Here is a 55,551-nt window from a genome sequence, read left to right on the forward strand (position 1 = left end):
TCGGCGAGGGTCGGCAGGTGCGCGGGCACGGTGCCGAGCCAGAGCAGCACAGACGGCACGCCCACCACGAGTGCGGCCAGCGCGACGAGGCTCAGCACGATATGTATGGTGGCCCGCAGCCTGCCGCGCGGGCGTGCGGTGGGGTAGTGGGGCATGAGTCAGCCTCCGGCCTGGTGGACCAGTGTCGCGGTGCCTTCTCCCGTGACGGGCATCGAGCTGACGCCGATCAGGGACGCGAAGTACGGGTGGTAGGTGTCGTGCACGGTGACTGTCAGGCTCTGCCCGTCATCGCCCACGGTGACGTCGCCGTCCAGGCCTTGCTGGGTGAGGAAGGTGCGGGCGGCCTGGGCTGCGGCATCGGGGTCGAGGCGTAGGGCCTGGCCGGTGATGGCCTGGGCCGGGTCGAGCTGCTGCGCGCCAGCCCGGGCGGCTTCCTGGGCGATGTAGTCGGCGTCGGACTGGGCGTCCAGGGCGAGGCCGCCGTCGATGACGAGCCCGATGAACAGGAAGGCGATGAGGACGACGCCGGCGTAGAACAGCTCCATCCCCCCGCGGTCGCGGCCGGTCGGCGTCAGACAGCACCCTGTGCGCGGGCGACTCATGAGGCCCCCTTGCTGGACCATATGTCAGCAACGGACGACTTCGTGCTGCTGAGCCTCTTCGACCCGCTTATGCCAGGAAGCAGAAGATCACTGAGCGGTGCGGAGCATGCGACGGTGACCGTGACCCGCGCTGCCTGCCCGACCGGCGCAGCGAGTTCACCGGCGTCGACGGTGACGGCGATGTCGGCGCAGTGCACTCCGGAGCTGTCGAGGCTGGCCCGGGCAGCTTGGAGCGCGTCGGCCTGCCCGGTCGCCGGGTCGGCGGCGACTGATGCGGTACGGGCGGCATCACGGGCGGCCGCATCGGCAGCGCCTTCGGCAAGGCCAATGCGTCCGCAGGCAATGAGTAGGCCGAACAGGGCTAGCCCGCACGGCCAGAAGATAGCGGTGCTCAAGGCAACGGATCCCCGGTCGTGCGACCGGCGCGGCAGTCTCCGTTTCATGGGCGGAACTTCTCGACAGGGGCGCGCACGCTCTGGCTGACGTGCCCGCCCCAGCCCGGCACCAGGTTGATCACCGTTCCTTGCACGCGGACCTGCACGCTATTCCCGTCGTCGGCGACCTGGACGTCGGTGTCGGAGAGGGAACCGCCCATGCGTGCCAGGTAGGTGCGGGCCGCGGCGGAGCCTGCTCCGTCCGCGGAGTCGTAGGCGCGCTGAGCGTCGACAGCCTGCTGGGCAGCATGGTGGGCGACGGAGCGACCGTGGAAGTAGAGGCCGCCCTGGACGATGCCGAACAGCAGCAGGAACGCGAGCGGCACCGTCATGGAGAAGTCCAGCGCGGTGGCGCCGCGGTCCTGGCGCCACCATCGTCCGGGCGGGCGAAGACGCGGGAGCCGACTCACCTCAGAACCCGATGATCTGGAGGGCCTTCTCGCCGACGGTGGTGTTGGCGGCCGCGGCGACCACGCCTACCAGCGTCCCTCCGGCCACCATGATCAAAGCCCACTCCATCGCGGACGCGCCACGGTCGCTGGGTTGTGAGGTCACCAGCGCGCGGTAGCGGGCCAGGGCTTCCCGGGCGCGGGCGAGTTGGTAGCGGACAAGGCTCGTCATGATCTCCTCCTGAGATGCCGGCCCGGATGCCGGCGGGCCGTTCAGAACGTGGTGATACGGATGAGGGCGGGGGCGATGAGGAAAGCGGCCATGAGGAACACGATCGCCAACGCGGGGACGTGCATCGCCTCGGTCGCTTCGTTCGCGGCTTCCTTGCGGTCGGCGAGGAGACCACGGCGGACCACGGCCGCCTGTGCCTCCAACTGGTCATAGACGGCGGCCTGTTCTTCCCCCGCCAGGGCGAGGGAAGCGGCGGGCCGGGCCAGTTCGGGCACGTCGAGTTCGGCGGCGAGCCGGCCGAGGGCATCCCAGGGGCTAATCCCGGCGAGGCGAGCGTGTTCGACGGCGTCCCGGATCCGCACGGCGGCCGCTCCGTCGCCGGACTCCACGGCCCGGGCCAGGGCCTCGGCGGCACCGGCATCCGAACTGCGGGCCAGCGCGACCCGCTCCAGCAGCGACGCCGTGTAGTACCGGTACTCCCGACGTCGTTGCCGGGCCTTCGAGCGCACGTCGTCCAGGGCTTTGAACACCATGAACACGGCGCAGCCGATCCCGGCCGCGAGCGGCACGACGATGGGGAGGACGATGCCTCCGACTCGCAGCAGGAACACGATCCACTGCGGAATGAGCAGGCCCGCCAGCCCGTACAGGGCGCACCGGCCCAGCAGCGCGGACGGCGCCATCTCCAGCAGGGACAGATCCCGTACCGGGAGCCGGGATGCGAACGTGGTCGTCGTCATCAGCCGGGCCCCGACCCGGTCCGCCCACACCGCCGGCCCCCGCCCCACAGGCGCGCCAGACGAAGGAACGGAGGGACCCGTGGGGGAGTGGGTACGCCGCAGGACCTCTTCCAGCGGGGTACGGCGCGGGCGCAGACTGCGGATGGCCAGGACGGCGCTCCCGGCGGTCACGGCGCCCAGCAGCATGCCGGGAACGGACAGACTCATCGCAACGCCCCCTCACGCTCGCTCGTCTCGTCCCGCTGCTCCGCGGACAGCAAGGTCCTGGGTTCGGCATCCATCGCAGCCATCCGCCGCAGCCACAAGAGAGCGAGGACGAACAGGGCCGCCAGGACGACGAGTCCGAGTTGCCCGAGCGGTGTCGCGAAGGGGGCGGCGTAGCTGCCGTTGAGGAGGATCGCGCCGACGACGGCGATCGCGAACAGGGACACCCGGCGTGCTTCGGAGCGTGCCTTGGCCCGCTCGGCGTCGATGTCCCGCAGGTCCGCGGCCTGCCGGGCCACCAGGGAGGCCTGAGCGGTCAGGGCGCGGGCGAGGCCGGGGCCGCGGCTGGTGACGTGGTCCATGAACAGCTGGGCGATGTCGTCCCCGACCCGGTCTCCGAGGTCGTCGGCGAGCGCCCGGTAGGCAGTCCGCGCCGGCACACCAGAGGACAGCCTCTCGGCGAGAGCGCCGACTTCATGCCGAAGCAGGGCGGGCACGGTGTCCAGGGCGACGATCGTGGCCTCCAGCGGTTTGCCGCCGGAGCGGACGCTCGCCAACTGCTGGAGCCATTCCGCCAGGGCCTCCAGGCGGGAGATCTCCGCCCGGCCCGATCCGCCGGGGTGGAGGATGAACGGCAGTCCGGCGACGATCGCGGCCGCGAGCAGGCCGTGCACCGGCCACCCGGTCGCCGCCCATATGACGATCCCGGCCACCGCGGCGGCCGCCAGGAGCAGCCGGTAGTTGTCCCGCCACCCGGGCGGGAGTTCCGCCACCGCATGCGCGGCCCGGCCGCGCAGTCCCGCTCCGCGGCCGCGGGCCTTCGGGCGCCAGCCGCGCGCGACAGCTATCAGACCGGCACCGCCGAGTGCGCAGGCTGCGCCAGCGCCCATTCCGAGAACGGACAGGTAGGACAGGCTCATGCCGCGCCTCCCGTCCTGCGCATCGGCTGCCATTGGCCGTGCGGGTACTGGGTGAGCCAGCCGCGGTGGAAGCCTGAGCGTTCGAGCTTGCGCATCCGGCGCTCGGACATCGGTGTCCTGGTGGGCACAGCCCGCTCCTCGCCGGCTTCCTCGCGCGGAGCGAACACGGGAGACAGCGCAACACCGCCGCCCTCGCCGCGGCCGGCGGTCTCCCAGACGTGCGTGACGAAGCGGTGCTCCTGGCCGCCCTGGTCGGTCTCGTCGATGCGGTCCACGTAGACGATGAGGTCGACGGCGGCCGCGATGAGCCGGTAGGCGGCCTGGTCGCTGAGACCGGCCCTCGCCAGGGGCACCATCAGCCGGTCGACGACCGACTCAGGGTCCTTGGCGTGCAGGGTGCACATCGAGCCCGCACCGCCCGCGATCATCGCCTCCAGCATCGCGACGGCCTCCTCACCGCGTACCTCACCGACCATGACCCGGGTGGCCTTGTAGCGCAGCGAGACGGGGACCAGGTCAGCGAGGGTCACCTGGCCGGTCGCCTCCCGCTCGCCGTTGCCCTCCCGGGTGCGGAAGGCGAGGACGTGGGCGTGGGAGCCGGGATCGTCGAAGTGCAGGCGCAGTTCGGGTTCGCTCTCCAGCGTCGCCAGCCGCTCACGCGCCGGGACCTCCCGGCCCAGGGCCCGCATGAGCGTGGTCTTCCCGCTCGCCATGTCCCCGGCGATGATCATCGATAGTCCCGCCTTGACGGCCGACGACAAAAACGCAGCCAGCACCGGGTCGACGGCGCCCCACTGCACGAGCTCTGCGAGCCCGGCGCGCTCGAGGACGTGCCGCCGGATCGCGATGACGACGTCTTCAGTCAGCAGGGTCGCCGCCACGCGCGATCCGTCCGGGAGGTCGAACTCGACGCGCGCGGTGGCATAGGACAACTGCCGCTCGCCATGTCCGGAGGCCGCGGCCATCTGGTTCACCCACTCCACGGCCTGACCGGGCGTGGAGAAAGGGGAGCGGACGCGCTCGCGGGGCCGGCTGTAGGAGTCGATGTACATCCACTCGCCGTCGATCAGGACATCCTCGACGCCCGGCCGGTCCAGGACCCGCTGGAGGGCACCGGCCAGGAACATCAGGTTGAAGACCTCGATCCGTACCCGTTCCAGGTCCTCGCCTGCCAGCGGAGGGTGGCTGAGTGCCCACTGCTGCGCCCACTCGGCGACCCGCGCGCGGACCCGGCCGCGGACCGCCTCCTCCAGATCCTGGCCTCCCAGCGGTGTCCCGGCCGCCCGGCGCTCTTTGCGCAGAGCGTCGATGTCGGCGGCCACCTGCTGACGCAGCGCAGTGATCGCGTCCCACGGGACCGGCAGAGCACCGGGCAGGGACGCGGCAGCGACCACATCTCCCGGCCCGACCGCCTTCACGGGCCCGCCTGTATCTGCCGACCGGCCGCCCGGCATGCCCGGTGCCGTCGGAGGTGTAGTGCGCACTGCCGTTACTGAAGACGGGCTGCTGTGGTCGGTGAGTAGACCGGCGAGCCGTGTCGCGCCGTACGGACCGGCTGCCCCGTTCCGCGGGGAGGTCTCAGCCATGGCTGCCTCCGGCGCGGGCGGCGAGCTGCTGCACCAAGCTGGCGACACCTGGGGTGGCTGGCACGGCGCTGCTCATCTGCATCATCAGCCGTCTGCGGTCGGCGTGTTCGCGCAGCGGTCCCATGGCGTCCCGTGCCGCGCGCATGAGCCTGGAGCGGGTGACCGCGCGGGGCATGGATCCGCCGGTAGCGAGGTAGGCGGCGGCCGTCGGGTCCCAGGGCAGGCTGGCAAGGACCGGTGCTCCCAGGGCGTGGCCGACTTCCTCGTTGCGGTAGCCGTCACCGACCAGGAGCAGGCCAAGGGCCTGCCATCCCCGCCCGGCCTCGGCCAGTTCGGCCTGGAGCGCCTGGACGGCGGGGAAGGCGAGGGCCTGGCCCGCCTCGCTCGCCTGGACCACCAGCAGCACCAGGTCCGCTTCGCGAAGAACGGGAGCGGGCGTGAGGACAGGGTGCAGTCGGCCGCCGTCCCAGGCGAGGCGGCCGCCGTCGACGAGAACGTCCCAGCGCAGCTGCTGGTCGGTGGTTTGCAGAACGTTGAGCAAGGTCGGCCAGATCCCGGTCAGGGACGCGGCCTGCCGTGGGTCGGTCAGGCCCGGCAGGGCCACCCTGTCGTCGCTGTCGTCGAGCGGCCACAGATGTTCCGCCACCTGCGGGGTGAAGTCTCCGTCACCGTGACCGCGTGCCCAGTCGGCCTGCGGCAGCCGGTGCAGCCCGATACGGCCGTCGAGGCGCTCGCCGTGCGGGTCGCGCGGAACATTGCGCAGCAGGCCGTGCCGCAGGCTCCCCCCGGCCATATCGAATTCGGCGAGCAGCACGGGCCGCCTGCCGGCGAGCGCGAGAGCCGCCGCCGTGGTGGTGACACCGTCGGACTTCGCGGAGACCAGAGCGATCAGAGCCATCAGGAGCCTCCTTCGCGGGGCTCGCGCACGAGCGCGATCTGCTTGGCCGCCGCCTTGGTCGCCAGGAGGGCCCCGTCGGCGGGGGAGACGATCAGGTTGACGACCAGCGCCCCGGTCGAGTCCGGCGTACCGATGGTCTTCACGGTCGCCGGGATCGTGACCGACGCCGTGTCCTTGTCCCTGGTGCCGGTGTCCTCGGTGCCGCCGGGGGCGGGCAGGACCACGGCGGCGACCTTGTCGCCGGCGCGCAGTTCGTCCCGGGGGGCGTTCCCGCGCTTGACCTCCACGCCGACGACCTGGGCAGCATCGCCGAGCGCACCGCCGGGGGTGAGCTGCGCGGGCGAGAGGAGCCCGCCGTGCCGGAGGTCGACGGCCGCCCGCTTCCCGATCACAGTCGCGCGCTGGGCGGCGGCAACGGAGGACAGGCCCGGGTCCTTGGCGAAGGACACTGTCGTCAGGTCCTGCGCCGTCAGCCGGTGCCCGGCCGGGACGTCGCGGGCGATGGCCAGGACGTCGACGCGGTCGCCGGCCCGGGCCACGACCACGGCGCCCCCGAGCGCGCCGATCAGCGTGACCAGCACGAGCAGCACGGTCGTTGACCAGCGTCGGCCCGGAGTCTTCTTCGTACCGGTGCTGGGCGGGAGGTCGCGGGGTCGGGCATCGAGTCGCGGGGGGAATGACGTCTGAGTGTCCATGAGCCTGAGCCGGTGCCCTTCTTGTCGAACCGTGAACTGGAGGTCAGGAGTTGAGGGCCTGCGATTGGGCGATCGTCAGCGTCACGGCGGAGGTGCGGACCTCGGTGAGCTGCCCGGCCTCGCCGGTGCCGTCGACCTGCCAGTCGATGTCCCACGTCGCCGTCGCCGTCACCCGGTATCGGCCGGAGGGTGCAGTGCTGGAGGGCTGGGCGTAGACGTGTCCGCAGGTGGGGGACTTCCGCAGCCCGAATGACGTCTTGTAGGCCGAGCCGGGGCCGTGGCAGGTCACCGACGTGCCGTCCCCCATCGACCACACCACCTGCGACACCTTCGCTGTGGCGGTCACCGTCACCGCGCCTGCCGAGGCATTCGCCGTGTTCGGGCCCCAGGTGGTGGCAGACTGGCCCGCCGCCATCCACACCGGCATCCCGACCAGGCCGGTGCCCCCGGGCCGGGGGCTGATCTCGATGTCCGGGCCCTCAAGCAGCATCTTGTCCACGGCTTGTTGGGCCAGGACCCGCGGGTCGACGGCGGGCGCTGGTGCGGTGGCCGACCAGAAGGTGTCGATGGGCAGAATGAGACTGCCCGCAGCCTGCGCGCCCGCAATGCCCGCGGGGCAGACCCGGGTGTAGACGGCGCCGTCACCCGGCCGGTGTCCGTCCCACAGGGCGCTGCCCGCGGCAGGCTGCGGCGACATCTTCTGCACCACACATGGTGGCGGCGCCGTACCGGCCTTCCCGACGGGCTTGGTGGCTGCGCCTTTGTGGCCGGGAGTGCCGCCGTGGGCGGTGTGGTCGTCGGCGCACACGGAGACCCAACTCCCGGGCTGCGTGGTGCACATGCCGCCACCGGCGTGGGGCTGGGCCGCGGCCTGGCCGGTGAGACCCGTCCCGGCGAGAACCGTGAACGCGGCGAGAGGAACAAGCCGCTTCATCAGCCGTGTGTGCACTTCGTGGCCTGCGGTGTCGCGCTGAGGATCATCCACTGGTTCCCCCACTTCTCGGCCTTGACGATCGTCCGGTACTGGGTGAGCTGGGTCTTCGGCGACGGAACGGCCGCGCCGGACTTGCGGTAGGTCCACTTCCAGTCAGAGATGTCGAGGCAGTCCGACAGGGTCGCGCTCGGCACCTGCTTGCTCGTCGCGAGCGCGGTCACCCGAACGTCGTGGGAGGGGCGGCCGTTGGTGGTGACGTCCTTGGCCTTCATGGACGCCAGGTCGCTCTCCACGCGGGCCACTGCCGCTCCGGCGGCGTACTTCTTGAGCCGGGTGCCGTTGACGGAGCCCGTCTTGTAGGCGGTGACCTGTTCCTGCCAGTAGCTGGAGTAGGCGGACAGGACCGCCTTCGTCTCCGTCGCCTGCGGATCCGCGGGCGACGGCGCGATGGTCGAGGCCCGGGACTGCGACGGGGTAGCCGGCTTGGCCGCATCGTTGCTGCCGTCGTCGCTGCACCCCGTGAGAGGGAGGGCTAGGCAGAGCACTGCGCCCGTTGCGGCGACGGCGCGGTTTCGGATGCGAACGGTGAAGCGGCCCCGAAGGCCGGCGTGCGATGTCACGATGTCTCCCCCAACGGCTCCAATGAACATGCCCCTTGCTCCGATCGCCCTGCACCGACGGCAACCGCCTGGCGCGGCCTGGTCCCACCTGCGGTGATGTGCTTCCGTAGTCGGCAGGCTACGCAGCAGGTGGTCAACTGCCCAGCAGAAACGGGGACTTGAACCGGGCATTCGCGGGCGTACCGGGGCACACAAGAGGCTCTATGTCGACAAGGCGATCTGTGCACTTGTGATGGTTCGAAATGGTGTGGCGCGGGTCACAGATCGGTCCAGGAGCGTTGGTCGCCGCCGTGCCCTTTCAACGGCGTCCATACCGGACCGGTCGCGCCGTGCTCCTCGATTTCTTCCAGCACCGCTGCCCCCATGGGCACGGCCCGGGCGAACGGAGCCACCAACGGATGTTCTGCGGCCATCGCCCGAAGGTCTTCGATCCGGTTCGCCAGCCGTACGGGCTTCGCGCCCGTGAGCACGAACAGAATGCGCGGGAACACAGGGTAGGACCGCTGCCAGAACGGAACGTGCGGCTGCCGGGTCCGCTGCCTGGAGGGTGCATAGGTGTGCAGGCGGGCGTAGTCGATCAGCTTGCGGGCCAGCCGCTCACTGCTGGTGGTCGCACGGTCCACCTCGACCAGGCACCGGAGCTTCGTGCGCCGGCCGTCCTGCCCGTGCAGCACGTAGTGCATCAATGCGTCAGCGATGAGCCGCTCCCGGTCCCCCAACGCGTGGGCGACCTCCGGAGTCCAGTCCAGGTAGTCGTGTTCGTCCCCCCGGCGACGGGCGTCGGCGACGAACGCCAAATGGGTGCGTACCGCCGTCAGGGTGTGGGCGGTCTTCAGGGAAGCCGCGGTCCGCGAGGTCACGGGCGGGGCCGGCCGTCCCCGCATATGGGGAAGGTCTCGTACGAGCTGGGCGCCCTCAGCGGTGAGGAACCAGGCCCTGGCACGCGAGTTGGGCAGGGGCACGAAGTCGACGAGGCCTTCGCGGCGGAACCGGTTCAACGGTCGCGACACTGTCTGCCGAGCAGAGTCGGGCCTGAGCAGGTGCCCGAGTTGGCCTGCGGTGGCCATCCGGTGCTGAGCCAGAGCGGCGATGATCTGCTGCGGCAGCGTCTCGTGGACTGCAGGCACGAAGATGCCGTCACGGGTAGGGATGGCGGTCACTGGTAGTCCCTCTGCTTGATCAGGCTGGTGGACGAACTGGCCGTGGAAACGGAGGAGAGGCTGGAAAGAAGGCTGCGTACCCGGGTCAGCTGCTCGTTGGCCTGCCTGGTGAGCTCATTCAGGGGCCGGACCTGCGCTCGTGCGTCGGCCGCCGCCTCCAGGGCTGCGACCTTCCCGGGGCGGGCCAGGTCGGCGAACACGTCGTCCAAGTGCGGGCCCTCGATGCGGATCGGGCCGATGCGCTGTCCGTGCACGGTGAATGACGCGTAGTGGTGGTACTGCGGGAGCACGGCTACGTGCGCAGGGGCCGGATAGCCGCCCCACTCCTCCGTGATGGGTGTGACCGCTGCCCGGGATCCGCGGGTCGTGGCCAGCGTGGAGGCGTTCTGCACGAGGGATTGCTGCACCGACTGCGGTAGCCGGCCGAGTAGCTGGGTCATGCCGTGCAGGTGGATCCGGAACTTGCGGAAGTCTTCGAACATGCTGGCCAAAGATCCGGACGCGGAGCCGGCCAGCGTGATCATCTCGTCGAGGTAGCCGCGGAAGGGCACCCGTTCTGCTTCTGGCGTGTCGATGCGGGAGCGTCCCGCCCGCAGCAGGTCCCGCGCGATGAGCGCGACCACGAGACGGTCGGTGGGCCCACTGCCCGCGGTGCAGATCCACACCACCATGCGGTGGTCCATTGCCGAGCGGATGTCGTAGACGCCGCGCCCCTGGCCGAGGAACGCCCGTGTCATGGGATTGGCTGCCAGCCGGCCCAGTGGGTTGAGGATGACGGTGAAGGCGTCCGGAGGCAGCGTCGGGGCGACGGTGTGCCACCAGGCGCGGGACTCGCTGTCCAGGTCATCGGCCACGGCCGCGAGCACCTCCGCCCGGAAGGCGTCGTCGGTCAGCAGCGGCCGGAGGTGGAAGAGGGTGGCCTGGTCATCGAACCGCTGCAGGCGGCAGGCGGCCGCGTTGATGGTGGTCAGCACGGTGAGTGCCTCAGTGAAGATGGCGAGGGCGCGCGGGGCGGACGCGTCGTCCCAGCCGAACGCGGAGGCGAACGCGTCGACGACGTCCTCGACGACTTCGTGGCGGGCCCGGCTGTGGTGCATGCTGATCGGATTCCAGGAGCTCACCCCGCCCCCTTGGCCCCGAAGGTCGATTCGGGCGATCCGGTCCGCCACGGCGGGGTGGGCCAGGTACGGGGCGCCTCGCTGCCACGAGTCGTGATGCGGGTCGATGAACAGCAGTCCCCCTCCGGCGTGCGCGTACGCGATGGCCTGGGCCAGGGCCAGTTCCGTCTTGCCGCCGCCCGCCTTGCCCAGGGACAACGCGAACAAGGTCTCCTCTGCATGGGTGGCGACCTGGCGGCGCTGCCCGTCGGGGCCCCGGTACCAGCCCTGCAGCAGCAGCGACCGGTTGCCCATCTCGAACGTCGGAAGCTGGACGGGCAGCACCGGAAGACGGCTGTGCACGGTGGGAGGCTTCAGCAAGCCCAGCAACTCGTTCAAGCGGACCCAGTTCGCGCCGGGCGGCCGGCACTGACCGGTGTCCCAGCGCGAGTCGAAGTGACGACGGTGCGGCCACCGATCGGCTCCCAGCCGCCACGGCCCGATCCGCAGCCCGCGCATCGCCCAGCGAGCCGACCCCCCGAACACATCGAAGCCGGCCTGAATCCGCGACAGGCGTGCGTACGCCCGGCCCTCCACGTTCGAGGCACAGCGCACCAGGATCTGCACGCGCACCAGGTGGTCGTCCTGCGCCAGTTTGCCAAGGACCTCTTCCCGGTCGATTCGCTCCGGCGCCGGGGGCGCCAGGACCCGACCCATCTCCCGTCCCCTCGGCTGCCCGCCTCGCGTGGCCAGCTGCTCCAGTTCACCGAGCAGGGAATCCCCCCAGCGCAGACTGTTTTGGTGCATCAGCCGCCAGGTCCGCGCGGTCTCGCGCTGCTCGTCCTGCCGGGCCCGCTGCATCACCTGGAACCGTCGTGCACGCAGCGCCCACTTGGGGGCCCGCTGTAGGTCGATGCACACCTCGGCGAGGTCTCCGAGCTCGGCCCGGACGTCGGCCACGGCGTCGATCAGCGGCTGGAGCGGATCGGGGACCAGCGGCACCTCCCGTAGTTCGGCCACCGGGTTGCCTCGCAGAACGAACTCTGCGCGCACCTCATGCTCGTGAGGCGTCTCGCGCAGCGCCGCACCCCGGGTGGTGCGCACGGCCGGCCCGAACGGTGTTGTCCTCAGCAGGCGTTCGGCCCCGGCGGGACCTTCGACGCGGTAGACGAGCGGATGGGCCCCGTCGGCGCGCAACCTGATCCGTACCGACTTGCTGCGTCGCGGCGCCCACCACGGCAGCGACGTCGAGGCCCGGGTCAGCTCCACACCGCGGCGGAAGATCTCCTCAAAGCCGGGGTCGAAGTGCGAGGCCGGGACGAGTTCCAGGGCCATCCGTTCCTGGGAGGCCTTCGCGGCGAGCCGCCGGACCAGCCACTCGCCGGCGGCGCAGGCCATGAGCAGGGCCAGGACGAGCCAGTACCAGTGGTAGGCCAGCCACAGAGCCACGTTGAGGGGGACAAGAACCCAGCCGGACAGGCCCTGGGCGGCCAGCGGAATCAGCGAAGCGGCTGCGGTGTCCACACCGAGTGTCCTTTCGTGGAGGTGAGGGTGAAGTAGATGTCGGTGACGCGGGTTTCGGCGTAGCTGCCTCCCGGGTCGGTGCCGGCCCACACCAGGTGCACCACGGCCTGCCGGCTGCTGCCGTCGCGGCGGGCGATCGCCGCCTGGACCCGCAGGCGGGTGAACTCGCCCGCACCGGGCCGGGAGGTGCCGAAGGCCGTTGGCCACCGGTCGCGGCCGCTGCCGGTGGCATCCGCGTGCAGCACCGCTTCACCGTCGCGGACCAGACGGAGCGCCGTGGCCGTCGGGAGATCTTTTGGCCAGGACCGCTCCAGGCGGCTTTGCACCGCGCCGTCGACGCGCGACGTGGGCACCTCGCGTGCCGGGCTCGGCGCCGAAGATGCGGCGGCCGTACTCGCGGACGGTGCCGCCGTCGCCTGCGGTGAGGCCGGGGCCGCGAGCCTCGTCTGGCCGGGGGAGTCCGGCCCGCTCGCCTGCGGTTGTGCCGTCGTCGGTGCAGGCGCGGACACGGGCGAGCGCGGGGTGAGGAGCCAGCCGGCGAGGCAAACGAACAGGGCTGCGCAGCACAGCAGCCACCACGGGCGCCCGGAGACACGGCCTGATCTCATAGGAGGCGTGCTCCTCCCGCGTAGCCGGACATGGCGTCGATCGGGTCGACGCGCACGACCGTTCCGGGACGCGGCGCGTTGACCATCGTGCCGCTGCCCAGCGCGATACCGACGTGATAGATCACCCCGGAGCCGTCCGCGAAGAAGACGAGGTCACCGGCCTTCAACGCGTCCTGGCCGAGACTGGCCGGGATGCGCCGGCCGAACGCGGCCTGGGCGTCGGCGTTGTGGGGCAGCCGGATGCCGGCCTTGGCGAACGCGTACAGGGTCAGGCCCGAGCAGTCGAAGCCGAAGACGGACACCCCGGACTTCCCGCTCGGGGTGCAGCAGATCCCGAAGCTGCGGCCGCGGGTGGTGCCGCCGCCCCACGAGTAGGGCGCGCCGCGTTCGGCGAGCGCCGCGTTCACGACGGTGGCGACCGACCCGGACAGGTTCCCCGGGGCGCCGGACCGGTACCGGCTGATCCAGCCCAGCACGGTGTCCGCGTAGGTCCCGGAGTGGTTGTACTGCAGGATCGCTGACCGCAGCTGGGCCACGTCGGTGAGGTTGCGGCCGTGCCCGCACAGGTACACGGCTGCCCCCAGGGCGGCATCGTCGGCGTTGTGCGGATCGCGCACGCCGTCGCTGTTGCCGTCGCGGCCGGTGCTCTCCCAGGTGGAGGGCAGGAACTGGAAGGGGCCCACGGCCCGTTCGCCGCTCGCCGTCCCGTCCCACTTCCCGCCGTCGGTGTCAGGGAACGACGTGGTGTTCCCGCCGGACCCGGAGCCGTTCAGCAGCACCCCATAGATCTTCGGCCGGATGTCCCCGGCCGCAGAAATGGAGCGGCCGGCTGCATGGTTCGACTCGACCTTGGCGATCCCGGCCAGCACCGGCCAGGTCATGCCCTTGCAGCGGGGGACCTGCCCTGCGATGCCGGTGGCGGCCTTCTTGTACGCCGTGAGCATCCGTGGGCGGATGTCGGCGGCGCTGCCGCTCTCGTCGCCGATCCCAAGCGCGCTGGCGCTGCCGGCCGCGGCGACCGCGGTGAGCGCGTTCATCGTGGACATCAGCGGCAGAGCGGAGCATCCTGCGGCGAGGAGTGGCAGAAGCGCGGCGAGCAGCCACCGCTTGAGACGGCGCCGGGGAGCCGGCGCGGGCCCGGTCATGGCCGGCCTCGCCAACTGTGTGCATCCTGGCGGGTGGTGTGGCCCCACACGCGCAGCAACTGGTTCACGTCGTCGCGGTACTCGGTGGAGCGGGTGCGCGCGGTGCGGACCGTGCGTGGCAGGCCCAGCGTCGCTCCGTAGGCGATGCGGCCGGTGCGGTGCACCGCCCGGTAGCCGCGCAGCCGGACGAGCCGGTTGTGAGCCCGGGTCGACAGCAGCGTCCGGTCGCTCTCTTGTTCGTGCAGCAGGTCGCCGGTGTCGTGGTCCCAGATCTGGCCCTCCGCGTTGCGGTACCGGTCGCGCGGGCCCTGTCGGTGCGGCATCCGCCCACTGCCCGGAGCAGGCTGCCCGTTCGGGCTCGACTGGCCCTGGTGGGGCTGGGTGCCGGGCGGGGCGTCGGCGTCGGCGACCGGTTTGCGCAGCCGTTCCAGAGCGGGCTCCTCGGGACGCCGGCCGACGAGCAGGCCCCAGGTGCCGCGCGCGGCGAGCCGCGCGCCCCCGGCTGCAAGGCCGAGCGGGGCCAGCCCGCGCGATACTTCGGCTCCGGCGTCGTTGATGATCCGGCTGGTGGGAAGGGGTGTCCCTGTGCCGTCGGTGAGCCCTGACACGGACTGCATGATCCGGTGCCGGGTTCCCAGCCACGAACCGCCGGTCAGCGATCCACCGCCGCCGAGTCCGCCGGCGCCCGTTCCCGCAGCGTGGACGGCGAGCGCGGCCCCGAACTCGGAGCTGTCGCCCGGCAGATGAGTGCCGCCGACCTTCGCGTACCGCATCCGGACCGCGAGGCGTTGGCCGAACGTGGTCACAGACCTCAGGAGCTGGCGGTGGGCTGCCGCGCCGACCACCCCGACGACATCGAGGGCCAGCAGCCGCTCGGCAGGCAGATCGGGCCCGTCGGTGAACACCGCGTCGATTCCGATGCCGTAGAACGGCAGGAACATGCAGGTCACGAACATCAGGGCGATGCTCATCGCCAGGAGCGCCAGCCACTTCCACACGGCCTGCCGGCTGGGGCCGGGCAGCATGGACCACACCAGCGTCACCCCGCCGACGGCGGCCGCGGCTGCATCAGCGGCCTGCGTGCCCAGCAGCACTACCGACGCGGACAGCGGGATGGCGCAGATCAGCAGCGCCGCGACCAGCAGCATGAGCGTCCCGGCCGCCCGCGATCCGCTGGGCTCCGCCGCGTAGTCGGCGCAGGCCTTGCCCACCGGGCCGGCCTTCTTCATGTCGGCGAGGAACGCGGCGAACCGGGCGTCCTCCGAACTCAGCACGGGGGTGACGCTGTCCAGCAACTGGCCGCCGGGCGTGAAGTCGGGGAGCTTCACGCTGCCGGACTTGCCGTCTCCGGTGTGCTCCTCCTCGCAGACCTTGCGCAGCGCGCCGCGCACCAGGGAACACGCCTTCTTCGTCTTGTCGTCCATCGGCCCGGGCTTGTAGCCGCCGGTCACCCACTTCAGGTGCACCGCGTACGCCGTGCGGTCGGCGGGCTTGCCGGGGTCCAGGACCCGCCCGTACTCCAGCAGCATGTAGCCCTTGACGACCAGCGCGTTGGTGAGGGAGTCCTCGATCGGCCGGGCAATCTCGGTCGCGGTCAGCGGCCTGGCGTCCTCCACCTTCAGGCACTTCAGTTCGGCGTTGCCGGCCATGCCGTCGCACGGGCCCCTGGAGCTGATCTTGCCGCCCCAGTCGTGGGAGGCGACCGTGGCCTGCGCGACCTCGGCGGCCGCCTGCTGGCTCTGCGCCAGCGGCCCGTCCTGGGCGAGCAGGTAGTCGGGACGGACGAACGCGCTCGCCGCGAACGCCGCGATCAGCAGCGTCAGCATGATCTCCCCGAGCCCCTTGCCGATCTTCCCGCGCACGAACAGGACGAGACCGAACGCGAACGCCCACGCCAGGAGCAGTCCCTTCAGCCCGAGAGTGTCGACGACCGCGTGGTTGTAGGAGTCGGCCGCCTTCTGCGCCGGGGCCGCCAGCAGCTTGATCAGCGGGAAGCGGAAGGCGAACTCGACGGCCCAGCAGGACAGCCCCACCACCAGCCGGATGAGGGTGAACAGGCCGGACATGATGAACGCGTACGCATTCGACTTCAGGGAGAACACCGAACCGCCCTGCGCGGACAGCTCGTATCCGTCGATCGGCACGCCCTCGGAACTGTCCACGTTCAGCGGCGACAGCAGCCCCTCCCCGCCGTCGGCGGCGTAGGCGACCTGGCTGTTGACCAGCAGGAACACGCACGCGATACCCACCGTGAAAGCAGCCGCCCGCAGCGATCCGCGATCGAGGCGGCGCATCAGGGGCCACGTCCAAAGGCCCCGGTGGCCGATCACGACGCACCCGCCGTCTGGCGGCCCGCAGGCGTGACGGCAGCGTCCGGCACGGCAGGCAGAGGGTGGGGGCGCTGCCCGGGCGTGGTGGTGACACCGTCCTTGAGGCGCTGCACCTCGGGGATGAGGACCTTGATGCGCGAGGTGTTCATCCGCGGAGCCGTCAGCAGCATCTCGCCTTCGCGGCCGCGGTGCCCGACGGGGGACAGGCCCGTCGTCACCAGGCGGAGCATCTCGGGGTCGTCCGGGTTCTGTCCCACGAACTGAAGGGCCCGGCGGGCCCGCTCGCGGTCGCTGGTGCGTCCGCACGCGCGGTAGGCGAACAGGCCGCGGTCCTTGCCCAGTTCGAGAGCGTCCTGGGCGCCGGCGATGAGGCCGGCGAAGTGCTTGCGGCCGTCGTGCAGGACCTCGCTGATGAGGGCCTCACCCTCGGAGGAACTGGAGAGCCACCACAACTCGTCCATCGCGATCGCGCAGAACCGGGAGACGTCCTCGAAGGCCGTCTGCCGGGAGATCGCTGCGATCAGGTAGAGGACCGCCCGGCCGATCAAAGCCTCCAGCGGCTGCTGCTTGAGGACCTCGGGGTTGGCCATGGCCTCACGCGGCGGCAGGGTCAGGCCCGCGGTCGTGATGACGATCAGATCCGCGCGGGCATCGTCGCCCAACTGCACCGGCTCCAGCGCCGGATCGAAGACCATCGAGGCCAGCTGATTGGACGCGACGATCCGCAGCAGGTCCACGAGAGTGGCCGCCGCATCCCGGCGCGTGCCGTCGGCGCTGGCCGCCATGTCCTCCAGCTCGACGATGACCTGCTGCATGGACGGCTGGGCGCGCAGCGCCGCCAGCTCGACCGCCCGGTGCAGCACGCCGCCGGCCACCGTCATCGGCCCGATGCCCAACTGCAGGGTCAGGTAGCTGAGCGCGTAGTGCGTGCCCTGCGCCCGGCCGGGGAACATCCGCAGCGGGTCGATGGACAGACCGGCGGCCGCCGCGTCGATGACCTGGCAGCGGCCCGGCGCCGCGCTGCGCGCGAAGGTGGCCCACTCCCGCAAGGGGGTGCGGTCGATGCAGATCGCGCGGCCGCCGCGGTCCACGACGGCCTGCGTCACGAGCTTTTGCAGCACGCTCTTGCCCGCGCCCGGGTCGGCGACGACCGCCAGGGACGCCGACGCATCGGCCTTGGGGGCATCGGCGATGTTCAGCAGCACCGGGCGGGTGGTCCCGCAGTCCAAGTCGACGCCCAGGAGCATCCCGCCCGGGTCACCGCACTCGTTCAAGGTCAGCGGCGCCAGCATCGCCCAGTCCTCCGACACCTGGTGCTGGACGAACTCGCGCACCGCAGGCGGGCGGGGGGTGGCCGGCAGGCCCAGCGTGAACAGCGACTCCTGCATCCCGGCGGGCCGGACCGCACGGTAGTCCGCCATCGCCAGCACCGAGGCCAGCGCCCGGGCCCGCCCGTCGCACACCGCGGGGTCGGGCCCCCACACGCACAGCGTCGTGACCGACTGGACCTCGACCTCGACACTCGTGCGGGCCAGCCGGGCATCCAGATCACCCAGGTCCCGTGCCGCACTGAGCAGCGAGGCGGGCATTCCGGTGGGCCGGGCCGCGTACTGGTCCGACTGGTCGACGAGCTCGGTCTTCTTGCGCTGCACCTGGCGCCGCGCCTTGTCCGCGGACACGATCGTCAGGTCGACGCAGAAGTCGACGGGGAATTCCAGCGACTCCAACTGCGCGAACAGATCAGCGGACTCCACACTCACCGCAGGCGGGCACTCCGCCAGCGCCAGATGCGCCTGGTAGCCCACGCCCTGCTCCGTCTCCACCTGAAGCCAGCGCCGGACCAGCGGCGAGCTGTCACCACGCCGCCACCACGGCCCCGCCGAATCCCGGCCACGCCGGCCGCGCTCCGGACGGCGGCCGCGCGCGCCCGGCACTCTGCCGTCCTCCACGACGTCCTGGTCCTCGTCCTGGGCGCGCTGCCCGTCCGTTCCGCCCTCCAGCAGCCGCACCTGACCCAGGTCCGCGTAGCTGGGGGACTGCAGGTACTCGCCCCTCACCTGCCCGCCATACAGCGGACTGGCGGCGGCCTGCGACAGCAGCGGCTCATCCAGGCCCCGACACAGGGCGTGCTGCACCATCCACACGACCTCCGCGGGCGTTGCGGGACGGAATGACACCGACCCCGTCAGCTGCTGCTCGACCTGCTCCGCCAACTGCCGGTAGGCGGCCACGTCGCGGCGGGTCACCGCGGCCGGCTTCACCCCCAGCGACGCCGACAGCTCGGCCCACAGCGCTCCGGCTGTCGCGGACCTCTGCATGCTGCCCCGCTCGGCGACCAGGGGGACGGCCAGCCACAACGTCCGCTGATGCATCTCCTGGTCGGCCAGCAGATCAAGGGCGGCATCGGCGACCTCCGCCCACGGGTGCATGCCCGAGGCCTTGGCCGGAGCCGCCGTGGCGTCCGCGCCCTCCAGCATCTTCAGGGCGACCTCACCGGCATCGACCTGCGCGCACAATCCGTACAGGCGGGGCGAGCCGGCCAGGGCCAAGGACCGCACCAAGTGGGCGGCCTTCGCGATCAGTTCGTCCCTCACCTGCGCGGGTAGATACGCCCCCTGTACCGACTCGGCGCTGCGGCCATCCCCGCCCGGGCCGGGATGCAGGCGGTAGATCGCCCACACTGTGCCGTGCGCCGTCCACACCAGATGACCGGCGATGTGCCGGATCGACACCCTCACTGAGATCCCCCCTCACGACGGGCAGCCGCCTGGGCCAGCAGTCGCTGCACCGCCGAATTCCGTGCTGCGGCAACCGGCGCCGGCCGGCGGTCCCGGCGAGGCAACCGCACCCGGCGCTCCCCCCGGCCCCGGCCGGCGACCACAGAACGGGCAGCGACGCGCGCCGGCCGGACGCCTGCGGCCTCGAGGCCCTCGATGCCGAACCCGCCGTATAGGGCGCAGGGGCGGGCATCGCGGGCCGCCTTCCCGCGCAGCCGCCCGGACGCGGGCTGCGCGGCGAGCGACAACCACCCAACGGCAGCCGGGAACGGCGCCCGACCCGCGATGCGCGGGCTGCGCACCAGCCAGATCGCGGCCACCCACGCCACCAGGGGCAGCGGCCCCATCCACGTCCACCACGCCGTCGTCGCACCCAGGAGAACGGCGCCCGCAGCACCGACGACGATCTGCGCGGGGGTGTAGGGCCCGAGGATCAGCTTGAAGTCGCCGATCTTGCCCAGCACCCAGGGGTGCCGCCGGGCCGTCGTGTAGTACCGGCTCACTCGCTCCTGATCGGGCGCCGTCACAGCACACGTCCCGTCACCGCGGGCGGCACCGGCACGGGAGGCCACGGCTGCACGACGGATAGGGGAGCGGACTTCGGGTGGTCGACCTCGTCCTGGACCATCCCCGCCAAGGTGTTGCGGGCCATGTAGATGCCCAGCGCGAACACCATCAGGATCAGGGCGCCGATCGCCGCCTTCAGCGAGAACCGCTGCAGCGCGTACACGACCACGATCAGCAGCAGCACGACGGGGAGCCCTTTGGTCACCCAGTTCTGCAGCATGTCGATCCAGGAGTTCCCGAGGTCGGCGAGCGCCCCGGCCGTCACCAGCGAGTGCCCGTTCGTCATCGCGCACCTCCCGCCGGGGAGGCGGCTGCGGAGTCCAGGGAGGCGATCTCCCACCGCCCGTCGCGGGCGCTGAGCGTCAGCTCGTACCTGAGCGGCCACGTGACCCCGCCCTCAGCCCGGGCGGTCACCGCCACCTCGACCCGAGCCCGTGTGCCGTCGGCGGGAACCTTTGCACCGGCGCCGGCCTCGTCGGCCGACAGAACCTCCCCCACGTCGACCGCGGTGAACGAACCGACCGCAAGCCCCGCCAGCGTCGTGCCCGGCGCCAGGTAGCGGTCGACTTCTCCCACGCCCGTCAGGTAGCTGCGCAGGAACTCAGCCGCCGTCGACGACAGCGCACCGGACGGCACGTTCACCCGGAACGCCGACACCGCAGCCGTGCCAACAGACGGGCCGGCCACCACGGCCGGTGGACCGTCGACTATGAACGTGCTGCCGCCCGCCCCGGTGGCAACCTTCACCGCGAGGTAGCGCACGGATCCGTTCGCCCACTGCGCAGCCACCGTCACCACCCAGTTGCGTCCGTCCTTCACACTGCGCACCGACCGCACCCCCTCCAGTCGCGACTGCGCAACGGCGGCCGGTTCGGGAAGCGCGACGTCCGGCGCCATCGACCGTGCACGGCGGGACTGCGCAGACTCCTCGTCGTGCGCATTGCTGCGCAGCCACGACGACACGAACAGCTCCGCGTAGCCGGACGGATCCTGCGAGGGCTGCGCAACCGTTCGCTGAGCCGGCGGCGCAACTGCCGTCGGCACGACCGCCGGTGCGGGCATCAGGGCGACAGCGAGGGCGAGTGGACCACTGGCGACGGCCGCCCACAGGAGCGCCCGGCCGATGCGGACGTTGCGATGCATGCGACGCAGCGACAGGCCAGCCATCGACGAAGGGCCTGGCCCTCCGCGCGACCGAATCGTTGAGGCCATCTCGAACACTCCCAGGTCAGAACGGAATTCGTGCTGACCCGAGGCAAGCGGCCACCCCCCACCGATCTCCCCACCACCAAGCCCCCACCACGATCACGAAAGCGCTACGAAGGACCGGTGGGGGCACTGGTGGGCCCCACCAGTGCCCCCACCGGTCCTCCATCACCGCGACCAACCCGACGCCCAACAGCCCGCCGCCGGCCACGAGAACCGGCTGCGCGCCGCCAGCTGCGCACCCTCCTCCGCGTCCTCAACACAGCGACTGCGCACCCCGTAGAGGGCGATGACGTCCGGCTGCGCAACGCCGACATCGCTGGGTCGACGAGCACTGCGCAACCAGGACGGCACGCGCGCCCAGCCGGGCTTCAGTCCCACTGACTGCGCAACACGGCGCGAGACAAGAAGACGCTCACTGCGCAAGCGACGGCCGGTGCAGCCCCTGGAGGTCTCCAATTGCGCACCGTGAACTGCTGCCGTCGCCGGATCGTGACCCGTGGGTGGGTCCGGTGGGTGCCAGATCGGTGGGGCCTGCGCGATGAGGTCAGGCCATGCACGCGCACTCAGCCACTCAACGGCACGCCGCCGTACCCCACGTCAGCGAGCCCAGACGAACTGCCGGCCGACGGCACGCTCTCGCCAGGCGGCGCCGTGCTCCTGCCGATCGGCGCACAGCACCCTGCCCGCCTCCTCAGTCGACCAGATCATCGCCGGCCGGCCAGTGCCCGACGACATCCACACGTCCGTCGGCGCCATCGTCGCCGCCAGGATCCGGGCAGCCTCCGTCCTGCCTCCGCCCCAGAGCTGGACCACCCCCGCTCTGGACTTCGGCGAGCCGGTCACCGACCGGCCCTGCACCCACCGCACACGGTCGGCGAAGCCCTCACCTACCGGGCGCTCACCGAGTACGCCGGATGCGGCCGCCCGGACGAGCCGACGGACAAGACCTCTGCCCGGCCTGCCTCGACTGGCCCCTGTGCCGCACCTGCCCCGGTCCCACCCGCAGACGCGCTCATCCCGACGGAGACGGACGCTGCGCCACCTGCGCCTCCGCCAAAGCCCAGGAAGGACCAACCACCCCGTGAGCACCGACCACACGATCCACGCCTCGCCAGCAGCCGACCCGCAGTCCCCGCGCCCGTTTGCCAACGACCCGCACCGGTGGGAGACCGAACGCTCCCGCGCTCTGCGCACCAGCCATCGACGGGACGACGGCTGCCCGCCCGACTGCCGACACGTTCTCATCAACGAGCGCGCCCGGTGGGGCTGGCTCGCCTGGACCGTTCCGACCGATGGCACGCTCCCCGCCATCCCCCACCTGATCAGCGTTCTCGACCCCGCAGCGACCCGCATACAGCGGCTGGCCGTGCGCTGGCTGACCCGGCGCCCCGCCCGCCGCATCGCCCTGCACCCCAGCATCCCGTGGGCACTGCGTCTCTGGGTCTTCGCCGTGACGCTCGCCAGCCTCGCTGCCGGTCTCCTCGTCGTGGTGCACGGCGCCCCGTGGGACGTGATCCTGCCGGCCGTGCTGGTGGCCCCGATGCTGGCAGATCGCCTTCCCGGGAACCTCGACGCCCAGGCCCGACAGCACGTGCGCACCATCCGTGGCGATGCCGCGGTCCGCTACCTCCAGCGCCTCACCGCCCTGCAGACCGTCCTCACCAGGGCGGACACCCGAACCGACCGCCACGACCTACCCCGGCCAGCCGAGATCGGCCAGCACGTGCTGTGGGATGCCGCAGGACTGCTGCATGACCAGGACACCCTCACCGCATCCGCAGCGCTCATCGCCCGCGAGCGGCTCATGGTCCAACTCGCCGACCAGGTCACCTCGACCCTCACACGCCCAGCCAACCCGACTACCCAAGGACAGCGCCACGCACCCGCCGGCCCGCTCGGCCCCTACCCGCCCGCCCCCCACCCACCGATGGGGCAAGGACACCAGACCACGTACGGCACTTCACACCAGAAGGGAAGTCCCCTCATGAGATGCGCCAGCCCTCCGACTCACGCCGGCTCGGCAGAGCAGACAAGCAGTGTGAAGGGGTATGCGGACACCCAGGCGCGGCGGTAGCCGCAAGCGTCCTGGCGGAGACACCTGGTAGGAAGGGCAGAGCAATGAGACAGGATCCCTGGTTCGCTGAACGGCTCAGGTTCTGGCTGTTGATATTGGGAGCGACCGTCGCCTTCGGCCTGGCCGGACTTCTGCTATCCGCCCTGAAGGCGCCCTCCACACTCACCTGGGCGGCAGCGGCAGGGGCCGCGGTGGCCGGCGGCTGGGGTGCCAACCAGGTCATGCAGCGGTACAGCAAGCGTTGAAGCAAGAACACCGCCTGCGCCGACGCGCCACGAGCCATGCGTGGAATTCCGCACTGTTCCCGCTTGCGCAACGGGTGGAGCCCCGCCCGAGTGGGCGGGGCTCCACGAACGATGACCGGCTCGCGCCGGGTCGAAGCCAGGCACGGGACGTGGTGGCGAGCCACGCCATACCGGCCATCGCGCAGTCTCCGGGCCCAAGCGGGGGACAACGATCCCCAATACCCGAAAACCGCGATTGTGGGAGGCGGTGTATCTACCCGCCTCGTCAGCCGCGCTGCGCCTTCTGCTCGAGGACGCGCCGGCGTGTCCAAGCGCGTCTGCCGAGGGGCGTGAGCCCGTCGGTCTCGTCCAGCAGCGGCAGGTTGCCCTGGGACCGCGAACTGCTGAAGGAATTGAGGCTCTTGAAACCGAGCAGTGCCGCGGCCTGGGTCCCTGACAGCAGCTCGTCCGGATCCCCATCGGCCGGTACGTCGGGCAACGCAGGCGCCTGACGCGCTGCTCCGGCCCGCTTGCCCTTGCCGGGCCGGCCGGCACGCCAGTCGGCGATGGTCCGGCGGCGCCACCACTTCCGCGTGTAGGTCCCGAGATGCTCGACTTCGTCGGGCTCGGGGAAGTAGCCCGGGTGTTCCTTCAGGTAGGTGGTGATCTGGCTCTTGTTCTTGTAGCCCAACACCTTCGCGACCTGCGAGGCGTTCAGAAGCTCGTCCGGATCGCCGACCAGTGAGAGTTCCTCCAGACGCGAAGGCTGTCTGCCCTCGTGCCATTTCCGGACCTCGTCCAGGTCCCACAGTCGTGCGCGGCCGCGCTGGTCGACGTGGGCGGGGAATTCGTTCTCTGCGCGCTTGGCGTACAGCGAGTTGATGCGACCGGCGCTGATCCCCAGTTCCGCGGCGAGCTCCTGGGAGTCGACGGGGTCCTGCTTCTTCGGCTTGCCGGCCATGGTGGTCGCATCCGTTCTCGCGAGACGGGACGGCCCTTCCGACCCAAAGCTCATAATGGCACCAAATTTGGAGGGGTGTCCAGCCGCCGGCGCAGCCTTTCCCCACGATCGCTGAGCGTCAGTACCGCTCAGCGAGAAGACAGACACCCTGGCGCGCGGCATGCGCCGCCAGTTCGTCGAACGCCATCGCGCCCGGCGTGTGCTGCCACGAGGCAAGAGCCAGGCGGCTCAACGCCTCCTCCCGGTTCTCGGCGCCGGGAAAGCCAGCCTCCGCGCTGTCCTCACACAACTGACCGGTGGACAGGCCGCGGAAGCGATCCGCGAGCTCGGTCCGCGTCTCCTCAAGCCCCTGGTGGTAGAGCGCGTTGCCCTCGTACAGCAGTCGGCGCAGCCGTGCTTCCGCCGCGGTGGCGGACTCGGCGGCGAGCTGCAGGAGGAGCTCCGTGATGGTGGCCATGACAGTCAGTATGCCTTTCAGACGGGACCGCCGAGGGGGCGGTGAGTGGGGCGCGGAGCTGGAACGTCGTCGCTCCGCGCCTGGTGATCAGGACCGGACGTTCTCGGCGTCGGGTTGCCTGGGATGGGGCTGGCGTGCCGGCAGGCCAAGCCGTATCTCCTCGCGCTCACGGCGCGTGTTGCCCAACCGGAAGACCCAGCGGTGGGGGCCTCGGTGACGGACGTTGCGGGTGCCGACTGCGGCCAGGGCGTCGCGCAGCCACACGGCCGGGTCGACGCCGGGGCGCGGCCGCAGTGCTCCGAGCCTGATGAGCTGCTCCTGCGCATACCGGTGTCCCTGCTCCTGCCGGCGGATCTTCTGTGCGGTCCGGTCGTTGAAGACCGTGCCGTCGGGCAGGACCTTCACGGTGCGGGCTGTGGCCCGGCCCGTGTAGACCGCGTTCGTGGCCGCGTAGATCGTCCCGACGTGCCCAGGCATCACCAGGACACCGGCCGCGGTGCGCCTGGGGACAGGATCGGCGAACGAAACGACGCCCCGCACGCCGTCGTCGAGCAGTGCGGCATGGCAGCGCGCGAGGAACCAGCTCTCCGAGTTGCCGGGGCACTCATCGAGCAACACGAATCGGGAGCACTCGACGGACTGGGCGAAGGGCCGCAGGTCAGGGAACGGCTTGGTCAGGACGTCGGTGTTGACCGGCACTCCGAACACGGCGACGCCAACGAGGCGGCGCGTGCGTCCGGAGACGTCGTACATCCCGAACTGGATCTTCACTGCCGGGTAGGAGTGGGAGTAGTGGTGGGTGAGGACGAACTGCTTGCCGGGCTCTTCGTCCGGAATGACGTCCACCCGGTACCGGCGCGCGTCGAACCCGCCGTCCCGCACGTGCCTCCAGGAGTGCTGTCCCTCGCGCCATCGCTGGCACCAGGGGGAGGCGCTCGGTATCTCGGCGAGGCCTTCGAACGGCAAGACCTCCTGCGCGGCTTCCGTCACGACGTCGCCCTCTCGCCGGCAGGGGCCGCCAGAGCGGGCTCGCTGCGCACGGGGAGTTCGATGTCCTGGCCCGTCAGCGCTTCGACGACCATGCCGACCAGGTCGCGGCCGGCGTTGATGGTGACGGCGTTGCCGATCATCTCGATCGTCTGGTCGCGGTCGCCGAGGAAGACGAATTCCTCGGGGAACTCCATGGCCCGTGCTGCCTCTCGGGGCCGGATCATCCGGTAGCGGCACTCTTCCAGGCTGGCGGCGTAGCCGATCAGTCCGTGTCGGTCCCGGGTGGTGAGGGTGGGCATGGGGGCGGTGACCGGCTGCGTGGAGCTGTTTCCGTAGTACGGCAGCAGGGCGTGGGCTGCCGGGTCGGCGAAGACGACTCCGTGGTTCAGGCCTCCGGCCGTGAGCGTCGACATGGGGCGGCTGGCCGGCCGGTGGTTCGACCCGCCGCCGTGCAGCTCGATCATGTAAGGCTCGATCAGCGCTCCACGGCCGTGCAACTGCCGGTACTTGTCCCACCCGTCGCTGATCTTGCGCATGGTGTTGGGGGCGAGCGGCTTGTTCCGCTCTGCGATGGTCCGCGCGGGCAGCGTGAAGTCGATCGCCTCCGCGGCCCCGCGAACCAGCGGTTCAACAGGGATGGCGCTGCACTGGCGGTCGGGGCAGCGGTACCAGTACTGGCCGTTCTTGATGCCGTACACGCCCCACGGCCGTTCCGGGCTGCACACCCTTGTGCGCTTGAACACCTGGATGAGACGAACTCCGCCGTGCCGTGAGCAGATGCCATACGGGCGGAGCCACTTGTCGAAGTCGGGCTTGCGGTCGCCCTTGCGCCAGAAGACGACGTACATGCGTGGCCGGCGCGATCGCGAGCCGGGTCCGGCGGCCTGGGCGTGCGCGGAGTCGAGGTAGATGATCCGGTACTCGTACGGGCCCCACAGGGCCACGCTGCGCACCCAGTTGTCGAAGGCGAAGCCGGGGGCTTCTTCGGGGCCCCACCAGCGGGCGTCGGGGACGTTCTCGACGATGATCGCCCGGTAGCGGTGGTGTTCGGCGAAGCGTGCGATGTCGTGCATGGTGGCCCGGGAGCGGATGGCTGCCTCGTCGGTGCCGTCGGTGGAAAACAGACCGCCGCTGAACTCGCCGTGGCCGCGCTTGCGGCCGCTGGCCCGGGTCTGGTGCGTGCACTCCGGGGAGCCCCACAGGATGTCGGTACGCGGGTAGCGGGTCGGTACAACCTGCGAGATGTCGGCGCAGTCGTGATCCGTGGTCGGGTGGTTGTGCTGGTGGGTGTCGATGGCGTGCCGGGAGTGGTTGGCAGCCATCACCACGCGGACGCCGGGGACCAGCAGAGCGCCGCAGGTCGAGCCGCCGGCGCCGCAGAACAGATCGGTCAGGGTGACGAACATGATCGAGCTCCAGATCTTCAGTGAGAGGGGAGGGGCAGCGAGGGACGGCCGCATGCAATGGCGCGAACTGGCGCCCTGACCGCGAGCGCGAGCGCGAGGGCCGGGTCCGGGTGTCTTGCGGTTCCTGGGCGGCGCCAGTCAGCGCGGCCGATGCGGTCGCGCCTGAGCGCGGCCAGGTACGCAGTTCGAAGGCCATCTCGCTGCGCCGAGCGCTGAGCAGGAGGCCAGGGGCTCGTTCACGAGTCCCGTGAGGGGATCGCGAACGAGCCTCTGGCGTCAGGGGCCTTGAGGCCGGTGCAGGGGCAAGGCGTGGAGCTCTGCGGGTATGCCGGTCAGCCCTCGAGCTTCCAGCGCCTGGCCGAGGGTGTAGTCGGACAGGTTGGCGCCGGACTCGATGAGCGTGGTGAGGGCGGTGAACCAAGTCGTCCCGAGCACGCGGGAGCTGCCGGGGGTCTGGCCGGGCGGCTCGGGCATCGGTGCGAGCTTGATCGTCTTGCGGTGGCCTTCCCACAGGGACGGCTCCCCGTACTCGGCGAGGAACGCGTCGTAGGCCTTCGTCTCCTGGCGCTCGTCCCAGACGGTCTCCGCGGTCCGGTACGCGGTGCGGGCGGCTTCCCGGATCGCGTCGCGCCGGCGGGCCACGGCCTGGTGCCGTGCGTGGGCGGCGTCGGCGCGCTCGACGAGGTCGCTGTCCACGCTCAGGACATGGGCGACCTGGCCCCATGAGGCCTCCCAGGGGCGGCGGCTTCCCTTCTGGTCCCAGGCACGCTGCCCGAAGGGCCTGCTCGCTCCGGCGACCGGCTGCTGACGCCGGTCCCGGCGCCAGTCGAAGCCGTAGCCCTCGACCGTGACGGGTTCCAGCGGCCCGGTGGCCGGGCGCTCCTCATCGGCCCGGCCCCAGGAGCTGACCGTCCACGCGATGACGGCGTGCGTGCCCTGGAGGGTGACGGCCGCGACCTCGCGGTCGGGGAACTCCGCTCGGGCGAGCAGGGCGGCCTGCTCGGCGAGGGCCTCGCGCTCCGGGCCACTCAGGTGCTCCGCCAGGGTGGCGCCCCGGTCCCAGTTCTCCCACCGCGGTGTACTGCGCAGCGTCGTCCACCGGTTGGGGCGCGCCCCGGGCAGGACCCACTCCCGGCTGTAGCGCGGCACACCGCGGCGGGTGTAGCTGTGCTCGGTGACGTACGGACCGTCGTCCTCAGCGGTGAGAACGACCAGGTGACCGGCGTGCGTCTGGGCGATCAGGAGCGCCTCGGAGTGCCGGGCGGCCACAGCCTCCACCACCTCCTCGGGGATGCGGCCGTGGTCGGTGCGCAGGCGGCGGTGGAACTCGGCCAGGATCTCCCGGGCGGCCTTGGCGTCGGCTTCAGCGCCGCGGCCGGTCAGCGGGCGGTGCACCCGGTTGGCGAACTTCCACCAGTCGACCAGGCCGACGACGGCATCCTCCGCCTCGTCCACCGGTACGCCGGCGTCCTGCATCAGCATGCCGACGGCCATCTGCCGAAACGGCGCCTCCGCGGCCCGCTCCTGCACCTTGGCGGCGAGAGCGGAATTGATCACCGGCACCATGTCCAGGTAGTGCGCCCGGTCGACCCGGTTACGCAGGAAGGCGCGCAGCAGATCGGGATCGGCCGCGTCGTAGGCCAGGAGGAAGGAGTCGTCGGCGCGCACCGTGCACGAGGCGCGGACCCGCGCGGGTCGCGGCCCCCGGTCGGTCCACACCTCGTCCGCACGGGCGTAGCGGATCACCAGGCCTCCGTCCGGACGGCGCTCCTCGATCGTGTGGACCGTGTCGGGGCTGGGGGCGTCCGCAGTCGGTGGGTGGAGACGGGAGTGACCGCGCCGGTAGTCCTCGCGGCCGTAGGCCAGGTCGCGGAAGGCCGTGCTCCTGCTGGCCACGATGACCCGCATGCCGGGTCGCAGCTGCGCGTTGACGCGCTTGTGCCAGTCGGTGAACCGCTCGCTTCCGTCGCCGAGCGCGTAGGCATCCTCGGCGTCGGGAACAAGGACGACCCGGCCGTCATCGATGGCGTCCTGGTCGAGGAGGTTCATCCCCTGCCCGGGGTGGGGGTGCAGAACCGTAGTGCGGTCGGCCAGCCCCTGGAGCAGCAGCCCGACCTTCATGTACTGGCGCCGGGTGGCGTCCGCGGCCTCCTCGGCCTTCTTCCACTGGTGACTGCCCGGCTCCAGCGGCCGCCCCTGGTGGTCACGGAACAGGCTGGCGAACTCGTCGGCGGCCGGGAACAGCCGCCCCTGCAGCGTGAGTTCGTTGAACACCACGTAGAGGCGCTCACCGTTGCGGACCAGGAAGAACGTCGCGGCGTTCGCCTTCTTCATCGCGGCGTTGAACCAGGGGTCCGCGCCGTAGCGGCGCTCGGTACGGCTGGGCACCAGGGCCACGATGCCCTTCGGCTCCGGCAGGACCTGGTCCAGGTGCCGGCCGTCGGCCAGCAGCCAGGCGAAGAAGTCGTCCAGGCCCTCGACGTCCAGGCCTCCGTCCTCGGCGGCCACCATGCACTCCTGATCCGCGCTGAGGACCATCTGCCGCAGCACCACCGGCGTGTCCGCCCCCGCGGGTTCGCCGTCCCGCAGCATCTCGATGCCCTCGTCGATGCCGAGGTACAGGGTGATCGCCTCGATCCCCTCCTGCATGCGCGCGGCCTGTGCCTTCAGCGGCTGAAGCGCGCGGTGGGCGGCGTGCAGCTGCGCCTGCATCAGATCTCGGAGCCGCTTTGTGCGCCGGTCGACGTCGTCTTGCAGACGCTGTAGCCGGGCGAGCTGGCGGACCATGCTCGCCTTGGCCTCGACAGCCTGCTGGCCGGAAGCCTGAACGAGCCCGGTGCCCGGCTCGGTCGCGGGCTCGGCTCCGGCGGTCAACCGCTGCGCCTCGGAGCTGAGGCGGGAGAGTTCCTCGGTCAGCTGGGCGATCTCCGCGGCCGGTTCCAGGTCGGGGCCGGGGCTGGTCTGGCGAGGAGCGGGAAGGTAGTCGGTCACAACTGTCCTCCGGGTGTTGGCCCGGCTTCTGGTGTGCCGGGGAGTGGCCGGGTCTGCCGTCGGGCAGGCGGGGCGAAGGCAGGGGGCGGCGGTGGAACGACCTGCGCTGCCGGGCCGGGGTGACGCCGGGCCGTGGGGGCACGGTCGGTGGCCCTGGCCCGGCGTCTCGGCGCTGGGGGCGTGCGGGGCTGGGTCAGAGGTCGCCGGGGGCGTCGGGATGGACGGGGCACGGGCCGAAGCCGGCGCCCTGGCTGGCGGGGTGCACGTGACGGCGGCCGGACAGGGTGCAGGCCGTCTTCGGGTCCTCGTTGCAGAACTCGACGCAGGTGTCGTCCTGGATCTCGTCCAGCGCGTCATCGGTGCTGACCCTGGGCAGGCACCGGTGCCGGTCGGCCATCCGGTCCAGGCGCTCCAGGGTCCAGCCCTGCCCGTCGAACCCGGCCTGCGTGGTGATGCCGCCGCACCGCATGCAGCGGACCTCCTCCGCAACGGTGTGGCTGGTGCCGGAGCTGGAGATGACCACCTCGAAGCCGTCCCGGGGCACAGCATCCGGATCGGCCAGTGCGGCGGTCTCGGCCCTGCCGGTGAGGAACTCCAGTAACTCCAGGGGCAGGTGGACCTCGTGTCCGCGCTGATGGACGCTGCGCACGGCGGCGCCGACGCTGCCGGAGACGGCCCGGCGGAGCCCGTCGACCTCCGTGGTGAGGCGCTCGACCTCGGCCTCGGCGTCCAGCAGTCGGCGCAGGACGGGCCCCATCTGCTCGCCCATGAACACGCTGAGGCTCAGGCAGTGAAGGGCGGGGTGGTCGTGGGCCATGCAGGCGTGCACGTTCTGCGCCAGCTGGTGGACCAGGCTGTCATGGGCCGCCGGGGTGTCGCCTAACAGGGCGGCCAGCGTGCCGCGGTGGTCGTGGCTCAGGGGTGAGGGAGCCATGGGGGTCCTCCGGTTCGAGTCGTCTTGCAGGGAGCGAGCGAGGCGCCGCTGACGGGGTTCACGGACGTTTTGGGTTGGCCAGTGCGTCGAGCACCTTGGCGATGACGGCGCCGGGCCAGAAAGCGATGACGACGGCGAGGAACAGCGTCACGGCGGCGGGCATCTGGTCGGCGGCCATGCGCAACAGGGGAATCTCGTCGAGCAGTTCCTCGACGACGGCAGCGAGGAGGACGATCCCGGCGAGCCAGAGGAGGAGTGCGAGCGCGCAGAGGATGCCGGTCACGGTGCGCCCGCCTCGGGCCTGCGCCCGATGCGCCCCGATCGGCGGTTCGGGAAGGTGCTCGGCCGGAGGCGCGGTTCGGTGGCGCTCGTGTGGTTGGGCAAGGGGTCCTCCCTCGATGGGGGCTCCAGCGAGATGGAGCCGGGAGCGTGAGGAGCAGCGATGAGTGTCGCTTATAAGCTACACCCGGTGTCGTGTATAGGCGACACCCTTGGTGTCGGCTACCGTTTGCTCATGCCGAACGAGCCCGCTGACACTGCCGACCCCGCCGTTCTGGCGCGTCGACAGGCCCTCGGCAGGCGGTTGAAGGAGCTGCGCGGTCGCGCGGGCCTGTCTCAGGCGCAGCTGGCGCTGGCCGCCGGGATGAACCGCGTCTTCTACGTGGGCGTCGAGGGTGGCCGGCGCAACGTGTCCGTGGACAAGGTGTTCGCCCTGGCTGACGCCCTTGGCGTTGACGTGGAGGACCTTTTCCGCGACCTGGACAGCCTGATCGCCGATCCCAACCCCAGGTGACCCGCCGCGCGTGACCGGTGTCGAGGCGCCTCGAGCCCGACTGCCCGCTCGCCGTCACGGCGGTGGGGACCGGCGCGAGGCCGTCCAAGAGGAATGTGCCAGTGGCGGTCAGGGTGGTCATGTCGGGTCTCCGAACAGGGTGGGGGCGGTGTGGAGTTCGCTCGTCCACGCCAGGAGGCGGGGGAGGTTGGTGTCGGGGCCGTAGGCGAGGTAGGTGCCGTCGGCCGTGGTGCAGCCGAAGGCCTGCGCGATGCGCAGGCGTCGGCGGGAGTTGACCCGGCCCATGTGGACGGCCAAGCCGCGCTCGCGGGCCTGCTGGGCCAGTCGGTGGGCGGCCGGTGAGATTTTCCACTCGGTGGAGCCCGCGAGGAACAGCACATCGATCGCGTCCCAGGGGATGAGGCCGTCCTCTTCGCTGCCGTCCTGAGCGGCGAACGCGACCGGGATCCCGAGCGAGCGGATGCTCCCCAGCCAGGGCAGGGATTCTGCGAGGGTGGCCGCGGCGTCCATGGGGACATCGGGGGCCACGGCCCACAGGCAGAGGTCGGGCCCGTAGCGCTGGACGGTGGCCCTCAGCCACGCGAACCAGGCGTCGGCGCCGGGCCAGCCCTTGCCGAACTTGCCGTTGTCGCAGGCGTAGTGGGTGCCGGGCGGGATCAGGTTGCCCTGGGCCGGGGTCGTCATGCAGCCGAGCAGGCCGGCCTGCATGGCGGCCCGGACCTCAGGCCCGGAGGGTGTTGCCAGGTACAGCACGGCTCGGGCCAGACCGGAGACGGGCAGGGCGCGGGGGCATGCGGGCACGCATGAGGAAGTCCTTCCGGACGAAGACGGCGGGCGAAGGAGGGGCGGTCAGGCGAGGGGGAGCTGTGCGGAGGCGTCCGCGAGGTGGGCGCGCCACTCTTTCTCGAAGTTCTTGTCCTGCTTGTCGATCACGCGGGCGGGGGCGGTGGTGAAGAGTTCCTCAGCCATGGGCCGGGCCGCGCCGCGGGGGCGCAGCCACGCTTGGGCCCGTCCGTACTGGTGGTCGCGTTCGACGTCGAGGCTGTGCCGCTGGGAGACGCGAGCCAGTTTCTGGGCGAGTTGCTGGGGTCGGCCGAGGTCGATGCGCTCGGTGGAGCGCATGACGGGGCGGTTCTTGCCGTCGGCGGACAGCAGGAACAGGCGCCGGACGCGGTAGAGGGCCCAGGGCATGTCGAGCTCGCGCTCGAAGGCCTCCAGGCAGGCCCGGTCCCGTTCCTGGGTGGGGTCGAAGAGCTCCAGCAGGCTCTTCTTCCCGTACAGCTTCGCGTTCGGGTTGAGGCTCATCGCCGTGTACTCCAGCCGCAGCACCTCACCGGCGATCTCCGGGTGATCGCGCATCCGTTCCAGGTGCGCTGGCAGGGACCCCATGGACGCGGAGAAGCAGCAGAACGTGCAGTAGGACTTGGGCCAGTGCACCCCGAACCGCTCCAAGAGGTAGGCCTCGCACGCCTGGCGTCCCCAGCCCCAGTCGATCAGAGGGAAGGCACCGGTGCGCCCGGGCACCTTCGAGTTGGCCTCGTCCTTCAGGCTCCGCGACGCTTCGTCGGCGTTGAAGCCGATGATCTGGCGGAAGGGGCGCCCGCCCATGACGGCGCCGATCCACCGGTCTCCGACGTCGGCCTTCGCGCGGAGACTGCATTTGCGGGTGCCGGCCACTTGGGGAACGGTGCCGACGGACTCCATCTCCTCCCACAGCGTCCACGCGCCGCGGGCGTGGAGGCGTTCGGGGCGGTGGGAGTCGTCGAGGACGGTGATGCCGTCGGCGGCGAGGTGGCCGTTGCGGGCGAGCTGGACGAACCTGACGCCGTGCTCGCGCAGCAGCGGCAGCATGAACTCCTCGGCCAGGAGGCGGGTCTCGGGCCACTCGCTGCCGGTGGCCATGTAGAGGACGACGGTGCGGTCCAGGTCGATGCCGTGGCCGGCCGGGTCGGTGAGCATCTTCGCGAGGTAGGCCGTCGAGTCGGCGCCCAGGCCCCAGTTGATGACCGTGTCGATGTCGTCGGTGGCGGTGAGGCCCGGCAGGGCCAGCGTGTAGGCGGTGCGCGCGGACGGCATGACGAGGTCCTCACCGGGGGTCGGGCGGTATGGGGAGCGGAGCCTGGCGGCGGTCGGGGGGCCGGGGTGCGCTGCAGGGCCGGACCAGGCGGGCCATGTCGGCCTCGTCGAAGTCCCAGAAGTCGGGACGTGCGGCGGCGGACAGCAGCAGGCAGTAATGCTCCTTGGCTGCGGTGGAGGAGTCGGAGGCGAGCGGCAGGCGGTCCAGAGGCAGCCGGTCGAAGATCGCTCCCGTCTGGTACAGGCCCTGAATGGCCGTGCACACCGTCCAGGGCTTGGCGGGGTCGCGACTGCCCCATGCGTCGGCGAGGAGGGAGCCCGGCGGCAGCGGGGGCAGCGTCGCGGTGTCGTCGCCGAAGGCGAAGAGGCAGGCTCCTTCGACGTCGAGCACGCTGACGAGCCCCATGAAGTCGGCGGATTCGTCCTCGTTGAGCACCAGGTAGGCGGCGGCTCCGTCGTACTGCGCGGTAAGGGTGTCGGCGATCAGGCGGGCCAGGGCGTTGTTGGCTTCGCGGATGCGGGCGGTGGCGTCGATGTACTGGTTCCAGGTGGTGTCCGTGGTCACGGCGGGTCCTTCTTGCGGGGCCCGTGCCCGGATCGGGGAGTGTCCGGGCACGGGCGGCATCGGGGGGCGTGGGGATCAGAGGAGAAGGAGCGCGTGGGAGGGGGTGGGGCAGGAGAGGGCGAGGCCCTCGTCGAGCAGGTGGGCGTTGCCGCCGGAGTGGAGGCTGCCGTCGGAGGGGACGGCCAGCAGGCGCCGCTTGCGGGCGATGGCGGCCTCGGCGGTGCGCAGCGCCTGGGAGTGGTCCAGGGCCTCGATGAGGATCACCGCCCGGGCGAGGGCGGCAAGCAGGTGGGCGCTGGCCTTGAGGGTTGCGCCACTGGCCACGGTGCCGGGGCGGTAGAGGCTGACGGCCGCGCCTCCGTCGCTGGTGATGGACCTCAGGAGGGGAGTGTGGTTGTGGGGGTGGGCCTGGTCCAGGCCGCGGGGCAGGACGGCGAGCGTCGGCCCGTTCAGCAGGGCGGCCTCGTGGGCGGCGGCGTCCACGCCGTAGGCGAGGCTCGCGGCGACGGTGTGGCCGGACTCGGAGATGGCTCCGGCGAACTCCCGGGCGCGGGCGATGGTCTCCGGGCTGGGTGCGCGGTTGCCGGTTACGACGATCGTGCTCGTGGTGAGCTGGGGCAGGTGGTCGTGTCCGCGGACCCACAGCCCCAGCGGACAGGCGGGGCCGAGATCGGCGAGCGCGGCGGGCCACTGCGGGTCGGTGGGGATGAGGAAGCGGCACGACAACTGGGCGTTGGACAGCTCGGCTTCCGGCTGGAGATGGGACAGGCGGCCGGTGTTGTCGCAGCGGACCCGCTGCTCCCACACTTCGGCTGGGGAGTGCTGGGCGAGGTCGGCGGCGACCTGGTCGGGGGTGAAGTGGGCGGAGAGCGCGGCGCGGGCGGCGCGTTCGGACAGGGCGGATGCGGGCATGGCGGAGCTCCGTCGGTCGGATGAAGGGGTGGAGAGAGAGCCCGGGCGAGGGGCGGGCGGTGGTCTACGTCTGACGGCCGGTCGGGTGGAGCCAGCCTTCGGCGCGCTTCTGCTCCCACCAGCGCGGCGGCTGGCCGGGGCTGGGAGCGGGCTGTGGGGCTGAGGCGGCGGGTTGGACGGCCGGTTGCGGGGGACCGGGGACGTGGGGTGAGTGCACCTGGGCTGCCTGGGGCGGGAGACTGGCGGCGGTGTAGGCGATCCGGGCGCGCAGGCTCACGCCGATCTCGTCGGCGCTGACCAGGATGCTGCTGTCGGGGGCGCCCGTGATGCGGCCGTGGACGATGACCTCCACGCCGTCGACGAGGGACTCGGCGGCGTTGCGGGCCAGGTCCCGCCAGGCGGTGCAGATGTAGTGGATCGGTGCTGCGTCGCGCCACTGGCGGGCCTGGGCGTCCCATTCGCTCGGCACGGTCGTGAGCCGGAAGCGGGTGACGGGGATGCCGGAGTCGGTGAACCGGGTCTCCGGGGAGCCGGTGACGGTACCGATGAACGGGACAGTGGGCGCCTTGGGCATGAACAACACCTCCACTACTCATAATAGATGCAAATGAACGGGCGTCAATCCCGCCCTCCTGAGGGCGGGCTGGCCTGCCCGACCGTCGGCGCCAGCCCCGCCATGAGGAGCCGCAGGCCTGCGAGCGCCCGGGCGTCCGCTACCTCCTTGGCGTGCTGCGCACGGATCTGCGCACGCTCCTTGCGGGCGGTCGACGGCCAGTCGGGCGTGATCAGGACATCCGCACAGCCCACCAGGACGTTCGGGCCCAGATCCCAGGTGAAGGCGTTGGAGGCACAGCTGGCCGCCGCCAGCGGGTCGACGTCGTTCATCGCCCACTCGAAGGCGTGCACATCGCGCCCGGCCCACGCCGCCTCGGACGCTGCCGCACGGATCAGCCCGCCCGTGCCGGCCGTGGGTTCGCAGAGCGACCCCGAAGCGAGCGGGTCCCGCCCCAGCGTCAGCCGCGCCAGCAACTCCGCGACTTCGGAGGGGGTGTGCTCCTCGGCGTTCGCCTGGCGGGCCCCCTTGCTGCGCAAGGTCGTCAGGACCGCGCCGAGCGGGTCGGCCTCCCGGCGCACCTGGGCATCCTGGGCGCCGGTCAGCCGCAGTAGCCCGGCATCGAGCGCCGCGTACGTCACCGCGGCCACGGAGCGGGCCTGACGCGGGGAGGGCTGGATCATCAGCCACTCGTGCAACGGGGCCGCCCAAGCTGCCAGTTCGGGCTGCTCGATCCAGCGGACCGCCCACACGCGTTCCAGCAGGCGGCACAGCGTCTCCGGGGCCAGCGCCATGAGCGCCGCACCGGTCCCGGGGGTTTCGGCGAGCTGGGCGAGCGAGGCGACGACTCCTACCGGGACGCGGATTCCGTCCGGCATGTGCTCCGCGTGCCAGACCCGCGACACGCGCTCCGCCAGGTCCCGGACGTCAACACGCCCACGCTGCGCAGGGGAGGCCACCCGATCCTGTGACGGCCCGCCCGGACCGAGGCTCATGGCCGGACTGAAGATACTGATCTGCTGCACGGGATTCTCGTCTCTGGTGAGGGATGCGGAGCGATAGATTCATAATAGATTCAAACGGGAGGATGTGAACCCTGCCTCCCACCTGCGAAAACACCCCAACAGCACCACAGTCAGGGCCGATCGAAGCGGCACGGATGATCAGGCGGTCAGGCCGTACAGCACGGCCTGACGACTGCGGTACTTGTTGGTCTGCGCGCGCCCGACATGCCCGGCCATCGCCGTACCCGCCGGCGGCCGCGCCGCAGGACCCTCCAGCTCGTCGAGGACCCGAGCGCGACGGATGATCTCCGCCATCGACAAGCCCTTCTTGAAGCCGGCCCCGACCGTGACCTCCGTCCTCGCATACGCGGCCGCGAGCTCCGGCACGCGCCGCGCACCGTTCACGAGGTCGTTGTTGCACCCCAGGACACACAACACGCAGCTCAGGCGCCGGTTTCCCCAGTCGTAGGCCGGGTGGTACGGCAGACGGGAACGGGCGATCGCGCGCCACACCTTGCGGTCGCTCCACGCGTGCATGGGCCGCCAGGTGGTGATGTGCCGCTTGCCGTTGCTCGCCCCACGGTCGATCTCCACGGGGGCGAGCTTCGCCCGCTGGTCGCTCTCGGCGGCACGCTGCCCGATGCACGCCAGGATGCGCACGGGACGCCCCAGATGCGCGAGTTCGCCGGTGAGCCGCGTGTAGAGGGTCCGGATCGGCCCCCGCTTCACGTCGCTGGTGCACCACCGGGCCGAACTCGACGGCCAGGCCGGAGGCACCTTCACCTGCGCCGGGTCCTCGCCCGCCTCGCGGGCCTCCTTCTCCGCCTTCGCCTTGAGCTTGCCGTAGCGGATCTCGACGCGGTCGAGGAGATCGGCACCAGGAGCGCGGACCACCTCGAACCGCCGGACCCCGCACAGGCGCGCCTGGAGCTCGGCGAGTTCGCGGGTACCGTCCCACTCCGCCCGGCCCAGGTCCGCATGGACGACGACGACCTTGTCCAGCATCCCCAGGGCCCTCGCCCGCTGGACGACGTAGGAGAGCATCGCCTGACTGTCCTTGCCACCCGAGCTGGAGACGACGATCCAGTCGGCGTCCCGGATCAGCTCGTCGGGCACGGTCGTCCGCGGAGCCAACGGAACGGACGCGTGCACCGTCCGCTTCCGCTTCCGCCGCGCCTTCGGGGCGGCCGGCGCGGCGGTCATGGGTGCGGGCGATTGGGTCGTGAGGGGGGAGAGATCCAACAGAGTGTGGGACTGCATCGCATGTCCTCGGGCATCTGGCGGGCTTGGGGGAGGGTGGGGCGGGGCGTGCACGGGGCCGGGCGGCGGTCAGCGGCTCCGGCGGCCGAACCGGTTGCGGGCTGGCTGTCCGCCCGGGGCTTTGAGCAGTGGGATGCGGGGGAGCGGGGAGTTCGCTCCGTCCGCCCCCGCCGGGGATGCCAGTCAGTCGGCTCCGTCGTCGTCCAGGTCCTCCGCCGTGACGTTGCTGGCGTAGTCGGTCCGTGCGAGGTCGGCCGCGACGTCCCGGAAGCTTCGGCCTCTGGGGGCCGGGCTCGCCAGGACGATCTGGGACACCGAGTAGGAGAGGACGACCTCTTCGACCTGCGCGCTCACGGCGTAGCCGTTCAGCGGTAGTTCGAAGGATGCGCCGGGAATGACCGGTAGGTCCGGCGGTGGGGCGTCAAAGCTGATCCGGGTGTGCTCCATGACCAGGGTGACTTTCACGTGGACTCCTTCGCTGGGACGGCCGGCGTGCAGGGGACGGCCGGACAGGGATCAGGGCTGCGCGGCCCGGTCTCGGGTGTTGGCGGGCCTGGCGTCTGCCGGGCTTTGCGCGCGCGGGGCCGGGCGGCGGTCAGCGGTACCAGTGGCCGTACTGGTTGCGCCGGGTCACGTACATCGAGGCGTGTGTCTCGGTGGCCCACGGCGAGGCGGGCAGCTCGTACTGGACGACCGCCCCGAACCGGCACGTGGACACGACGGTCGCGGTGGTGGCGCCCACGACGGTGATGCCATCGCCGGGAATCAGCCCCAGGAAGTCCGGGGTCGGCACACTCGCCTCGGATCTCCACCAGGTGCCCCACGCCTTCGGCTCGCGCGGCGCTGTGGGAAGCGGGGCGAACGCGTCACCGGGCCGGTGGTCGACCAGTTCGGCGGTGCCTTCCTTCGGGCTGTAGAGGTGCTCGCGGTCGTACGCGGCCGGAACGCTGGAGGCGGGGACTTCCCCCAGCAGGACGGGTGCGCGCCGGCCAGGCCGCGGGGCGGGCGCAGCGGGCGCCTGAGGAGCGGACAGGTCGAACAGCGCTGTCTGCACAGCAGGCCTCCCTTCGAGTGCGAGTGCGGGGTGCCGGGGCGCGCGGTGCCCCGGCGGAGGTGTGGTCAGTCGGAGGGGGCGCTGAGGTACTCGGCGATGAACTCGGCGCACAGGGCCGTCGCGGTCGCCGGGTCGGCCCGCCGCCCGTAGAACACATCGCGCTCGCTTGTGCCGTTGTCGAAGGTCACGCGCCAGGAACCGCCCCGGTGCTCCATCGGCTGGTCGACGAAGGACGAGGCCTCGTTCGCGTCGTAGACGAAGACGACAAGCTTCGGGGTGCCACCGGCGGGGAAGTCGGTGCCGTCCAGGCTGATGACGAGCCAGGACGAACCGGCGTCCTCGTCGATGTGCGCGGTGACGCCCCGTGGGGCGAGAGCCTGCGTCATCCGCTGAGCTGCGGTCTGCGGGGGGTTGGCGATGGCTGGCACAGGGTGCCTTTCGATTCGGGACGGGGAGTGGAGGCAGGGGAGGGGGTGCCTCGCTCTTCATCTTCCATAATAGATGGAATTGAAAATGTGACAACCCCCCTCTGACCTGCGTCCAAGGATCAGCCGACCGGCTGCGGGGGCCCGTCAGGACCGGGGCCCAGGAGGGACTCCCAGTCCGCGAACTGGCAGTCGGTTGCCGCGTGCATCTTCAGGTGCAGCCAGCCGGAGCCTTCTCCCGTGGCGACGACATGGGTGGCGCCCAGCGCGACGGCCCGTGCCCATACCGTGGCATCGTCGGGGTGGGGGTTGACGACGACGAGATCCTGTCGCCGGGGCATGCGCCGTGCGGTGAACGTCTGATAGACGCGGTCGTCGAGGATGACGAGCGCGGCGCTGCGGAACTCGTCGAAGGTGAACAGCGCAGCGGTGGCCGTCTGTACGGGAACCCGGCACAGGCCCAGGCCTGCCGGATCATCCCCCGCGCTGTCGCTGATCAGGAGGACGCCGGTCACCGGATGCCTCCCTGGACGGTCGGCGCCGGCCAGCCACGCTGCGGGCCCGTAGTCCCCAGCCGTGCAGCACGGGCGTTCTGACCGCCCTGCGGGCGGTGGTGTGCAGACATCGCAACTATCCCTTCTGCGGGGACAGGCGGAGCCGGGCGGTTCACGGCGCCGTTTTCGGCTTGGGGCGGCGGCAGGGTTCCGTGTTGGTGCAGGACGTCGCTGCGCGGGGGTTGTCCCACTCGCAGGTCGGGCAGCGCCACAGGAGCCCGGCGGCGTGCGCTGCCTCACGGATCGCCTCGTCCTGGGCGCCCGTCGCGGCGTCCAGCAGCCGGGTCAGGACCGGGTCCCACGGTGCTCCTGCCGCGCTGTCGTCCAGGACCACGGTGGCCTCGACCATGACGTGCAGCGGCACCGTGCCGTCCGGGCGCACGAGCTGTTCGGCGGCCGTGTCGAGGTGTACGGACACCACGACAGCCCGGCGGGCAGGATCGAGGTAGGTGAAGGTGACGACACCGGCGACCTCGGAACACGCCTTCCCGTTGTCGACGTCGCGCGCGGCATGGAACACGGCGTCCTGGTTGGCCCTCTGGCACTGCTGCGCCGTCGGGAACCGGTAGTCGAGCGGCACGGTCCGCACTCGGCCTGTGCCCGACGGGGTCTCCGCGTAGACGCAGTACCCCTCCTCGCCGCCGCTCGCCGCGTAGTACAGGCGCACGGCTGCACTGTCCTCGCCTGGTGCATCCTGTGGCATGCCGCCCTGACCGGCGTAGCTCTGCCAGTTGCCCCGCACGTGACGGCCCAGCTCCTCATGGGCGGAGTCCTCGTCGGTCCAGACCGACACTTCGTCGACGTGGCGGTCCCAGCGGCGCAGCAGCCACACCTGGGGAGACGGCGTGAGCGTGACCCGGGCGACCGGGGCGGGGAAGGGCGTCAGCACGGTGCCCGCGTCGGTCGTGGCGATCGCCTGGCTGGCCCGGAGCACGGCGCCGACCTGTTCAGACGACAGGGCCTCGCCCTCCCGGTCCTCCCAGAGCGCCACTGCCGTGCGGATGACCGAGTCGGCATCAAGGGGGTCGAGTGCTTCAATGATCACGGCAGTTCCTTGTCCGAGAGCGGATCGTGCGCCCCGGAGGGCTCGGGGGAGGTGGGCTGGAGCGGCCACACGGGGTGGACGTCGCCGTCCGGCAGCCGGAAGCTCCGGCGCACGCCGGGGTCGTGGACAACCCACGGGTTGCGGTCTCCCTCGCGCCGCGGCTTGTACGCGGCGAGCTGGAAGCTGCGGACCTCGCGGATCTCGGCACCCGCATCGAGGGCGGCGCGCAGGCGCTCGCGCGGCGTCTGCTGGCGAGGGCGGAGGATGTTGGCGACGTCGAAGTTGCGGGAGAAGGCGCGGTAGAGGCCGCTGCGCAGAGAAGCGAAGCGGAACAGGTAGGAGGCGGCCTCCACCATCTCGTCGTCCATCTCGACAAAGCAGTGCTCGCGGACCAGGCCGGCGGACTGCACGGCGGCGAGCAGTGCGGGGCCTCCTCGCACGGGCGGGGTGCGCAACTCGAAGCAACCGAGCAGGAAGTCACGCTCGGCGCAGTGCAGGTGGACACGCATCGGGGTTGTTCCCTTCAAGTGGTGTGCGGACCGGGGCGGTGTACGGAGCGGGGCGTCGTGAGCGGCGCGGCCGTGTTTCCTGTGGATCAGCCCCGGCGCCGCGCGGGCGTCGGCGGCGCCGGGGCTGGCGCAGCGCCGGGGGCAGCGGAGGGCTGCCCCCGGGGAAGGCGGAGTTCTAGGACTCGGTGGCGTCGGTGAGCTTGAGGCAGCCCACCGGCACGGCCTTGAGGCGGAACCGCTCCGCGTCATCGGGGATCTTGTACCAGCGGTTCGTCTGGTCGCTGCGCAGGCGCTTGGTGGATGCCGCGTCGAGGTAGATGTCGAAGCGGCTGCCGGTGCGGTTGGGCTGCTGGACGGTGCCGGTCAGGTAGCGCAGGCAGGGCCTGCTGATCGTGGACTCGATCGTGACCGTCCGGCCGGTGGTGATGGCGGGCCGCTCCGGCGTGTCCAGCTGGAGGAGCCGCGCGGTGGCGGCTGCCTGCACGCTGAGCAGGGCGCCGACATCCGTCAGTTCGCTGATGTGGTCGCGGACCTCGGGGGTGGTGAGCATGGGTGTTCCTCTCGTGTTGCAGGGTTGACCGGGCACGGGTCTGCCCGGGGACTCAGAGGCTCGATTGCGGCCGGGCCCCGGCGAGTGGCGGTACTCGCCGGGGCGGCGCGGGCCGGTTAGCCGAGCGGGTAGAGGACGAGCGCGGCGACGGCGTCGTCGGGGATCTCGGGGTACAGCGCGCGCAGCTTCTTGTCCTTGGCGAGTGCGCTGTGCAGCGGATAGATCTCGCCCCTGAGGTCGTGGACGGGGGAGTAGCGCTGGTGACTGAAGGTGCTGAGCGGTGAGAAGCCGTTGCCTTCGGCGTCCAGCGAGAGGACGACCAGCGTCTTCCCGGGCAGGCGCGACCAGTCGTTGCGCATCAGGAAGCGCAGGACATCGAGCGTGAGCGGCGAGTCGAGCCGGGCGGCGGGCTGCCGGGGGTCGGCGGGGGTGGGCGACGGCATGACGAACTCCCGTAGCGGTGGGTCGGATTCGAGGGTGGGGGGCCGGGGCACGGTGTGCCCCGGCCGTGGTGCGTGAGGGGTCAGGCGGCGTCGGGCGCCTTCGGCCGGTGCGCGGAGACGGCCTGCTCCTCGACCTCGGAGAGGGCGTAGCTGCCGTTGTCGGCCTGCCCGAGCGATTCGAGGAGCAGCAGGTACGCGGCCTGCCGGGCGCTCGGGGCTTCCCAGAGGTAGGAGGCCCGGTAGCGGACCATGTCGTAGGACTTCGGGTCCTGGATGTCGGCCTCGAACGCGGCGGCGACCTGCGCGAACAGCACGTTCGCGAACTTGGCCTTCGGCAGGGCGGCGGCCAGTTCCGCCGCCGTGGTCTCCTCGCCTTCCTTGGCCCCCAGGAAGCGGGCCACGTCGGTGCTGTCCCGCTTGCTCGCCCACTTGCCGTAGAACTCGGGCAGCTCCAGCAGCACCGTCTGAGCGAAGATGCGGGCCTCTTCGGGCAGGGACTTGCCCTTCACCAGGCGGCTGATGAACTGCTGGCGGGGCCCGGCTGCGGCCTTCCACGCCCGGTTGCAGGCCACCACCCGCGCGCGCTCGGCCGACTTCTGGGCCGCCTGCTCCGCTTCCTCGGCGCTGAGGCGCGGCTTGGGCTGCTTGCGGGCCTTGTGGCCGTGGGCTGCCGGGTCGGCGCAATACCAGACGGGCTGGTTGTCCTCGTTCAGGGTGGCGCAGTGGCCGGGGCAGCCGTGGTGCTTGTCGGCGGTGATCGGGGCCCCGAGCCCGGTGGTGAGGTCGGTCAGTGCCTTGACCGTCTGCTTCTGGTCGTAGGAGAGGTCGGAGGCCAGGGTGACGCCGGACTTCTTGAGGGCGGTGAAGGCGTCCGCGCGGGCCTTGGTGTTGGCTTTCTCTTCGGTGAGAAGGGCGAACACCTGGTCCCAGTGGCCGCGCCCGCCCCGGCCCTCTTCCTGGTCCTTCGCGAGAGCCTTGAGGAGCCGCTGTGTGGCGTTGGGGATGCCTTCGACCTCGGTGAGCTGGGCGGTCTGCTCCAGGTCCATGCCACCGGCCGTGGCCTGCCGCAGCGTCGCGTCATCGAGCCTCTGGGCGGTGCGCAGGTGCTTGACCGCTCCGCGCTTGAGGCCCATCGCCTTCGCGGCCCTGGCCTGGTCCACCTCGTCCATGCCGACGAGGGACAGTTCCTGGGCCTTGAGGGTGTCGCGGGCGTCCATCTCCTGGCGGTGGTCGTTCTCCACCAGGGACAGGAAGCGGGTGTACCCGTCCCTGCCCACCAGGTCGGTACGGACGAACGCCTTGACCGTGCGGACGGGGCGGCCGTCCTGCCCGGCGGTCTCGTTGGCGATCTGAGCGGCCTGCGCGCGCCGCCAGCCCTTGAACACTCCGTAGGTGCCGTCCGGCAGGGGGCGGACGCTGATGGGCTCCTCGACGCCGAGTTCCTTGACGGAGGTGATCAGCTTCTGGTCCGGCTCGGTGTCGTGCTCTCGGGCGTTGTGCTCGTCCCGCACGAGCCGGGAGGCGTCCAGCAGTTCGATGCTCGGGTTGTCCTCTTCCTGCTGCGGGACGGAGGTGTCCGGGGCGGGGGAAAGCGTCGTGCTCATGGGGATCTCTCCTTGTCAGGAACCGCGTCTGCGATGGCGGCGGGGCGTCGAACACCCGGTGACAACATCCATAATAGATGGCCTTGGGGATGCGGCTAGCCCCCCTTTGACCTGCGGTTATATGGCCGGAGCCTGGAGGGGAATTCCGGAACTGCGCCAGAGGTGCTCAGTCCAGGTCGTGGACGAGCAGCCAGTCCGGTCCGGTCAGGACGGTCAGCCGCAGCTCCTCGACCATGTGCCGCAGTGCCTTCCTGTCGGCCGGGTGGGCCACAAGGTTGGACGCGGACAGGAGTTCGCAGGGCTCCAGCGTCTTGCTGCTGGTCCCCAGGATGACGTGAGCGCTGTCGCCGACCATGAACAGATCGAGGCGTGCCTGCTCCGACTCCGGGAGTTCGGCCGCCGGCCTCTGGGCGGCAAGGGCCGAGTCGAGGACCCGATAGGTCTCGGGCGGTTCGATGGTCACACCGAAGACGGCGTACACCGAGTGCTCGGACATGAAAACTCCTGGGTCTGCTCGGCGGCGGGCTGCTTCCGTGGGCGACCTTCGGCGGATGCGGGTCAACGGGCGCGCGGATAAAACGTGTTGGGCGCGGGCGGTGCGGAGGCCTGGTTGCCGCACACCTGGCAGGCGTATGCGTCGGCTCCCCGCACCTGGTAGCGGCCCTCGTGGCGCCAGTCGCAGAAGGTCGGAACGGGCATGGGGTCTCGTCCCCCTGTTCTGGACGTGCGGGTGCTGCGCAGCGGGGCGGGGTCAGAGCCTCACGCGGGTGACCTCGCGGGTGGGCAGGTGGACCCGCAGCACGTCCTCGTGGCCGGGCTCGTCCATGGAAGCGAGCCGGGTCAGCGCACGTGACAGCTGTGGATCGGCGAACATCGCATCCGCCAGCTCCGCCTCCTCCACTGGCACGCAGACGACCTGCGTGCTGGTGTGGCGCAGATCCGGTATCTCCTCGGTGCTCGCGAGGGCCGCGACGAACGGGCTCCAGGTGAGGCCCTCTGTCGCCCGGCGTTCCGTCGGTGTGAAGTACGCGGTCATCGGCGCGGGGCCGTCCCCTTCCTGCTCGGCCACGAACGCAGCGACCCGGTCAACCACGATTTGCCGCAGCGCGTCCTCCGCCGCCGCGAGTCCCTCGATGACCAGCGCCTCCACTTGATCCAGGGGAAGGCTGCGGATCGCTTCGCGCAGCAGGGGGCTTGTCGGCTTGGACAGTAGCGCTGCCAGTTCCACAGGCGTCATGAACGATGCCCTTCCGTGTGGTCGATGCGGGGCGGGGCGCCCTCGGTCATGTCTCTATAATAGATGCTTCCTGTGTGGTGTGAACCCCCTCCTGACCTGCACCTTTGCCGTTGCTGACGCGATCCTCATCCTGAGACGGCGGTCCTCAACGAACCCCGCGCCTCAGCAGGTTCGTCCCCGGGCACGGGGACCGGCACGGGCAGCACGGTGCCCGGCTCGCCCTTCCTGATCCGTCCGCAGCTCTTGAGCCGTCCGGCGTCCCCGCGGACGTGGGCCTCCCGTCGTCGGGCAGGATCAGCACGGCCGCGATCTTGTTGCTGCTGCGGGTGGCGCCGACGACGATGCCGCGTCGCTCGGTGCCGGTGTCCGGGCAGGTCCAGGCCACCCAGGTCGAGATGTTGAAGGGCGTCTGACTGGGGTGCGGGACGCGGTCCGCGGCCATCTGGCGGCGCAGCTTCGCCAGCAGACTGGGCCCGGCCTTGATCTTCGTGACGTCCACGACGGTGCCGCGGCCGTTGACGGCCCGGCGGAACCGGTCCTCGGCGAGGACCTGGTCACGGGTGGCGGCCAGTGCGCCGGCCCACTCGGTGCGCACGGCGGCGCTGTCGGACCCGGTCAGCACGACGCGGGTGCGGTAGCGGCCCTGGGTGAGGCTGATGCGGTGGTCCTGCACATCCCACTGCAACGGGACCCCGGCCGTGGCGAGTTGCCGGTACGCCCACCGTTTCAGGCGGCTGACCGCCCGGTCGGAGGCCTCCCGGAACCGGTAGGTCTGGGTGTAGTTGAACGGGTCCTTCGGGTCGGGGACGCTGGTGATCCACTGGGCGGCGCGCTGGACGTGCCGGTCCCAGTCGCCGGGGAAGCCCTCGGTCCATGCGGCCTCCCGGCTGGTCTCGGGCCGTTCGGTGACGCTGCCGTCCTCTCCGATCCACGCGGACAGGACCAGCACGGTGACGGGCGTGCGGCGCAGCTCCCACTTGGTGCCGTGGAACTCCGGGGCCTGGGGGGTGATGCGGACGCGGTCCCAGTCGGCCGACAGGGAGATCGAGCCGCTCCACCCTGCGGGGTCATGGCAGGCCGCCCACGCCTCGCCGGGGTCGACGTCGACCCAGGGCGCGCGGCTGACCGTGCAGTCGCGGCTCCGGCACACGGTGAACTCGGCGCGCAGTTCGGCAACCAGCGGATCATCGGGGCTGATGACCCTCCACGCATGCATGACGGACTCCCCTCGGACGTACGCAGACACGACGGATGGGCCTCGGCGCCTGGTGGGCGCGGCGGTGGGCGGGTGCGGCGGGCGCCCGGGGGCGGTGCAGGCCGCCGGTTACGCGTGCGGCGGTCGGTCGGCTGTGGGCGGCTGGCCGGTGGCGTCGAGCCGGTGCCGCTCGGCCATCGCGCGGGCGCCGAGTTGGGAGGGTGAGGTCGTGGTCCAGCCGCAGGAGCACGACGACGTGGTGGAGCCGTCGTACAGCTGGTTGCCCTTGCGTTCGCGGCCGTTGCCGGTGTTTCCGGGGCGGTCGTAGGGACGTGACCAGCCGCTCGGCTCGCCGGTGCGGGTCATGTGCTGAGCCTCGGGCGCGCACAGCAGGCGCAAGCCGGCATCCGCCACGGCGGCCACCTGGAACTGGTCCCACTGCGAACCTTCCAGCTGTCCGGCCAAGACGGGGCCGGTGGTGCTGCGCAGCTCGAGGCGGCCGGTGGGCCAGACGCGGGCGGCGGCGCCGGGGATGCTCCAGCCGACCGATCCGTCCCGCAGGCGCGGGATGCCGAGGCGGTGGTCGGGCGTCATCTCCGCAAGCAGCCGCACCGACCCCGTAGGCACAGACGGGTGGCGGTAGTCGGCCGATTCCGGGGCGGCCTGGGCGATGGCGGCCAGCCACGTCGGGGCGAGTGGGTAGGCGTCGGGGTGGAAGGTGAGCAGGGCGGCGCGGTCCCGGCCGGTGCCGGACCGTACGGCGGCCCGGATGAAGTCGCTGTGCTGGGCGTAGCGGCGGACGACAACACGCCCGCGGCCGGTGGCGAACCAGGTGCCTTCGCGGTCGGCGAGTCCGGACAGATCCGCGGCGGCGAGCAGGGGCATGAGGTCGGACACGACGGGGACCTTTCGGGCGCAGCTCAGGTGCGGGCGGGACACACCTGGGCGGAGTGCCAGGTGAACGTGCGACCGGAGAGCATTCCGTGCGCGGGGCAACCCGGAGAAAGCACGTAGCCACGGCACGGGAGCGGGGTGCAGATACAGCTGGGGTGCGGGTCCAGGTGGAGGTGCTCGCTGGGCTCGGGCTCGGGGAACACGGTCTCTCCTTGGGTACGGCGGGCGGCGGGGTGTTTTCCCTGCCCGGCCGGGTCAGGGGGCGGTGTGCTTGCGCAGCTCGGCGAGCGCCACGAGGTGCGCTGTCTCGACTGGCGGTCCGGGCCGTCGCCGGGCTGGGCCCGCGCGGCCGGGAGGAGCTCGGCGACGTCGCGGGCGAGGGACGCCAGTGCGGCGGGGGTGGTCCGATCCACGAGTGAGGCGCCGGCGGGACCGGCGCACCGTGGACGGTTCAAACTCAGGCGGTGGGCGGGGCGCCGGGGCTGCGCTCCTCGCGGCGTTCGGCGTCCCGTTGTGCGTCTTGGGCGGTGTATCCGCTGTCGCAGTGCGGTCGGCAGTACTGCCCGGCGGGGGCGTGGCAGGACTCGCACGGCTCCTGGAAGTCCACGGAGGGGAGCCACGGGCGGGGCTGGCTGTTCGGGGTCGCGCTCATGCGGTTCTCCTGCGGAGTAGGGGCTGGGCGCGGCTGGGTTGACGGCCGACCAGCCTGCGCACGGGCGGACGTTGGCGGCAGGGAGGTCAGAAGGTGCAGATTCCGGCGCGGGCGCGGCGGCATGAGGGCGCGATGGACGCGCAACCCCGGACGCGAAGGTCGCCGGTGTGCCTGTACTCCCGCCACTGGCGGGTGTCGGGGTCCCATCCGCTCTCCCCGACGATGAACCCGTAGAAGGTGCCGCCGTCGAACTTCCGGTACTGGCCAAGGCCCCAGGCGTGGACGTCCTCGCGGGCTACGGGAGAGGCGAGCAGGGCCTCGAAGATGGTGCGGACGGTAGTGGCGGCCCAGGAGTCTGCCGGGTGCGGGTCGGACTCGAAGAAACTGCCGCGCGCCTCGGGGTCGATGCCCTTGAGTGCGGCGAGGGCCAGCGGGCGGGCGACGTCATCGGGGATGACGGCGTACAGGCGGCCCGCGTGGTCTGTCGTGACCGTGACGTCGTCGGTCGTGAGCGTGGGGGCGGTCGTCGCGATCACGGGGTCCCTCCGGTTCATGTGGCGTGTGGTTGCGCACGTCGGTCTGCTCGGTGGTGCCGGGCCCGGCGGCAGGAAGCGAGTCGATGCGCCGTGGCGCGGTCGCTGTCCTGCTGCCGGGCGGTCTGCGGGTCAGATGACGGCGATGGTGGGGTCTGCTTCCAGCACGCCGAGGGCAGCGCGGACGGCGGCACGGGTCTCGTCGCTGGGGCGGGAGTAGGGGAACTTCAAGGCGCGCACGGCGGCGTCGAGTTCGTCGTCGCTCAGCCCGTCGAGCCGCTTGTCGCTGCGGTAGAGGGCAAGGGCCGTGGCGGTGGCCACGCGGCCCCGGTTGTAGGTGACGGCCTGATCCTTCGTGAGGTCGGGGCCGAAAGCGTCTCGGGCCGTGGGCGGCATGGGGGGCGCGCCCGTGGGAAGCGGGCGGGCGGTCAAGCGGATCAGGGGAGGGATGAGGATGCGCAGCAGCGATTCCAGCACGGCGTCTCCTGGGTCTGGCCGGGGGCCGCACGGAGCGGCGGCCCTTCCTTCTATCTCCATAATAGATGGATCTGGATAGGTGTGAACCCCCCTCTGAACTGCGACGTCTAGCCCCCTGCACGCCGCTGGGCGGGCGCGCTGCCTACTCGGCAGCGGGGGCGTCGCGGATGTACGCGGCCGCCATGCGTGCTGACAGGACGTCGCTGCGGTGGAACGGGTCGGTGCAGGCGGCCTGCCACAGGCTTGCCGGGCGTGAGGGAGTGATCTGGTTGCTGGTGGCAGGGTCGATGGTCCAGCGGCGGCCGTGCGGGTCGGTGACGGTGTAGGTGAGCAGCTCGGGGCGGTCCTGGTTGCCGTTGTCCTGCCAGGTGAGGCCGGCGGCGCTGAGGGCGCTGCCCAGCTGGGTGCAGCGCGCGGGGGTGATGTGGGCGAACGTGGCCACGGTGTCGTGCTCCTTCGTCCGGCGGTCGGGTACTGCTGGCAGCTGCGGCGCGCTACGTGCGGCGGTACAGGACCTTCCTGCGGGCGCGGCGGGCTGCGGTGGTACGCCGTTCGCGCTGCCGTTTCAGGTCCTGGCTGATCTGCTCGCCCGTCTCCGCCGCCTCGCGTCGTGCGGCCTCCTCGGCGCTGGCCGCGTAGACGATCTCGACGCTGCCGCCTTCGTCGCGGGAGTCCCGGCGGATCTCCTCGCAGGCGTCGTCCGGCTCTTCCGGTTTCTCGGGTGCTGCTTGGACCTGCCAGACCGTGAGGTCGGGTCCGGGCCGCTGTCCGATGACGAAGAAGGAGCGTCCGTCGGGCACTGCGTCCTCCTGGTCGCGCACGGCGCGGTCTTGGCGGGATGTCGGGTTCCGGTGCGAGAGGGGGCGGGGGAGGGGGGTGGCAGCCGCCGCCCCCCTCTCGCACTATCCATAATAGATTAATCAGAGTGGGTGTAAGCCCGCCCTTGACCTGCGCGCACCCTTCCCGCAGCGCCGGTTACCCCTACCGGAACTTGGGGCCGAGATCGGCGACCAGCACGGAGGCGTTGTCGGCGTAGCTCGCTCCGAGCAGGGCGGCGCCTACGAACGTCCTGGAGGCGTCCCTGGGGTTCCCCCTCAGGTAGTGCTCGAAGTTGCGGCCGGAGTCCTCCAGGGGCTCGTACGCGCCGTCACTGGCGAGCAGCAGGCGGTAGGAGTCCGCGGGGGCGGTGGCGGACTCGATCGCCGCGTGATTGTACTGCTGCCTGCGCTCGTCGTCGGACTCGGTGGCTCCCAGGTAGGACGTCACCACGTTGCGACTGCGGTTGAAGACGCGTCGCATGTTGTGGTCGGCGGTGAGGCGCTGGATGCCGCCGGGGGTGAGGGTGTAGGCGCGGACGTCGCCGCACCATGCGACGGTGAGCGGCTCGCCGGGAACGGCGACGGCGACGGCCGCGCACGCCTTAGGCAGGTCCGCGAACGGACTCTTGCGCTCGGGCTCGGCGGCGTACCGGTCGTACTCGGCGCGCAGGCCGGCGTCCGCGCCGCCGCTCCGCGCGGCGGCCCGGGCGATACGGCGGGCGGCGGTGCGGGTCCACGCCTGGACCTCGTCGCTGGAGCCGATCCCGTCGCACAGCACGTACGCACGGATCCCGTCGTGGGTGTGGGTGGCGGTGGCGTCGCACTGGTGTGAACGGTCGCCGATCAGCTGCGCGGACGCGTGGGCCATGGATGCTCTCCTGGAGGATGGGCGGGGCGCCTTCTGCGGCGCCTGCCGGACGTGTGGGCGAACTGGTCTCATGAGTGGTACGCGGCGGGCAGGGGCGGGGCGGACATCACGCGACGGCGAGCAGCGCGCCCCCGTCCGTCTCCCACGCTGCGACCGTCGCCGGGTCGGGCACGGCGGTGCGGGGCTCGGCAGGACTGGCAGGCTCGACCTGCACGCGCGATATGACGTCGCCGGGCCGGTAGGACCACTCACCCGCGACCCGGTACCCGAACCGGGAGATCAGGTCGGCGACCCGGTCCAGGGGGATGGCCTCGAAGCTGAGGTAGTGGCAACCGTCCTCGTCCCAGACCGTGAAACGCTCCCACGGCCTTCCGCGGTGCGGCTGCAAGCATCCGCACTCCAGCCGCAGTCCGGCCCCGTCCATGCGGCTGAACGACAGGATGGCGGAGGTGGCAGTCATGGTGCAGGTCAGTGACCGCTCCCACATCTCATACGCGCCGTCGAACACCCCGAGCGTCAATATCTCGGACGCGATGACCCAGCGGGCGAACTCGGCCCCCTCCGCCGGGGTGCTCCCCTGACTCACCGCGTAGGCCGTGAGGTCCTCAAGGTGGGCGGCGTTGGACGTGAGGTAGTTCTCGGGCAGTACCGACAGGATCGGTTCGCTGCCGGGGGCCACTTGGTCGCCCTCGGTGACCAGCAGGCAGTCCGCACCGACGTAGTTGCGCCCGACGAACGTCGACGGGTACAGGGTCACGGGGCAGGCGGCTTTGGTCCACTGGCTCAGCAGCACGGGAGTGGTTCCGGCCGGAGTGGCAGCGATGGACGCTGAGACGGTCTCGGAGGTGACCGGCGACGCGTCCCGGTGCCGGTGGACCGTGAGGTCCGGCGCCTGGGCGGCCTTCTCCTTGGCAGCGGCCAGGTGGGCACGCGCCGTGGCGGCGGCGGTTTCCGGGTCGGCGACCAGGACACGCAGGACACCCCACGCGATGCCCTGAACGGCCCTCTGGCCGTTGCACGTCATCGTGGCACCTGCCCAGCGGTAGCCGCGGGCGCTGGCCTTCCAGGCGCAGCGAAGAGCGATCCGTCCCGCGCCCGTGCGGACGGTGAGCAGCAGGGCGTTGAAACCGGGCTGCGTCTCGACGGTGGCGGTCCAACCGGTCGCCTCGGCCCGGGGGATGAGGCGGGCGAGATTGCGCGGCATCGCCGCCGCTGCGCCCTCCTCCGCCGTCTGCTTCGGGGCGGGGCTGGCTGCGGCGGGAGCGGTGGCGGCGTGCTGGGCGCTGGCGGGTGCCGTCGTGGTGTCCATGCGGTCCTGTCTCCTGCTCGCTCGGTGGGTGCTGCGGAGGGGTGCTCTGCCGTCCCGCGCCCGCAGAAGGGGGGTGCGGGCGCCGGACGGCAGTCGTCGGCCAGTGGCGGGCTGGCCGGGTTGGCCGCGTGCGCACTCGGGGGTGCGACGTGCGGCAGGGGCGGGGAGGCGGTCCGCCCGGGTGCGAGAGGGGGCGGTGCGGGGGGACATCACCCCCTCTCGCACTATCTATAATAGATGAATTGGGGAGGGTGTAAACCCCTCTCTGACCTGCTCACTTACGGGCATCCGCCCTGCGCTGTGGTCAGGGCAGGGCGGTTGGCCTGGTGGCCAACGCTGTTGGCGGGGGCGCGTCGTGATCCCGGTGGTCGGAAACGACCACGTATCCGCCCGGCGTGGTGTCGAGCCGTAGCCCGTCCGGGCCCCAGTCCTCGGTCACGTGCGGGGGGAGGCGCTCGATGTCGTCGGCCTCGACCTGGACGGCATAGCCGGTCACGTCATGGCCGAAGCGCTGTCGCCAGTGCAGGAGGATGGGAAAGAGCTGTCCACAGTCGTCGACCAGGGCGGTGGCGCGGGCCTGGCCCGGCGGTGGGCAGTCGGCGTATGTGGGCTCGTCGGGGCGGTTGCGCTCTCCGAGCGTCATGAGCCATCGCAGCTGCATGTGGTCTCCATCCGTCCGGTGGCGCGCCGGATGCTGCCGGCGCTGTCTGGGAAGCGGCTTCCGCCTGGGCGCGGTTGCGGGCGAGCTGGTGCTCGCCGGCGCACGCCGTGCGGGGCTCGCCCCGCACGGCCCGGCTCGCTGGGCGGGCCGCACGGGGGCGGGCGGGGTCAGTAGCTGCGCATGGCTGCTCCTCGATGCGGTGACGGTGGCAGTGGTGCGATGGATGGTTGGGGTCTCCCCGCGCCCGACGAAGGGGAGAGGCGGGCGCGGGGAGACTCGGGGGCGGCCAGTGGCGTGCTGGCCCTGGGGCCGTGCGCCTTCCTCTCAGGGGGAGGTCGGGGAAGGCGCACGGTGCTGGTGGGCGGCTACGCCTGCGGGACGTGGGTCCAGCAGGTATGGCCGGTGCCGTCGGCCCGCGAGCGGGGCCACAGGCGGGACAGATCGTGTTCGGATGCCGGGTAGGCGCATTCACCGCACGGCGGGCCCCAGTCGGCGGGCTCGTCGGCCACCTCGGCGGTGTAGATCTCCGGGGTGCTCCAGGGGAAGCCTCCGGGGTCGAACCGGACGGAGGTGTCCGGCATGAGGTGGGCCCACCCTGCGGGCCACCCCACAACGGGTTTGCGGCGGCATCGCGCGATGGCGTCGCGCACGGCGCTGCCTCGCCATAGCTGGCTGACGCCGGATGGCCCGGTGACGCGGTAGGCGGGCGCGGTGACTTGCTCGTCCGGCCGGTTGATCAGGACCCCGGATGCCCGGTCGGGGGTGAAGGTGGCGCTGGAGTGGTTGCGGGTCTGGCGGTAGCGGATGACTCCGTCTTCCGTCATGGTCGCTTCGCTCAACCGCCAGAAGTTGAGGTTGCCGCGTAGGAACCGGTCCAGTCCCTCGCCGTTGGTCCAGCGGCCGAACTCCGCGGTGCGGGCCGGGTAGTCGCCTGCACGGCCCGCGTGCTGCTCGTAGCGGGCGTGGATGTCGGCGGCGTTCATGTGGAGGTAGGGGCCTTCGATCCCCCAGTCAGGGATGCGGTAGGCGATGATCCGCGTTCCGGGGAGCGGCTGGCGGGCCGGGACGTCGGCGGGTACATCCGTCATCGGGCACCGTCCACGGGCGGGGGCTGGTGATGGATCAGAATCCCGTTGAGGCTCACCCTGAGCCCGGACTGTCCGCACGGGCAGGCGGCCGTGTAGCGGTTTGTAGTCCGCGGTGTCCACCTTCCCAGGTCGTCCCACTTGTTCTTGCGGAGACTGCCGGGGGCCGGGGCCCGGTTGGTGCAGTAACCGTCGTCTGCGACGGGCGGGATGTCAGCCACGGGTGCTCTCCTCATCCATGCCGGTCGGCTCCGGGAGGGTGGGGGCGGTGTAGACGTCGCGGTCCTCGGCTTCGGTGCCGGGGCAGGGGATGAGGGCGACTTCGAGGGATGCGGTGTCCATGGGGTGCAGCCACCCGTCCCGGACGACCCACCCGCAGACGCGCGGGCACGGCTCGGTGATCGTGGTGGCTATGAGGGTCGCGCCGGTGACGGTGCTGCCTTCCAGCGCGAACACGAGATACACGGCGAGCGTGTAGTAGTCGTCATCGCCGAGAATGCCGCTGAGCTGGACGTCCGCACCAGGCGGGAACTCGACGCCGTGACACAGGGGGAGGTCGTCGGTCCGCAGCAACGCGATATCGAGCGTGTGTTCACCGGGCCCGAGTGCGTGGAACACGGCGGCCAGCACGGACAAAGTGCGCTCCATGGCGGCGTTCAGGGCGGCATCGTCCGGGCGGATGATTCCGGGGTGCGCGGGCATGGGGGATCGCTCCTTGGCGAGAGGTGAGCAACAAAAGGCCGGCGGGGAGGGCGGTGGGGCGGTGGGCGGTACAGCGCGCGCCGCGCCCGGTCACCGCAAGAGGCTTCTTAGGCGCGCGGTCTGCTCCGCAGCCGCGGTGCGCTGCCGCTACGCGGCAGGGGGCCAGGGGCCGGCGCGCTCCGCGCTCCGTCGGGAGGCGGCGCGCGCCGCGCTTGGGCGGCGGGGGCCCGTGCGGGCCGGGTGTCGGGGGCACCCGGCCCGCACGGGGTTCGTGCCGCCTAGACCGTGGTGAGGGTGAAAGCCTTCTCCATCAGGTCATCGGCGGTGCCGGTGATGATGCGCTCGGCGCGGGCGCGGCGCTTGTCGGCGTCGGTCTTGCCCCGGGTCGGCGCCTCGTGGTTCACGTACTCCGTGAGCGCGTTGTATCCGGCCCACCGGGTGCCCCGGATTCCGGCCTGGGTGTCGGCCTGCTCGAACAGGTAGCTGATCTGTCCCCATCGGCGCTCGGTGTTGGTGCGCTTCGGCTTGCTGTCGTTCGGGGCCACGGGCCAGATGGCGTCGACGACGGTCCGGAGTTCCGCGAGCGTCATCTCAGCCTCGACCATGCGCTGTGCGGCCTTCTCGAACTCCTCGGCGTACTTGAACGTGAGGCCGAGCGCGGTACGGGCCTGCGCAATGCGGGCCTTTGCTCCGGCCGTGTGCCGCACGGTGAAGCTGGAGCGGGCGCACGCGATGGCGGCGCGCTGGGTGTTGGCGCACACCACCCGGATCGGCGTGGTGACGATACGGAACGCGGCCGATCCGTCGTGGCTGTTGAACGCCGCAATGTACAGGTCCGTCGCGTCCGTCCCGTTGATGACCATGGATTGCGGCATCTTCATGGTCAGGAACACCTGACGGCCGTTCTTGAGCGATCCCGCCGTCTCGAAGTGCGCGCCGGACTCGTCGGCGAGCAAGTTGAGGAACTCGGCGTGTTCCTCGTTCTGAACGGGGTGGTAGTCGCTGCCCACAACCCCCAGGGTCTCCGTGCGGTGGGTCTTGGGGTTGGTGCGGACCGACGCGTAG

Annotated in this window: 65 protein-coding genes (2 of these 65 only partly in view); 3 read left to right on the plus strand and 62 right to left on the minus strand. The window is 71.4% G+C overall.

All coding sequences use genetic code 11. The features are described 5' to 3' along the window. From OHB41_RS49855 to OHB41_RS49960, 22 genes are all read right to left on the minus strand, one after another. Positions 1-98 carry the start of a LysM peptidoglycan-binding domain-containing protein gene (locus OHB41_RS49855; RefSeq protein WP_266709069.1) on the minus strand. It extends 3,175 nt beyond the left edge of the window, so the window shows 98 of its 3,273 coding nt (coding positions 1-98); the start codon lies at positions 96-98; the stop codon falls past the left edge of the window. A 60-nt stretch (positions 99-158) separates the two neighbouring features. After that, positions 159-602, minus strand: coding sequence for a TadE/TadG family type IV pilus assembly protein (locus tag OHB41_RS49860; RefSeq protein ID WP_266709071.1), 444 nt, complete (start codon positions 600-602; stop codon positions 159-161). Next, a complete protein-coding gene (locus tag OHB41_RS49865) occupies positions 599-1,045 on the minus strand; it encodes a pilus assembly protein (RefSeq protein ID WP_266709073.1) in 447 nt (148 codons plus the stop codon). Before OHB41_RS49865 ends, OHB41_RS49860 begins: the two co-directional genes overlap by 4 nt. Next, the gene (locus OHB41_RS49870) at positions 1,042-1,446 is read right to left on the minus strand and encodes a TadE/TadG family type IV pilus assembly protein (RefSeq protein WP_266709075.1); all 405 of its coding nucleotides are present in this window, start codon (positions 1,444-1,446) and stop codon (positions 1,042-1,044) included. The genes OHB41_RS49865 and OHB41_RS49870 overlap by 4 nt, the downstream gene beginning before the upstream one ends. Position 1,447: 1 nt before the next feature. Further along, positions 1,448-1,657 carry a hypothetical protein gene (locus OHB41_RS49875; RefSeq protein ID WP_266709077.1) on the minus strand — a complete coding sequence of 70 codons (210 nt, stop codon included), beginning with the start codon at positions 1,655-1,657 and terminating at the stop codon, positions 1,448-1,450. Between the two features lie 41 nt (positions 1,658-1,698). After that, positions 1,699-2,604 carry a hypothetical protein gene (locus OHB41_RS49880; protein WP_266709079.1) on the minus strand — a complete coding sequence of 302 codons (906 nt, stop codon included), beginning with the start codon at positions 2,602-2,604 and terminating at the stop codon, positions 1,699-1,701. Continuing rightward, the gene (locus OHB41_RS49885; protein ID WP_266709081.1) at positions 2,601-3,521 is read right to left on the minus strand and encodes a type II secretion system F family protein; all 921 of its coding nucleotides are present in this window, start codon (positions 3,519-3,521) and stop codon (positions 2,601-2,603) included. Before OHB41_RS49885 ends, OHB41_RS49880 begins: the two co-directional genes overlap by 4 nt. Then, complete coding sequence (locus OHB41_RS49890) at positions 3,518-4,939, minus strand: TadA family conjugal transfer-associated ATPase (RefSeq protein ID WP_266709083.1); 1,422 nt, start codon at positions 4,937-4,939, stop codon at positions 3,518-3,520. Before OHB41_RS49890 ends, OHB41_RS49885 begins: the two co-directional genes overlap by 4 nt. 160 nt (positions 4,940-5,099) lie before the next feature. Then, entirely contained in the window at positions 5,100-6,005 is a 906-nt protein-coding gene (locus tag OHB41_RS49895; protein WP_266709085.1) for a hypothetical protein, read from the minus strand. Further along, positions 6,005-6,700, minus strand: a complete 696-nt coding sequence (locus OHB41_RS49900; protein ID WP_266709087.1) for an SAF domain-containing protein — start codon at positions 6,698-6,700, stop codon at positions 6,005-6,007. The genes OHB41_RS49895 and OHB41_RS49900 overlap by 1 nt, the downstream gene beginning before the upstream one ends. A 43-nt stretch (positions 6,701-6,743) precedes the next feature. Continuing rightward, positions 6,744-7,634 carry an ATP/GTP-binding protein gene (locus tag OHB41_RS49905; protein WP_266709089.1) on the minus strand — a complete coding sequence of 297 codons (891 nt, stop codon included), beginning with the start codon at positions 7,632-7,634 and terminating at the stop codon, positions 6,744-6,746. Then, positions 7,634-8,254: a hypothetical protein gene (locus tag OHB41_RS49910; protein WP_266709091.1), complete on the minus strand. Its 621-nt coding sequence runs from the start codon at positions 8,252-8,254 to the stop codon at positions 7,634-7,636. The genes OHB41_RS49905 and OHB41_RS49910 overlap by 1 nt, the downstream gene beginning before the upstream one ends. A gap of 257 nt (positions 8,255-8,511) precedes the next feature. Next, positions 8,512-9,405: a replication-relaxation family protein gene (locus OHB41_RS49915; RefSeq protein WP_266709200.1), complete on the minus strand. Its 894-nt coding sequence runs from the start codon at positions 9,403-9,405 to the stop codon at positions 8,512-8,514. Between the two features lie 5 nt (positions 9,406-9,410). Then, entirely contained in the window at positions 9,411-12,035 is a 2,625-nt protein-coding gene (locus tag OHB41_RS49920) for an ATP/GTP-binding protein (protein ID WP_323138640.1), read from the minus strand. Then, a complete protein-coding gene (locus OHB41_RS49925; RefSeq protein ID WP_266709093.1) occupies positions 12,011-12,643 on the minus strand; it encodes a hypothetical protein in 633 nt (210 codons plus the stop codon). The genes OHB41_RS49920 and OHB41_RS49925 overlap by 25 nt, the downstream gene beginning before the upstream one ends. Then, a complete protein-coding gene (locus OHB41_RS49930) occupies positions 12,640-13,788 on the minus strand; it encodes a C40 family peptidase (protein ID WP_266709095.1) in 1,149 nt (382 codons plus the stop codon). The genes OHB41_RS49925 and OHB41_RS49930 overlap by 4 nt, the downstream gene beginning before the upstream one ends. After that, positions 13,785-16,082 carry a hypothetical protein gene (locus OHB41_RS49935; RefSeq protein WP_266709097.1) on the minus strand — a complete coding sequence of 766 codons (2,298 nt, stop codon included), beginning with the start codon at positions 16,080-16,082 and terminating at the stop codon, positions 13,785-13,787. Before OHB41_RS49935 ends, OHB41_RS49930 begins: the two co-directional genes overlap by 4 nt. Before the next feature lie 32 nt (positions 16,083-16,114). Then, a complete protein-coding gene (locus tag OHB41_RS49940) occupies positions 16,115-18,856 on the minus strand; it encodes an ATP-binding protein (protein ID WP_266709099.1) in 2,742 nt (913 codons plus the stop codon). Further along, a complete protein-coding gene (locus tag OHB41_RS49945; RefSeq protein WP_266709101.1) occupies positions 18,853-19,398 on the minus strand; it encodes a hypothetical protein in 546 nt (181 codons plus the stop codon). Before OHB41_RS49945 ends, OHB41_RS49940 begins: the two co-directional genes overlap by 4 nt. Before the next feature lie 20 nt (positions 19,399-19,418). Next, positions 19,419-19,748 (minus strand): hypothetical protein, encoded by a 330-nt coding sequence (locus OHB41_RS49950; protein ID WP_266709103.1) that lies wholly within the window; start codon positions 19,746-19,748, stop codon positions 19,419-19,421. After that, on the minus strand, positions 19,745-20,674 hold the full coding sequence (locus OHB41_RS49955; protein WP_266709204.1) for a conjugal transfer protein: 930 nt from the start codon (positions 20,672-20,674) through the stop codon (positions 19,745-19,747). Before OHB41_RS49955 ends, OHB41_RS49950 begins: the two co-directional genes overlap by 4 nt. A 594-nt stretch (positions 20,675-21,268) precedes the next feature. Further along, a complete protein-coding gene (locus OHB41_RS49960; RefSeq protein ID WP_266709105.1) occupies positions 21,269-21,514 on the minus strand; it encodes a hypothetical protein in 246 nt (81 codons plus the stop codon). Positions 21,515-21,752: 238 nt separating this feature from the next. Between OHB41_RS49960 and OHB41_RS49965 the strand changes: the two genes are divergently transcribed. Then, a complete protein-coding gene (locus tag OHB41_RS49965; RefSeq protein WP_266709107.1) occupies positions 21,753-22,745 on the plus strand; it encodes a hypothetical protein in 993 nt (330 codons plus the stop codon). 44 nt (positions 22,746-22,789) lie between these two features. Then, a complete protein-coding gene (locus OHB41_RS49970; RefSeq protein WP_266709109.1) occupies positions 22,790-22,990 on the plus strand; it encodes a hypothetical protein in 201 nt (66 codons plus the stop codon). 265 nt (positions 22,991-23,255) lie between these two features. Here the strand turns inward: OHB41_RS49970 and OHB41_RS49975 are convergent, their stop codons facing one another. The 7 genes from OHB41_RS49975 to OHB41_RS50005 form a co-directional block, all read right to left on the minus strand. Continuing rightward, a complete protein-coding gene (locus OHB41_RS49975) occupies positions 23,256-23,930 on the minus strand; it encodes a helix-turn-helix transcriptional regulator (RefSeq protein ID WP_266709111.1) in 675 nt (224 codons plus the stop codon). Positions 23,931-24,048: 118 nt separating this feature from the next. Continuing rightward, entirely contained in the window at positions 24,049-24,387 is a 339-nt protein-coding gene (locus OHB41_RS49980; RefSeq protein WP_266709113.1) for a hypothetical protein, read from the minus strand. An 87-nt stretch (positions 24,388-24,474) separates the two neighbouring features. Continuing rightward, the gene (locus tag OHB41_RS49985; protein WP_266709115.1) at positions 24,475-25,353 is read right to left on the minus strand and encodes a Mom family adenine methylcarbamoylation protein; all 879 of its coding nucleotides are present in this window, start codon (positions 25,351-25,353) and stop codon (positions 24,475-24,477) included. A 20-nt stretch (positions 25,354-25,373) separates the two neighbouring features. Further along, a complete protein-coding gene (locus OHB41_RS49990) occupies positions 25,374-26,783 on the minus strand; it encodes a DNA cytosine methyltransferase (RefSeq protein WP_266709117.1) in 1,410 nt (469 codons plus the stop codon). 276 nt (positions 26,784-27,059) lie between these two features. Continuing rightward, positions 27,060-29,774 carry a hypothetical protein gene (locus OHB41_RS49995; protein WP_266709119.1) on the minus strand — a complete coding sequence of 905 codons (2,715 nt, stop codon included), beginning with the start codon at positions 29,772-29,774 and terminating at the stop codon, positions 27,060-27,062. Between the two features lie 193 nt (positions 29,775-29,967). Then, positions 29,968-30,708: a hypothetical protein gene (locus tag OHB41_RS50000; RefSeq protein ID WP_266709121.1), complete on the minus strand. Its 741-nt coding sequence runs from the start codon at positions 30,706-30,708 to the stop codon at positions 29,968-29,970. Positions 30,709-30,766: 58 nt separating this feature from the next. Further along, on the minus strand, positions 30,767-30,991 hold the full coding sequence (locus OHB41_RS50005) for a hypothetical protein (protein ID WP_266709123.1): 225 nt from the start codon (positions 30,989-30,991) through the stop codon (positions 30,767-30,769). Between the two features lie 231 nt (positions 30,992-31,222). On the opposite strand from OHB41_RS50005, the gene OHB41_RS50010 reads away from it, so the two are divergent. Next, entirely contained in the window at positions 31,223-31,501 is a 279-nt protein-coding gene (locus OHB41_RS50010) for a helix-turn-helix domain-containing protein (RefSeq protein ID WP_266709125.1), read from the plus strand. 117 nt (positions 31,502-31,618) lie between these two features. On the opposite strand, the gene OHB41_RS50015 is transcribed toward OHB41_RS50010, so the two are convergent. The 33 genes from OHB41_RS50015 to OHB41_RS50175 form a co-directional block, all read right to left on the minus strand. Next, entirely contained in the window at positions 31,619-32,302 is a 684-nt protein-coding gene (locus OHB41_RS50015) for a hypothetical protein (RefSeq protein WP_266709127.1), read from the minus strand. A gap of 48 nt (positions 32,303-32,350) precedes the next feature. Then, on the minus strand, positions 32,351-33,577 hold the full coding sequence (locus tag OHB41_RS50020) for a hypothetical protein (RefSeq protein WP_266709129.1): 1,227 nt from the start codon (positions 33,575-33,577) through the stop codon (positions 32,351-32,353). 10 nt (positions 33,578-33,587) lie between these two features. Beyond that, positions 33,588-34,142 (minus strand): hypothetical protein, encoded by a 555-nt coding sequence (locus OHB41_RS50025; RefSeq protein ID WP_266709131.1) that lies wholly within the window; start codon positions 34,140-34,142, stop codon positions 33,588-33,590. Positions 34,143-34,217: 75 nt separating this feature from the next. Beyond that, complete coding sequence (locus OHB41_RS50030) at positions 34,218-35,054, minus strand: DNA-processing protein DprA (RefSeq protein ID WP_266709133.1); 837 nt, start codon at positions 35,052-35,054, stop codon at positions 34,218-34,220. Between the two features lie 64 nt (positions 35,055-35,118). Beyond that, complete coding sequence (locus OHB41_RS50035) at positions 35,119-35,628, minus strand: single-stranded DNA-binding protein (protein WP_266709135.1); 510 nt, start codon at positions 35,626-35,628, stop codon at positions 35,119-35,121. Between the two features lie 44 nt (positions 35,629-35,672). After that, complete coding sequence (locus tag OHB41_RS50040) at positions 35,673-36,485, minus strand: hypothetical protein (protein ID WP_266709137.1); 813 nt, start codon at positions 36,483-36,485, stop codon at positions 35,673-35,675. A gap of 285 nt (positions 36,486-36,770) precedes the next feature. Continuing rightward, on the minus strand, positions 36,771-37,871 hold the full coding sequence (locus tag OHB41_RS50045) for a phosphoadenosine phosphosulfate reductase domain-containing protein (RefSeq protein ID WP_266709139.1): 1,101 nt from the start codon (positions 37,869-37,871) through the stop codon (positions 36,771-36,773). A gap of 183 nt (positions 37,872-38,054) precedes the next feature. Beyond that, the gene (locus OHB41_RS50050) at positions 38,055-38,336 is read right to left on the minus strand and encodes a hypothetical protein (RefSeq protein WP_266709141.1); all 282 of its coding nucleotides are present in this window, start codon (positions 38,334-38,336) and stop codon (positions 38,055-38,057) included. A 130-nt stretch (positions 38,337-38,466) separates the two neighbouring features. Continuing rightward, positions 38,467-38,925 (minus strand): hypothetical protein, encoded by a 459-nt coding sequence (locus OHB41_RS50055; protein WP_266709143.1) that lies wholly within the window; start codon positions 38,923-38,925, stop codon positions 38,467-38,469. A 65-nt stretch (positions 38,926-38,990) separates the two neighbouring features. Further along, entirely contained in the window at positions 38,991-39,311 is a 321-nt protein-coding gene (locus tag OHB41_RS50060) for a hypothetical protein (RefSeq protein ID WP_266709145.1), read from the minus strand. 161 nt (positions 39,312-39,472) lie between these two features. Beyond that, complete coding sequence (locus OHB41_RS50065) at positions 39,473-39,865, minus strand: hypothetical protein (RefSeq protein ID WP_266709146.1); 393 nt, start codon at positions 39,863-39,865, stop codon at positions 39,473-39,475. Positions 39,866-40,016: 151 nt separating this feature from the next. Next, a complete protein-coding gene (locus OHB41_RS50070) occupies positions 40,017-40,949 on the minus strand; it encodes a hypothetical protein (RefSeq protein ID WP_266709148.1) in 933 nt (310 codons plus the stop codon). Further along, positions 40,946-41,458: a hypothetical protein gene (locus OHB41_RS50075; protein WP_266709150.1), complete on the minus strand. Its 513-nt coding sequence runs from the start codon at positions 41,456-41,458 to the stop codon at positions 40,946-40,948. Before OHB41_RS50075 ends, OHB41_RS50070 begins: the two co-directional genes overlap by 4 nt. 175 nt (positions 41,459-41,633) lie before the next feature. Next, positions 41,634-42,008: a hypothetical protein gene (locus tag OHB41_RS50080; RefSeq protein WP_266709152.1), complete on the minus strand. Its 375-nt coding sequence runs from the start codon at positions 42,006-42,008 to the stop codon at positions 41,634-41,636. 116 nt (positions 42,009-42,124) lie between these two features. Then, a complete protein-coding gene (locus OHB41_RS50085; RefSeq protein ID WP_266709154.1) occupies positions 42,125-42,451 on the minus strand; it encodes a hypothetical protein in 327 nt (108 codons plus the stop codon). Positions 42,452-42,531: 80 nt separating this feature from the next. Further along, positions 42,532-44,055 (minus strand): ParB/RepB/Spo0J family partition protein, encoded by a 1,524-nt coding sequence (locus OHB41_RS50090; protein WP_266709156.1) that lies wholly within the window; start codon positions 44,053-44,055, stop codon positions 42,532-42,534. 166 nt (positions 44,056-44,221) lie between these two features. After that, on the minus strand, positions 44,222-44,551 hold the full coding sequence (locus tag OHB41_RS50095; RefSeq protein ID WP_266709158.1) for a hypothetical protein: 330 nt from the start codon (positions 44,549-44,551) through the stop codon (positions 44,222-44,224). A 62-nt stretch (positions 44,552-44,613) separates the two neighbouring features. Further along, the gene (locus OHB41_RS50100; protein ID WP_266709160.1) at positions 44,614-44,754 is read right to left on the minus strand and encodes a hypothetical protein; all 141 of its coding nucleotides are present in this window, start codon (positions 44,752-44,754) and stop codon (positions 44,614-44,616) included. Between the two features lie 52 nt (positions 44,755-44,806). Beyond that, positions 44,807-45,292, minus strand: a complete 486-nt coding sequence (locus OHB41_RS50105) for a hypothetical protein (protein ID WP_266709162.1) — start codon at positions 45,290-45,292, stop codon at positions 44,807-44,809. 145 nt (positions 45,293-45,437) lie between these two features. Beyond that, positions 45,438-46,508 (minus strand): hypothetical protein, encoded by a 1,071-nt coding sequence (locus tag OHB41_RS50110; RefSeq protein WP_266709164.1) that lies wholly within the window; start codon positions 46,506-46,508, stop codon positions 45,438-45,440. Between the two features lie 108 nt (positions 46,509-46,616). Then, positions 46,617-47,384, minus strand: coding sequence for a hypothetical protein (locus tag OHB41_RS50115; RefSeq protein WP_266709166.1), 768 nt, complete (start codon positions 47,382-47,384; stop codon positions 46,617-46,619). Positions 47,385-47,838: 454 nt separating this feature from the next. Continuing rightward, a complete protein-coding gene (locus OHB41_RS50120; RefSeq protein ID WP_266709168.1) occupies positions 47,839-48,033 on the minus strand; it encodes a hypothetical protein in 195 nt (64 codons plus the stop codon). Positions 48,034-48,119: 86 nt separating this feature from the next. Then, positions 48,120-48,569, minus strand: a complete 450-nt coding sequence (locus OHB41_RS50125; RefSeq protein WP_266709170.1) for a hypothetical protein — start codon at positions 48,567-48,569, stop codon at positions 48,120-48,122. Between the two features lie 129 nt (positions 48,570-48,698). After that, positions 48,699-49,043, minus strand: coding sequence for a hypothetical protein (locus tag OHB41_RS50130; protein ID WP_266709172.1), 345 nt, complete (start codon positions 49,041-49,043; stop codon positions 48,699-48,701). Between the two features lie 142 nt (positions 49,044-49,185). Next, the gene (locus OHB41_RS50135; protein ID WP_266709174.1) at positions 49,186-49,485 is read right to left on the minus strand and encodes a hypothetical protein; all 300 of its coding nucleotides are present in this window, start codon (positions 49,483-49,485) and stop codon (positions 49,186-49,188) included. Positions 49,486-49,537: 52 nt separating this feature from the next. Beyond that, entirely contained in the window at positions 49,538-49,843 is a 306-nt protein-coding gene (locus tag OHB41_RS50140) for a hypothetical protein (protein WP_266709176.1), read from the minus strand. 181 nt (positions 49,844-50,024) lie between these two features. After that, positions 50,025-50,729 (minus strand): mucin-2, encoded by a 705-nt coding sequence (locus OHB41_RS50145; RefSeq protein ID WP_266709178.1) that lies wholly within the window; start codon positions 50,727-50,729, stop codon positions 50,025-50,027. A gap of 106 nt (positions 50,730-50,835) precedes the next feature. Further along, positions 50,836-52,038 (minus strand): hypothetical protein, encoded by a 1,203-nt coding sequence (locus tag OHB41_RS50150; RefSeq protein WP_266709180.1) that lies wholly within the window; start codon positions 52,036-52,038, stop codon positions 50,836-50,838. A 304-nt stretch (positions 52,039-52,342) separates the two neighbouring features. After that, positions 52,343-52,699, minus strand: coding sequence for a hypothetical protein (locus OHB41_RS50155; RefSeq protein ID WP_266709182.1), 357 nt, complete (start codon positions 52,697-52,699; stop codon positions 52,343-52,345). A gap of 365 nt (positions 52,700-53,064) precedes the next feature. Beyond that, positions 53,065-53,787 (minus strand): hypothetical protein, encoded by a 723-nt coding sequence (locus OHB41_RS50160; protein ID WP_266709184.1) that lies wholly within the window; start codon positions 53,785-53,787, stop codon positions 53,065-53,067. Then, positions 53,784-54,005: a hypothetical protein gene (locus tag OHB41_RS50165; protein ID WP_266709186.1), complete on the minus strand. Its 222-nt coding sequence runs from the start codon at positions 54,003-54,005 to the stop codon at positions 53,784-53,786. Before OHB41_RS50165 ends, OHB41_RS50160 begins: the two co-directional genes overlap by 4 nt. After that, the gene (locus OHB41_RS50170; protein WP_266709188.1) at positions 53,998-54,486 is read right to left on the minus strand and encodes a hypothetical protein; all 489 of its coding nucleotides are present in this window, start codon (positions 54,484-54,486) and stop codon (positions 53,998-54,000) included. Before OHB41_RS50170 ends, OHB41_RS50165 begins: the two co-directional genes overlap by 8 nt. Before the next feature lie 278 nt (positions 54,487-54,764). Continuing rightward, a protein-coding gene (locus OHB41_RS50175) for a DUF932 domain-containing protein (RefSeq protein ID WP_266709190.1) crosses the window boundary here: on the minus strand, positions 54,765-55,551 show its 3' portion. It continues 218 nt past the right edge of the window; only the last 787 of its 1,005 coding nucleotides appear in the window; the start codon falls outside the window, past its right edge; its stop codon occupies positions 54,765-54,767.

It is taken from the genome of Streptomyces sp. NBC_01571 (genome assembly GCF_026339875.1).
In the GTDB taxonomy this organism is placed as follows: Bacteria; Actinomycetota; Actinomycetes; order Streptomycetales; family Streptomycetaceae; genus Streptomyces.

Bases quoted from the DNA above. Each gene is read 5' to 3' on its own strand.
- OHB41_RS49860 (WP_266709071.1), bottom strand. From the start codon at position 602: ATGAGTCGCCCGCGCACAGGGTGCTGTCTGACGCCGACCGGCCGCGAC.
- OHB41_RS49865 (WP_266709073.1), bottom strand. From the start codon at position 1,045: ATGAAACGGAGACTGCCGCGCCGGTCGCACGACCGGGGATCCGTTGCC.
- OHB41_RS49875 (WP_266709077.1), bottom strand. From the start codon at position 1,657: ATGACGAGCCTTGTCCGCTACCAACTCGCCCGCGCCCGGGAAGCCCTG.
- OHB41_RS49880 (WP_266709079.1), bottom strand. From the start codon at position 2,604: ATGAGTCTGTCCGTTCCCGGCATGCTGCTGGGCGCCGTGACCGCCGGG.
- OHB41_RS49885 (WP_266709081.1), bottom strand. From the start codon at position 3,521: ATGAGCCTGTCCTACCTGTCCGTTCTCGGAATGGGCGCTGGCGCAGCC.
- OHB41_RS49895 (WP_266709085.1), bottom strand. From the start codon at position 6,005: ATGGCTCTGATCGCTCTGGTCTCCGCGAAGTCCGACGGTGTCACCACC.
- OHB41_RS49900 (WP_266709087.1), bottom strand. From the start codon at position 6,700: ATGGACACTCAGACGTCATTCCCCCCGCGACTCGATGCCCGACCCCGC.
- OHB41_RS49905 (WP_266709089.1), bottom strand. From the start codon at position 7,634: ATGAAGCGGCTTGTTCCTCTCGCCGCGTTCACGGTTCTCGCCGGGACG.
- OHB41_RS49925 (WP_266709093.1), bottom strand. From the start codon at position 12,643: ATGAGATCAGGCCGTGTCTCCGGGCGCCCGTGGTGGCTGCTGTGCTGC.
- OHB41_RS49930 (WP_266709095.1), bottom strand. From the start codon at position 13,788: ATGACCGGGCCCGCGCCGGCTCCCCGGCGCCGTCTCAAGCGGTGGCTG.
- OHB41_RS49935 (WP_266709097.1), bottom strand. From the start codon at position 16,082: ATGCGCCGCCTCGATCGCGGATCGCTGCGGGCGGCTGCTTTCACGGTG.
- OHB41_RS49950 (WP_266709103.1), bottom strand. From the start codon at position 19,748: ATGACGAACGGGCACTCGCTGGTGACGGCCGGGGCGCTCGCCGACCTC.
- OHB41_RS49955 (WP_266709204.1), bottom strand. From the start codon at position 20,674: ATGGCCTCAACGATTCGGTCGCGCGGAGGGCCAGGCCCTTCGTCGATG.
- OHB41_RS49970 (WP_266709109.1), top strand. From the start codon at position 22,790: ATGAGACAGGATCCCTGGTTCGCTGAACGGCTCAGGTTCTGGCTGTTG.
- OHB41_RS49975 (WP_266709111.1), bottom strand. From the start codon at position 23,930: ATGGCCGGCAAGCCGAAGAAGCAGGACCCCGTCGACTCCCAGGAGCTC.
- OHB41_RS49980 (WP_266709113.1), bottom strand. From the start codon at position 24,387: ATGGCCACCATCACGGAGCTCCTCCTGCAGCTCGCCGCCGAGTCCGCC.
- OHB41_RS49990 (WP_266709117.1), bottom strand. From the start codon at position 26,783: ATGTTCGTCACCCTGACCGATCTGTTCTGCGGCGCCGGCGGCTCGACC.
- OHB41_RS50000 (WP_266709121.1), bottom strand. From the start codon at position 30,708: ATGGCTCCCTCACCCCTGAGCCACGACCACCGCGGCACGCTGGCCGCC.
- OHB41_RS50010 (WP_266709125.1), top strand. From the start codon at position 31,223: ATGCCGAACGAGCCCGCTGACACTGCCGACCCCGCCGTTCTGGCGCGT.
- OHB41_RS50020 (WP_266709129.1), bottom strand. From the start codon at position 33,577: ATGCCGTCCGCGCGCACCGCCTACACGCTGGCCCTGCCGGGCCTCACC.
- OHB41_RS50030 (WP_266709133.1), bottom strand. From the start codon at position 35,054: ATGCCCGCATCCGCCCTGTCCGAACGCGCCGCCCGCGCCGCGCTCTCC.
- OHB41_RS50035 (WP_266709135.1), bottom strand. From the start codon at position 35,628: ATGCCCAAGGCGCCCACTGTCCCGTTCATCGGTACCGTCACCGGCTCC.
- OHB41_RS50040 (WP_266709137.1), bottom strand. From the start codon at position 36,485: ATGCCGGACGGAATCCGCGTCCCGGTAGGAGTCGTCGCCTCGCTCGCC.
- OHB41_RS50045 (WP_266709139.1), bottom strand. From the start codon at position 37,871: ATGCAGTCCCACACTCTGTTGGATCTCTCCCCCCTCACGACCCAATCG.
- OHB41_RS50060 (WP_266709145.1), bottom strand. From the start codon at position 39,311: ATGACGCAGGCTCTCGCCCCACGGGGCGTCACCGCGCACATCGACGAG.
- OHB41_RS50075 (WP_266709150.1), bottom strand. From the start codon at position 41,458: ATGCGTGTCCACCTGCACTGCGCCGAGCGTGACTTCCTGCTCGGTTGC.
- OHB41_RS50080 (WP_266709152.1), bottom strand. From the start codon at position 42,008: ATGCTCACCACCCCCGAGGTCCGCGACCACATCAGCGAACTGACGGAT.
- OHB41_RS50085 (WP_266709154.1), bottom strand. From the start codon at position 42,451: ATGCCGTCGCCCACCCCCGCCGACCCCCGGCAGCCCGCCGCCCGGCTC.
- OHB41_RS50090 (WP_266709156.1), bottom strand. From the start codon at position 44,055: ATGAGCACGACGCTTTCCCCCGCCCCGGACACCTCCGTCCCGCAGCAG.
- OHB41_RS50095 (WP_266709158.1), bottom strand. From the start codon at position 44,551: ATGTCCGAGCACTCGGTGTACGCCGTCTTCGGTGTGACCATCGAACCG.
- OHB41_RS50100 (WP_266709160.1), bottom strand. From the start codon at position 44,754: ATGCCCGTTCCGACCTTCTGCGACTGGCGCCACGAGGGCCGCTACCAG.
- OHB41_RS50105 (WP_266709162.1), bottom strand. From the start codon at position 45,292: ATGACGCCTGTGGAACTGGCAGCGCTACTGTCCAAGCCGACAAGCCCC.
- OHB41_RS50110 (WP_266709164.1), bottom strand. From the start codon at position 46,508: ATGCATGCGTGGAGGGTCATCAGCCCCGATGATCCGCTGGTTGCCGAA.
- OHB41_RS50120 (WP_266709168.1), bottom strand. From the start codon at position 48,033: ATGAGCGCGACCCCGAACAGCCAGCCCCGCCCGTGGCTCCCCTCCGTG.
- OHB41_RS50145 (WP_266709178.1), bottom strand. From the start codon at position 50,729: ATGGCCCACGCGTCCGCGCAGCTGATCGGCGACCGTTCACACCAGTGC.
- OHB41_RS50150 (WP_266709180.1), bottom strand. From the start codon at position 52,038: ATGGACACCACGACGGCACCCGCCAGCGCCCAGCACGCCGCCACCGCT.
- OHB41_RS50155 (WP_266709182.1), bottom strand. From the start codon at position 52,699: ATGCAGCTGCGATGGCTCATGACGCTCGGAGAGCGCAACCGCCCCGAC.
- OHB41_RS50160 (WP_266709184.1), bottom strand. From the start codon at position 53,787: ATGACGGATGTACCCGCCGACGTCCCGGCCCGCCAGCCGCTCCCCGGA.
- OHB41_RS50170 (WP_266709188.1), bottom strand. From the start codon at position 54,486: ATGCCCGCGCACCCCGGAATCATCCGCCCGGACGATGCCGCCCTGAAC.